Consider the following 57,671-nt stretch of genomic DNA (forward strand, 5'->3'; position numbering starts at 1 on the left):
GCATGAACGCAACGATCGCCAATTTGCTGCCGATTGTGCTGTTTTTTGTGATTTTCTACTTTTTGCTCATTCGCCCGCAGCAAAAACGGCAACGCGCCATCCAGCAAATGCAGGCGAATTTGAAAAAAGGCGATAAAATCATCACGATTGGCGGCTTGCATGGCATCATCGACTCGGTCGATGAGGACAAAATCATCGTTCGCGCCGGCGACGGCACGCGACTGACGTTCGACCGCTCCGCGGTGAGAGAAGTGGTGGCGGAAAGCAAGGCGTAGCGGGAGCTTAAAGGGCGGCGCCTAAGCCGGGCTGCCGTCAAAAAAGCGGCTGTTTCATAGAGAAACAGCCGCTTTCGCATCGATGCACCCGCTTACGCCCGCTCGCGGCGTGTCGGCGACAAGTTGACGCCGACGATGCCGCCGAGGGAGGCGGCAATCAAAAAGCCGAGATGGTATAGCCATTGCTCGATGGTAAACGGTTTTTCGATGCCGAGAAACTGAAACAAAAAGATAATCACCGTAAACGACAGGCCAGTCAGCCCGCCGGCGAGCCATCCTTTTTCTTGGCTTTTTCCGCCGGCGACAACGCCGCCGATAAACAGCGAGACAACCGAGGCGGCAAACACGATCCAGGTGAGCGACGATTCGTGAATGTCCGTCCATTTGAGCAACAACGAAAAAATGAAGCTGACGAGCGCCGCCAACACAAAAATGGTGGCGATTCCATACACCAGTGCGCTGCCAAGCCGTGACACCGCGATCCCTCCTTGGCCCAAACGCTTTTTACCACAATATATTCACCGCCGGACAGGTTTAGACGTTTATTTTCGCTTGTTTTTGCCGGCCAGCCAGTGCAGCCCCGGAAGGTAGACGAGCTCTTCGCGCTGGATGAGCCGGAACAGAACGAGGCAGGCGGCATATAGGGCGGCTGTCGCGGCCATGGCAAGCAGCGTCCAAAGCGGTGCGGGCACGGCCAAAAGCGGATGGCGGGAGAGCGCATAGCCGATTGCGCCCGCAGCGATGATGGCGCCAAGCGCTTTGATGTACTCGCGTGCATCGATGGAAAAAGACACCGCCTTGACGACCGTGGCAAAGTGAAGCAACGTCACAAGAACGGTGCTGACTGCAGTCGCCAGCGCCGCGCCCATAATGCCCAAACTTGGACGGGAAGCAAGGACGAAGATGCACACGAGCTTCACCACCGCTCCGATCAAGCTGTTCGTCATGGCGGCGTTCGCCAAGTCCAGTCCTTGCAAGACCGCCTGCAGCGGGCCTTGGAAATAATACAATAAGAAAAACGGCGCCATCACTTGAATAAAGATCGCGGCTTCACTTGTGCCGTACATCCAGTGCATGAGCGGCTCAGCGAACAAGTAAAGAACGACGGTGGAAAGGCCGCCGGTGATAAGCGACAAGCGCATCGCCTGGGCGATCCGGTATTCGACCAAAAGCAGCTTGCGTTGCGCCATTGCTTCGCTGATGGCCGGCACTAGGGCGGTCGAAAGCGCGTACGTAATAAACGACGGCAACGTCAACAACGGCAGCGCGTAGCCGACAAGCTGTCCGTATTGCCTCGTGGCAGTGGAGGCGGCGATGCCGGCCAATGACAAGCTGTTGGCGACGACGATTGGCTCAAAAAACCAAGAAAGCGAGCCGATCAAACGGCCGCCGGTCGTCGGCAAGGCAATGCGCATGAGGCGGACGAACGTCTCTTTGCCGGCTTGGACGTAGTGAAAAAACTTTGTCCGCAGGCGAATCGATTTTTTAACCTTAAATAAAAACAGCAAATACAATAATGCTGCCAGCTCGCCGAGAACGGAAGACGCCATGGCGCCGGCGGCGGCATACTCGACGCCGTACGGCAAAAGCGGCTGTGTGCATAAGGCGATCAAGCTGATGCGGACGATTTGTTCCATCAAGAGCGAGTAGGCGTACGGTTTCATTTGCTGGCGTCCTTGAAAGTAGCCGCGCAGCACCGAAGAGATGGCGACGATCGGCACAATTGGAGCGATGGCAAGAAGCGGATAGTACGTGCGCGGGTCGGTGAACATCGTCCGGGAGAGCCATGGCGCAGCAGCGATCAACGCCGGCAGAAGCACGATGCTTAGCGCGCCGGTGGTGGCCAGCGACACGACGAGAATTTGTTTCACCCGCTGCCGGTCGCCGGCCGCCTCTGCTTCGGCGACGAGTTTGGAAATGGCGACCGGCAGCCCGATCTGCGTCGCGGTAATCGCTAAAACGAGCGTCGGCACGGCCATCATGTACAGCCCGACTCCTTCATCGCCGATCATGCGGGCGACGACAATTCGGTTGATGAAGCCGAGAATTTTCGTAATAAAGCCAGCGGCGATTAAAATGACCGTACCTTGTAAAAATTTAGACATTTTCTCCCCCTGCCTTCTCAAATGCCTCCATCTTTTATACAATATATGCAAGGCCCATGGCCAAGCATGACAAGATTGGCAGGCGGCAATGGATACAAGGGGGTATGGGGGATGGAGGAAAACCGGAAGCTGCGCGAACAGCTCATGCCGGCGCTCGAGTCGAAGTGCGATGAGTTTCGTCTTCTCGGCTATACGCAAGTGACGATGGACGGGCTGTGGGAATGTTTATGTTCCCGCAAGTGGAAGCATCGGCCGGCGGAAAAAAAACTGCATGAGTTGGTCAGCGACATTTTCTCTCTTTCGCCGAGCGAGTATATGATGTTTTTGACGATGCGTTCGTATAAGCAGCAGGCGGCCGGCGATGATGAGTTGGAGCGGGTTTTAAAGGAGTTGTTATAGTGGAAAATTGACACTTGCCGGCTGCTGTTTCATAATGGAAGGCGAGGCCAATGTTTTGCTTGGCGCGACACCGGACGGCGCTTGGGCAAGTTGAAGGAGGAATCTTAAGGAGAATGGTAAAACGAAACCGCATCGTCGCCTTTTTTCTGCTCCTGCTTTTGTTCGCCGGAGTGATGGGGCCGACGATTCAAGGAATTGTACATAACATCAAACTGGGCCTTGACTTGCAAGGCGGTTTTGAAGTGCTGTATGAAGTGAAGCCGGCCAAAAAAGGCGATAAGATTGATCAAGAGACGCTGCAAAGCACCGTCAGCGCGCTGAATAAACGGATCAACGTCCTTGGCGTCAGCGAGCCGCGCGTTGACATCGAGGGAGGAAACCGCATCCGCGTTCAGCTTGCCGGGGTGAAAGACCAAAATGAGGCGCGCCAAATTTTGTCCACGCAGGCGAAATTGACGTTCCGCGATGTCAATGACAACGTGCTGATGGACGGAAGCGATCTCGTCCAAGGCGGAGCGAAGCTGTCGTTTGATGAAAACGGCCGGCCGAGCGTCGCTCTGAAATTGAAAGACGCCGACAAGTTCCGCCAGGTGACGGAAAAAGTATATAAAATGGGGCCGCCAAACAACATTTTAGTCATTTGGCTCGATTTTCAAGAAGGGGTGGACTCCTACCGGAAAGAAGCGGGCAAAGCGGATCCGAAATTTATTTCCGCCGCTTCAGTCAACCAAGTGTTCAATCAGACGGATGTGTCGATCGTCGGCAATTTTACGGTCAAAGAAGCGCAACAGCTGGCCGATTTGCTCAATGCCGGCGCGCTGCCGGTCGAGCTGCATGAAATTTACTCCACGTCCGTCGGCGCTCAGTTTGGGAAAAACGCCCTGCAAAAAACGGTGTTGGCCGGCATCATCGGTGTGGCGGCGATCTTCTTGTTCATGATTTGGTTTTACCGGCTTCCCGGGATCATCGCCGTCATTACGCTGTCGGTATACATTTATTTGATTTTGCTTTTGTTTGATTGGATGAACGTCGTGATGACGCTGCCGGGCATTGCCGCGCTTATTTTAGGGGTTGGGATGGCGGTCGATGCCAACATTATTACGTACGAACGGATCAAAGAGGAGCTGAAGCTCGGCAAGTCGATGCTGTCGGCGTTCCGTGCTGGCAACCGCGGGTCGTTTGCGACGATTTTTGACGCCAACCTTACGACGATCATCGCCGGCGCTGTTCTTTTTATTTACGGGACAAGCTCGGTGAAAGGGTTTGCGACGACGCTCATCATCAGCATCGTCGTCAGCTTTCTCACCGCCGTTTACGGCACGCGGCTGTTGCTCGGACTGCTTGTGTCAAGCCGCTGGCTCGATAAAAAGCCGGAGTGGTTTGGCGTCAAAAAGTCGGAAATCTTAAACATTGACGAAACGACCGAGGAAACGGAAGTGCCTACGAAGTTTGACCGCTGGGATTTTGTCAAACATAGCCAAAAGTTTTTCATTTTCTCTGGCGCATTGACGATCGCCGGCGTCATCTCGTTGTTTGCCCTGGGGCTGAATCTTGGCATTGACTTCACGAGCGGAACGCGCGTTGAGGTGACGAGCAGCCAGCCGATCGATGCGAAAGAGCTGAGCGGCTATTTCGAGCGGCTCGGCTACAAGCCGGAGGATGTCGTCCTGTCCGGCACGGATGGGAAAACAGGCGTCGTCCGCTTGATTGGCGTGCTCGATAAGCAAGAAATTGCCAAGCTGAAAAATGAATTGAAGCAAGCGTATGGCAACGAACCAAACATCAGCACCGTCTCGCCGGTCGTCGGCAAGCAGCTGGCCCGCAATGCGCTCATTGCTGTGCTGATTTCCTCGATCGGCATCATTCTTTACGTGACGATCCGCTTTGAGTGGCGGATGGCGTTGGCGGCGATCGTCGCCCTGTTGCATGACGCCTTTTTCATTGTCACGGTGTTCAGCTTGACGCGTCTTGAAGTCGATTTGACATTCATCGCCGCGGTGCTGACAATCATCGGGTACTCGATCAACGATACGATCGTCACGTTTGACCGCATCCGGGATTTGATGAAAAAGCGGAAAGTGAAAACGGTTGACGACTTGAAGCATATCGTCAACCGGGCGCTGCAGCAAACCTTTACGCGCTCGGTCAATACCGTATTGACCGTCTTGTTTACGGTCATCGCGTTGCTCATCTTTGGCAGCGAAGCGATCCGCAATTTCAACCTCGCCTTGCTCGTTGGATTTGTGTGCGGCGTCTATTCGTCGCTTTGCATTGCTTCGCAGCTTTGGGTCGTTTGGAAAGGACAGGAGCTCAAAAAAGGGAAAGGAGCCAAAAAAGCGGCGGCCGAGGCCGAACCGCAGGTGTAACAGCGCGCCGGAAAAGTGAATGTGCTTTTCCGGCGCCTTTTTTGTTCGGTGCAATGCTCGGGGCGGAAAATGGATACACTAACCGTCAGATGCAACATAGGCAGCGCGTGAGGCTGCTGAATGCAAAGGTGGGGGAGATGGCCATGGAACACGAACAGCGGTTCAGGCAGGCGAAAACAGCAGCGGTCGTCGGCATCGCCGGCAACATGGCGCTCGCCGTCGTCAAGGCGGCGGTCGGCGTGTGGAGCCAAAGCCAAGCGTTGATCGCTGATGCCGCCCATTCAGCGTCCGATGTTGCCGGCTCGTTCGCCGTTTGGGTCGGACTGCGGGCCGCTGCGCGCCCACCGGATGAGGATCATCCGTACGGGCATGGGAAAGCGGAATCCATCGCCGCCATTATTGTGGCGGTTCTTCTATTTCTCGTTGGGATCGAGATCGGGCGCTCGGCGTTTCTGTCATTTTTCGCCCCACTGTCGCCGCCCGGAGCGGCCGCCATTTACGTCTTGTTGTTGTCGATTGCTGTCAAAGAAGCGATGTTTCGCTATAAATACCGGCTCGGGAAAAAGCTAAACAGCGATGCGCTGATCATCAACGCCTATGAGCACCGATCGGATGTGTTTTCGTCGTTTGCTGCGCTCATCGGCGTCGGCGCCGCCATTGTCGGTGGAAAATGGGAGATTGACTGGCTTGTATATGCCGACCCGCTCGCCGGATTGTTCGTCTCGCTGCTTGTTCTGAAAATGGCATGGGACCTTGGCCGACAGTCGGTCCATACGGCGATCGACCATGTGCTTCACGAGGAGGAGGCCGGCTATTTGCGCGAGGCGGTCTTGTCCATTCCCGATGTGCGGCAAATCAATGAGCTGCATGCGCGCGAGCACGGCCATTACGTCATCGTCGATTTGAAAATCGCCGTCGATCCGCGATTGACGGTCGAAGAGGGGCACCGGATCGGAAAGAAAGTGAAAGAAAAACTGCTGACGCTGCCGCGCGTCCGCAATGTCATGGTTCACATCAACCCGTACAACCCGGAAAAAAAACCGTAATGTCGTTGCCTGCCCTTTTCTCCTTTTTGTATAATAAGGAGAGTTGAGGTGGGAGACATGTTGAAAGCGAAAACGCGTTGGGAGGTGGAGCGCCTCGATGAGCAGACGGTGAGGCGGCTCGCTGAGGAAGCCGGCGTCACGCCCTTATTGGCGAGGCTTCTCGTCCGCCGCGGGGTGCGGACGGCCTCGGAGGCGGCAGCGTTTCTCAATCCGCTTCGCCAACCGTTTCATGATCCGTTTTTGCTTGACGGGATGGAGCGAGCGATTCAGCGTCTAAAGCGGGCGATTGACGCGGGTGAACGCGTGTTGGTATACGGCGATTACGATGCCGATGGCGTTTGCAGCACGTCGGTGATGGTGAGTGCTCTCAAGGAGGCGGGGGCGTCGGTCGAGTTCTACATTCCGAACCGATTTACGGAAGGATACGGGCCGAACATGGCGGCGTTTCGCTCCGCAAAAGAGCGCGGCGTTTCCGTCATTGTGACCGTCGACAATGGGATTGCGGCGGTCAAGGAAATTGCGGCCGCCAACGAGTGGGGGTTGGATGTCATCGTAACGGATCACCACGAGCCAGGTCCGGTGTTGCCGGAGGCGCATGCGATCATTCATCCGAAGCAGCCGGGAAGTACATATCCGTTTCGCGATTTAGCCGGCGTCGGCGTTGCGTTTAAGGTAGCCCATGCCTTGCTTGGGCGGGTGCCGCGCCATTTGCTTGATTTGGTCGCGATCGGCACGATCGCTGATTTGGTTCCGCTTGTTGGGGAAAACCGCCTCTTTGTTGCACACGGGCTTGAAGCGTTGCGAGCGACGGAGCGCATCGGGCTGCGCGCTCTTTTTCGGCAATGCCGCATTAATGCGGCGGCCATCAACGAACAGACGGTCGGATTTGTCATCGCTCCGCGCTTGAACGCGGCGGGGCGCCTCGGCGGCGCCGATCCGGCAGTGGCGCTCTTAATGACGGACGATGAGAACGAAGCGGTGCAGCTGGCGGCGGAGATGGACGAGTTAAACCGCGAACGTCAGCAGCTTGTGGCACAAATCGCTGAAGAAGCGGCGGACATGGTGCGCCGCCAATTTCCTCCTGAGGAACATCGCGTCTTGGTTGTGGCAGGCGAAGGATGGAATGCCGGAGTGGTGGGCATTGTCGCTTCTAAGCTTGTCGAGCAGTTTTACCGCCCGGCGGTCGTGCTTTCCATCGACCAGGAAAAAGGGATCGCCAAAGGGTCAGCCCGCAGCATTCATGGGTTTGACTTATTCGCCAGCCTGTCGCAATGCCGCGACCTGTTGCCGCACTTTGGCGGCCACCCGATGGCGGCGGGGATGACATTGGCGCTTGATGATGTCGAAGAATTGCGGCAACGGCTGAACGCCATCGCCGCCGAAACGTTGTCTGAGGACGATTTTACGCCGCCGACGTTCATCGATGCTTCCTGTTCGATTGCTGAGTTGACGCTCGACGCCGCCCGCGGTCTTGAGCGGTTCGCTCCGTTTGGCGTCGGCAATCCGCGGCCGCTTGTTCTCATTGAAGGGGCGTCCGTTGAAACGATGCGGCGCGTCGGGGCGAACGGAGCCCATATGAAAGCCGTCTTTTCCCAAGACGGGGCCGCGATCGATGCCATCGGCTTCGGCCTCGGGCCGTTATGCGAAGAAATCGCTCCGGATGCGCGCATTTCGGCGGTCGGGGAGCTGTCGGTGAACGAATGGAACGGGTTCGCCAAGCCGCAGCTGTCGTTGTGTGATCTGGCGGTCAGCGACTGCCAGCTGTTTGACGTCCGCGGCTGCCGCGACGTCCGTCCACTTCTTGAGCGGCTGCCAAAAGAGAAGCGGCTAGTCGTCTCCTTTCGCTGCAAAACTGGACAGCGCCCGGACGTGGCTCCATTTCGCGGGGAGCTTCATTGCGTGCCGACCGAAGAAGAGGCGGGCGCCTTATCGATTGACGACCGCTATGTCGTGCTGCTTGACGTGCCGCCGCGGCTGGCCTTGCTGTCGGCGCTTCTTGGCAGCGGGCGGCCGGCGCGCATTTACGCGGTGTTCGCCCAGCCCGAGGCGCAATTTTTCCGCACGTTTCCGACGCGCGAACATTTTAAATGGTTTTACGCCTTTTTGCATCAACACCGTTCGTTTCCGCTCGCCAAGCGCGGCGGTGAGCTGGCCCGCGCCCGCGGTTGGACGGAAGAGACGGTTCATTTTATGGCGAAGGTGTTTTTAGAGCTTGACTTTATCAGCGAACAAAACGGCGTCATTTCGCTCGTTCATCAGCCGGCGAAGCGCGATTTGCACGAATCGCCGACGTACCGCCGGCGGCGGGACGAACTTGAGGCGGAGCATCAGTTAGTCTATTCCACTTACGAGCAATTGAAACGCTGTTTGGCGGAAATGACACGTTCGCAAACGCACGAGGAGGCAAACGTATCATGGACTTAAAACAATACATTACGATTGTGCCCGATTTCCCGAAGCCGGGCATCATGTTTAAAGATATTACCACGCTGATGGACAACGGTCCGGCGTACAAATACGCGACCGACCAAATTGTTCAATATGCGCGCGAAAAACAAATCGATATCGTCGTTGGTCCGGAAGCGCGCGGCTTTATCATCGGATGCCCAGTCGCCTATGCGCTTGGCGTCGGGTTTGCGCCGGTGCGCAAGGAAGGGAAGCTGCCGCGCGAAGTCGTCCGTGTGGAGTATGGCCTGGAATATGGAACAGATGTCTTGACGATGCATAAAGATGCCATTAAGCCAGGGCAGCGTGTGTTGATCACCGACGATTTGCTCGCGACGGGCGGGACGATGAGGGCGACGATCGATTTGGTGGAACAGCTCGGCGGAGTGGTGGCCGGATTGGCGTTTTTGATTGAGCTCACCGAGCTTGGCGGCCGCAAAAAATTGGAAGGCTACGACATTTTGACGCTGATGCAGTTTTAAACAGTCGACATTGTTCGCATCTTCGGATACAATAAAGAAAAAAGGGGCACTCACACATGAGTGCTCTTTCTTATTAACCGTATGAACGCAACGGACCTCTGCGCTTTGCAGCTTCAATTTTAATCGATTAAAAAGGTGATTCAACCCTATGGCCAATGAACAAGTGCTGACAGCGGAGCAAGTGTTTGAACGAGCGAGCTGCTATTTGTCGGAGCAGGATGTCGCCTTTTTGAAAAAGGCGTACGAGTTTGCCAAACACGCCCACCGCGACCAATTCCGGAAATCGGGCGAACCATACATCATCCACCCGATTCAAGTCGCGGGCATTTTGGTGGACTTAAAGATGGACGCGACAACGATCGCCGCCGGGTTTTTGCATGATGTCATCGAAGACACCGAGGCGACAAAAGAAGACCTTGAGCGCGAGTTCGGCGCGGAAGTGGCGATGCTTGTCGACGGGGTGACGAAGCTTGGAAAAATTAAATATAAATCGCAGGAAGAACAGCAGGCAGAAAACCACCGGAAAATGTTTTTGGCCATGGCGCAAGATATCCGGGTCATTTTGATCAAGCTCGCCGACCGGCTGCACAATATGCGGACATTGAAACATTTGCCGGCCGAAAAACAGCGGCGCATTGCCAATGAGACGCTCGAAATTTTTGCTCCGCTCGCGCATCGGCTCGGCATTTCGAAAATCAAATGGGAGCTTGAGGATACGGCGCTTCGCTATTTAAACCCGCAGCAATATTACCGCATCGTCAATTTAATGAAGAAAAAGCGGGCTGAGCGCGAGCAATATTTGGAGGAAGTCATTCAAGAAGTGCGCGAACGGCTCAACGAAGTGCATATTCCTTGCGAAATTTCCGGGCGTCCGAAACATATTTACAGCATTTATCGTAAAATGGTGATGCAAAATAAACAGTTTAACGAAATTTACGATTTGCTCGCTGTCCGCATCATCGTCAACAGCATCAAAGACTGCTACGCTGTATTGGGGATTATTCATACATGTTGGAAACCGATGCCCGGGCGCTTTAAAGACTACATCGCCATGCCGAAGCCGAACATGTACCAATCGCTCCATACGACGGTGATCGGCCCAAAAGGCGAGCCGCTTGAGGTGCAAATCCGCACATTTGAAATGCACCAAATCGCCGAATTCGGGATTGCTGCCCACTGGGCGTACAAAGAAGGAAAGACGATCAAGCCGAACTCGTTTGAAGAAAAGCTGTCTTGGTTTCGGGAAATTTTGGAATGGCAAAACGACGCGAGCAATGCCGAAGAGTTCATGGAATCGCTCAAGATGGATTTGTTTTCCGACATGGTGTTCGTCTTCACGCCAAAGGGCGATGTCATCGAGCTGCCGGCCGGATCGGTGCCAATCGATTTCGCTTACCGCATCCATTCGGAAATCGGCAACAAGACGATCGGAGCGAAAGTGAACGGCAAAATGGTGCCGCTTGATTACAAGCTGCAAACGGGCGACATCGTCGAAATTTTAACTTCCAATCATTCGTACGGTCCCAGCCAAGACTGGCTGAAACTGGCGAAAACGTCGCAGGCGCGCAACAAAATCCGCCAGTTTTTCAAAAAGCAACGGCGCGAAGAAAACATCGAAAAAGGCAAAGAGATGGTGGAAAAAGAGGTGCGCAGCCTCGGCTTTGAGCCGAAAGAAGTGATGACGGCGGACAACGTAAAGCGCGTCGCCGAAAAGTTCAACTTCTCGAACGAAGACGATATGTATGCGGCAGTCGGCTATCATGGCATCACAGCGGCGCAAATCGCCCATCGGTTGACGGAAAAATGGCGGAAGCAGCGCGATCTCGAGGAACAGCAGCGCAAACTGGCCGAAGCGGTCTTCGAAGCTAAGCTGCCGGCTGGAAAAAAACGCGACTGCGGCATTCGCGTCCAAGGAATGGACAACTTGCTCATCCGTTTGTCGCGCTGCTGCAACCCGGTGCCGGGCGATGAAATTATCGGCTTCATTACCCGCGGCCGCGGCATTTCCGTCCACCGCGCCGATTGCCCGAACGTCAAGACCGAAGAAGCGGCCGATCGGTTGATTGCCGTAGAATGGGAAAGCGGGGCAAACGGCGAGCGCGAATATAACGTGGACATTGAGATCACCGGATTTGACCGCCGCGGTTTGCTGAATGAGGTGCTGCAGGCGGTCAATGAAACGCGAACAGACATTTCCGCCGTTTCGGGACGCTCCGATCACCGCCATAAAATCGCGACGATCCATATGACGATCGCCATTCATAATTTGAGCCACTTGCAAAAAGTGGTCGATCGAATCAAGCAAATTCCCGACATTTATTCCGTCCAGCGCTTGATGAACAACTAAGGGCGGCGAAAGGAGGAAGGCGAGTGAGAGCGGTCATCCAGCGGGCGAAAGAGGCCAAAGTCACCGTCGACGGCGAGACGGTCGGAGCGATCGATGCCGGGCTTGTCGTCCTTCTTGGCGTCACACACGAGGACACGGAGGACGATGCTGCCTATTTGGCTGAGAAAATCGCTCATTTGCGTATTTTTGAAGATGAAGACGGAAAAATGAACCGCTCCTTGCTTGACGTCGGCGGGGCGGTGCTGTCGGTGTCGCAGTTCACCCTTTACGGCGACTGCCGAAAAGGCCGGCGCCCGAACTTTATGGCGGCGGCAAAGCCCGACCATGCCTTGCCGCTGTATGAGGCGTTCAACGCCGCTTTGCGCGAAAGAGGCGTTCATGTAGAAACCGGCGTATTCGGTGCGATGATGGACGTATCGCTCACAAACGACGGGCCGGTCACCTTGATCATCGACAGCAGCGAGAAACCGGGAAACCGATGAAGTTTCCCGGTTTCTTTTTTATTTTCGGCGAAAAATGGGAAAGATGAAAACAGTGTGGATGATCAAGGAAAGGAGGAAGGAGGATGCGGCAAGCGGACAAGAGTGAGCAGGCGCATCGGGCGGACGATGTGTTGTCCGTGGACTTTCATGAATGGATGCGTCTTCAATCGGAGTACAGCGCCTTTGAACTAGCATCTGAGTTTGGTGTGCTCCCTCATGGTGTGCAAAGGCTGAAAAAACAGCAGTTTCGCCCGTAATGGCACGGACCATATTTCGCTTTAAGGAACTGAAAATACAAGCGTGTGAGGAGGTCGAGTATGCGGCGCTGAGCGCGGCTTGACGATGTTTGTCGGCGAGTCTAGAAGGCCGGTGAAAAACAACCATTTCCCTTAAACCGATGATTCTTGAGTGGCGAGAAGAGGAACGATAAGGTTGCTCAACTTGAAAAGCGGCATGATTGCACTGCATTTTCTGTTCAATCACCAGCCTTCCAGAAAGAATTTTGAGCGTATATGTTGACAAATGCAAACATGCTATACGATAATAAGTTTTGTATTAAAATAATTATAAAATAACAGATCCAGGAGGTAGATGAAGCAATGTCTCTGGTAGGAAAGAAAGTGCAGCCGTTCCGCGCCCAAGCGTATCACAACGGCGAATTCATCGAAGTGACAGAGCAAGACTTCATGGGGAAATGGAGCATCGTTTGCTTCTATCCAGCGGACTTTACGTTCGTCTGCCCGACAGAGCTCGAAGATTTGCAAGACCACTACGCGACGTTCAAAGAACTTGGCGTGGAAGTGTACTCGGTTTCGACCGACACCCACTTTACGCATAAAGCATGGCACGATACATCCCCAGCCATCGGCAAAATCGAATACGTGATGATCGGCGATCCTTCGCATCAACTGTCGCGCATGTTTGATGTGCTCGATGAAGAACAAGGATTGGCGCAGCGCGGCACGTTCATCATTGACCCAGACGGCGTCATTCAAGCGGTGGAAATCAATGCGGACGGCATCGGCCGCAACGCCAGCACGCTGATTGATAAAATTAAAGCGGCTCAATACGTGCGCAACCATCCTGGTGAAGTCTGCCCGGCGAAATGGAAAGAAGGAGCGGAAACACTGAAGCCAAGCTTGGATCTCGTCGGCAAAATTTAAGGAGGCTTAGGCGATGCTGTTGGATGCTGACATCAAGGCGCAACTAGCTCAGTATTTGCAATTGCTTGAAAATGATATTGTCTTGACGGTAAGCGCGGGAGACGACAACGTTTCCCGCGATATGCTTGCTTTAATCGATGAATTAACGGCGATGTCGCCGAAAATCAAAGTGGAAAAAGCGAAGCTGGAACGAACGCCAAGCTTCAGCGTCAATCGGGTCGGCGAAAACACCGGCATCACCTTCGCCGGCGTGCCGCTCGGCCATGAATTTACGTCCCTCGTTTTGGCGCTGCTTCAAGTGAGCGGGCGGCCGCCGAAAGTCAGCCAAGACGTCGTGGACCGCATTCAACAAATCAGGGGCAAACATCATTTTGAAACGTACGTCAGCTTGACTTGCCACAACTGCCCGGACGTCGTGCAAGCGCTCAACATCATGAGCGTGTTAAACCCGAACATTTCGCATACGATGATCGACGGGGCGGCGTTTAAAGAAGAAGCGGAGCAAAAAGGGATTATGGCCGTACCGACGGTGTTTTTAAACGGCAAACTGTTCGCGAGCGGCCGCATGTCGCTTGAAGATATCCTCGCCAAATTAGGGAGTGCTCCGGACGCTTCTTCCTTCGCCGACAAAGAGCCGTTTGATGTGCTGGTGATCGGCGGCGGCCCTGCAGGTGCGACAGCAGCCATTTACGCAGCGCGCAAAGGCATTCGCACTGGCATTGTCGCGGAGCGCTTCGGCGGACAAATTTTAGATACGCTCGGCATTGAAAACTTTATCAGCGTCAAATATACGGAAGGACCGAAGCTTGCGGCCAGCATTGAAGAACATGTAAAGCAATACAACGTCGACATCATGAGCTCGCAGCGGGCAAAACGGCTCGAGAAAAAAGACTTGATTGAAGTCGAGCTGGAAAACGGCGCTGTGTTGAAAAGCAAAACCGTTGTCATCGCAACGGGCGCCCGTTGGCGCAACCTTGGCGTGCCGGGCGAGGAAGAGTTCAAAAACAAAGGGGTCGCCTATTGCCCGCACTGCGACGGCCCGCTGTTCGAAGGGAAGCACGTGGCGGTCATCGGCGGCGGGAACTCTGGAGTCGAAGCAGCGATTGACCTCGCTGGCATCGCCAGCCATGTGACGCTGCTGGAGTTCGCCCCTGAACTCAAGGCGGATGCTGTTTTGCAAGATCGTTTGTACAGCTTGCCGAACGTAACGGTGATTAAAAACGCGCAAACGACGGAAATCACCGGCACGGACAAAGTCAACGGCTTGACGTACATTGACCGGGAAACAGGAGAAGAACATCATATCGAATTGCAGGGCGTGTTCGTGCAAATCGGCCTTGTTCCGAACACCGAATGGTTGGAAGGAACGGTGGAACGGAATCGCTTCGGTGAAATCATTGTTGATAAACGCGGCGCAACGAACATTGAAGGCGTCTTTGCCGCAGGCGACTGCACGGACAGCGCCTATAAGCAAATTATTATCTCGATGGGCTCGGGTGCAACCGCGGCGTTAAGCGCGTTTGATTATTTGATTCGCCATTAAGAGGGCCGAAGGTGGACCGCCTCTTCGATCCCATGGAGGGGCGGTTCAACGAGTCGGCTCTCTTTTTTTAACATCTTTCCGAAAGAAGTCTCCCACTTTGAAGCGAAGTGAAAGTGGGAGATGAATGTCGGTTGGCGTCAGCCAACGAATAGGATAGAATATGGCTAGAACGGACACCTTCGGAACGAAGGGAAGCGTAAAGGGTTCTTGTGTGTGGCTTACCGTTCGGCGAACACACACAAGTCGCTTGAAGCCCCCATCTCTAAGCGAAGCGTAGGTGGTGGGTAGTTCACACAAGGTGAAAAATGTGATGAGACATCAAAGTTTTTCTCTTTGCGAAAAACCATGGATCACACCGCTAGGACAACTTGACAAACGGCCGAGATTGTCCGTAATATAAAATTACATCTTTCTCATACGGAACAACCGATGATGGAGAAAAGTAGTTAAGGCCCACATGGCCAGAGAGGAAACGCCCAAGGCTGCGAGCGTTTCTCCATGATGGCTTAACGAAAGACACTCCGTAGGTTTCCCTTTGAACGCGCTTTGCGCCAGTAAAGGGGAACGTGTGCCATGCGTTAATGGCGACAAGCGGAAGCCGGATCGGCTTCAATTAGGGTGGCACCGCGGGAATGACGCTCTCGTCCCTATCGATGACAGGGACAAGGGCGTTTTATTTTGGGCAAAGGAGGATGAGCATGGCTTTTCAAATTCCAAGAGGGACACAAGATGTGCTGCCAGGGGACACGGAAAAATGGCAATATGTCGAGCACATTGCCCGCAGCCTCTGCAGCCGGTATGGGTATCAGGAAATCCGGACGCCGATTTTCGAGCATACGGAGCTTTTTTTGCGCGGCGTGGGGGATACAACGGACATTGTGCAAAAAGAAATGTACACGTTCGAAGACAAAGGGGGGCGCGCGCTGACGCTCCGCCCGGAAGGAACGGCGCCGGTTGTCAGAGCGTTTGTCGAGCATAAGCTGTACGGCAGTCCGAACCAGCCGCTGAAATTGTATTACAGCGGGCCGATGTTTCGCTACGAGCGTCCGGAAGCGGGACGGTTCCGCCAGTTCGTCCAGTTCGGCGTCGAGGCGCTCGGCAGCAGCGATCCGGCGATTGACGCCGAGGTGATGGCGCTAGCGATGCATATTTACGAAGCGCTTGGCTTAAAACGGATCCGGCTTGTCATCAACAGCTTGGGCGACCTTGACAGCCGCCGGGCGCACCGAGAGGCGCTTGTTCGCCATTTTTCAAGCCGCATCCACGAGCTGTGCCCGGACTGCCAGACGAGGCTTCATACGAATCCGCTCCGCATTCTCGACTGCAAAAAAGACCGCGATCATGAGCTGATGGCGACGGCGCCGTCGATTTTGGATTATTTGAACGAAGACTCGCGTGCTTATTTTGAAAAAGTCAAACAATATTTAACTAACCTTGGCATTCCGTTTGTCATTGATTCGCGTCTTGTGCGCGGACTTGATTACTACAATCATACGACGTTCGAAATTATGAGCGAAGCGGAAGGATTTGGCGCGGCGGCGACGCTGTGCGGCGGCGGGCGTTACAACGGGCTTGTCCAAGAAATCGGCGGTCCGGAGACGCCGGGCATCGGCTTTGCCTTGAGCATCGAGCGGCTGTTGGCCGCCCTTGACGCCGAAGGTGTGGAATTGCCGGTGGAGAGCGGGCTTGACTGCTATGTCGTCGCTGTCGGTGAGCGGGCGAAAGACGAGGCGGTCCGCCTCGTTTATGCATTGCGCCGCTTTGGATTGAGGGTCGATCAAGATTATTTGGGCCGAAAATTGAAGGCGCAGCTGAAGGCCGCCGACCGGCTTGGGGCATCGTTTGTCGCCATTATCGGCGATGAAGAACTCGAGAGACAGGAAGCGGCGGTAAAGCATATGGCGAGCGGCGAGCAAACGAATGTACCGCTCGGCGAGTTGGCGCACTTTTTGCATGAACGGATCGGGAAGGAGGAGTGAGCGAATGGAACGGACGTATTATTGCGGAGAAGTGCCGGAAACGGCCGTCGGCGAGCGCGTCGTGCTCAAAGGCTGGGTGCAAAAGCGCCGCGACTTAGGCGGCCTCATTTTCATTGACTTGCGCGACCGAACGGGCATCGTCCAAGTTGTCGCCAGCCCGGACGTGTCGGCTGAAGCGCTGGCGGCAGCGGAGCGCGTGCGGAGCGAATACGTTTTAAGCGTCGAAGGAACGGTCGTCGCCCGCGCTCCGGAGACGGTCAATCCGAACATCGCAACCGGCCGCATTGAAATTCAGGCGGAACGAATCGAGATCATCAACGAGGCAAAAACGCCGCCGTTTTCGATTTCCGATGACACGGATGCGGCGGAAGACGTGCGCTTAAAATATCGGTATTTGGATTTGCGCCGCCCAGTCATGTTTCAAACACTGGCGCTTCGCCACAAAATCACAAAGACGGTGCGCGACTTTTTGGATAGCGAACGCTTTTTGGAAATTGAAACGCCGATGTTGACGAAAAGCACGCCGGAAGGGGCGCGTGACTATTTGGTGCCAAGCCGCGTCCATCCGGGCGAATTTTACGCCTTGCCGCAGTCGCCGCAAATTTTTAAGCAGCTGCTCATGGTCGGCGGCGTGGAACGGTACTACCAAATCGCCCGTTGCTTCCGTGACGAGGATTTGCGCGCCGACCGCCAGCCGGAATTTACGCAAATCGACATCGAAATGTCGTTTATCGAACAAGAGGATATTATCGATTTAACCGAACGGATGATGGCTGCCGTCGTGAAAGCGGCAAAAGGGATCGACATCCCGCGCCCGTTTCCGCGCATCACGTATGACGAGGCGATGAGCCGCTACGGCTCGGACAAGCCGGATATACGCTTTGGCCTCGAGCTCGTCGACGTATCGGAAATCGTTCGTGATTCAGCGTTTCAAGTGTTCGCCCGCGCCGTCAAAGAAGGAGGCCAAGTGAAGGCGATCAACGCGAAAGGCGCTGCCCCTCGCTATTCGCGTAAAGATATTGACGCCTTAGGAGAATTTGCCGGCCGCTACGGGGCGAAAGGGCTCGCCTGGCTGAAAGCGGAAGGCGAAGAGCTGAAAGGACCGATCGCCAAGTTTTTCACCGATGAGGAACAGGCGGCGCTGCGTCGAGCGCTTGCTGTCGAAGACGGAGATTTGCTTTTGTTTGTCGCCGACGAAAAAGCGATCGTCGCCGCGGCGCTCGGCGCGTTGCGGCTGAAGCTTGGCAAGGAGCTCGGCTTGATCGACGAAGCGAAGCTCGCGTTTTTGTGGGTGACGGATTGGCCGCTTTTGGAGTATGACGAAGAAGAAGGGCGCTATTACGCCGCTCACCATCCGTTTACGATGCCGGTGCGCGACGACATTCCGCTGCTTGAGACAAACCCGGGCGCCGTCCGCGCGCAGGCGTACGACCTCGTCTTAAATGGCTATGAGCTTGGCGGCGGCTCGCTCCGCATTTTCGAGCGGGACGTGCAAGAAAAAATGTTCCGCGCCTTAGGGTTCAGTGAAGAAGAAGCGCGCCGTCAGTTCGGATTCTTGCTTGAGGCGTTTGAATACGGCACTCCGCCGCACGGCGGCATTGCGCTTGGCCTTGACCGGTTGGTGATGTTGCTCGCTGGGCGCATGAACTTGCGCGATACGATCGCGTTTCCGAAAACGGCGAGCGCGAGCTGCTTGCTTACCGAAGCGCCGGGGCCGGTCAGCGACAAGCAGCTCGAGGAGCTGCACTTGGCGGTTGTGCTTCCGGGAAACGAGTGACAGCGGCATCTGAAAAAGAAACGTTGGCAATAGGTGTTCACAAAGGCTGAAAAATGTGTTACAATCAAACTAACAACCGTCCTAATGTGTTCGTCGGATCACTGATCGTTTTGACCGAACAGTTTATGATCCGGGAGCTCGGGGTTTCCAAGCGGCGTGCACGCCTCTTCGTCACAGGGGAAGCGCAAACCTTGGAACAGGGCACCCACCTATGGGAGAGCGGGTTCAAAACGAAGGCATCGACGGCACGATTGGGACTGGCAACAGTAAGGAATCAACAACATTTCCCCTATGCGGATGGCCGCGTAGGGGTTTTGTTTTGCCAGCAAAATGCCGTTGCCTCTTTTGCTGTCTTGATGGTAGGATAAAAAGCGGCATAAACACCAATTTTGGAGCAAACGGAGAGGAGAACGATGCTGCATCAATTTTCCCGCAATGAACTCGCGATTGGCCCTGAAGGGTTGGAACGCTTAAAAAACGCCACCGTCGCCGTCCTTGGCGTCGGCGGCGTGGGGTCGTTCGCCGTCGAGGCGCTCGCCCGTTCCGGCATTGGCCGCTTGGTGCTTGTTGATCGCGATAACGTCGATATCACCAACATCAACCGGCAAATCCATGCGTTGCTCTCGACCATCGGGCGTCCGAAAGTGGAGCTCATGAAAGAGCGCATCGCCGACATCAACCCGGCGTGCGAGGTGATCGCTTTGCAAATGTTTTATACGGAAGAGACGTATGTGCAGTTTTTCGCCTATGATCTGGATTTTGTCATCGATGCGTCCGACACGATTGTGTACAAAGTGCATTTGATGAAACAATGCCTCAAGCGCGGCATTCCGATCATCTCCAGCATGGGTGCGGCGAACAAAATGGATCCGACCCGGTTCCGCATTGCCGATATTTCGAAAACACACACCGATCCGATCGCGAAAGTCATCCGCGCCAAGCTGCGCAAAGAAGGGATCCGCCGCGGCATTCCGGTCGTCTTTTCCGACGAGAAGCCGGTGAAAATCCGCGAAGATGTCCGCCAGGTTGTCGGCAATGACGCTTCGCCGATCCGCAAGGCGAAAATGCCGCCGTCTTCGAATGCTTTCGTTCCATCAGTTGCCGGGCTCATTATGGCTTCCTACGTGATAAATCGTCTATTAGAGGGAATTCCCATCAGGCGCGTTGGCGACGATTGAACTCTTCCACCTTCATCCTATTTCGCGCAGGAGACTCTCACTTCAACGACTAAAGGGAGTAAGTGGGAGAGGAATGCGCGTTCCCCCTTTCTTTTGTGGTATGATAGAATAAAGACGTGGAGAAAACCGTTCAATAAAGGCACTCCAATAACGGCTGCTCGATGTATGGAGTTGGTTGCAGGAAACGTTGCAACCGTCAAATATCGAGCGTAGGTCTGTCTGTTGTGTGTGGAAGCCAAGTACTGCCAACAGACACACCGAGAGAATCGGTAACGATGCAGGCATGACCTGCGTCGTTGGGCAGCTGTCAACCTGCCCCCTGATGCAACCCCAAATCAAGGAAGGAGGACGAGGTCCGTTTGCACTTCTGGGGAGTTGCAAGCCCCCACTTCAAGCGTTAGCGAAGTGGGGGTAGTTGACTTCGAACAAAATGGGAAGGCGAAGGTTCCTGTAAACATCCGGTGCATTCACCGGTTTGGTAGCGGGCGCTGTCCGTCGTTCCAGCGGTGAAAACGTGTCCCGATGCTTTGTTGGGGCACCTTCTTTTTTTATGAATGGGCGAGCGATTCGTTCGATCCGTTCGCCTCGGCGGCAAACAGCTGGGCAAGAGAGAAACGGTCGCCTTCTTCGGAAGCGAGCTGGCGGGCGCGGGCCATGATTTTCACGAGCGCCTCATAATCTTCTTGCACGGTGGTCTGCCTCGTTTCAAGGCGTTCGAGTTTTTGAGCAAGCTGTTCGTTCCGCGCCTGCCATTCCGCCCGCTCGCGTTTCAGGCGCTCGTTGTCTTGGCGGATCGCTTCCATCTCCTCGATGCCGCGCCGCAATGTTTGCAAAAATGAAATGCACTGCTCCAGTGTCAATGGGGCTGCTGGGAGAAAAGGCGATGACCCTTCGGCGCCGTCCCGTTCTCCAGAAGGACTCCAAGCAGCAACCGTATTGTCTTTTTGCCACTTTTTCATCATTTCGAGCGCCCGTTTCCGTTCTTTCCGCTGCTTTTTTGCCTGTTCGATCGCCTCAAGGTACCGTTTGCGCACCTCGGCGTTCCAACGGAATCCGCATGCTGCCGCTGTGCGGTGCAGTTGTCTCCCAACGACTTCAAAAGCGGCAAGTTGCGTTTTTCCTTCGCGTATATATTGCAGCACCGTTTCAGCCAACAGTACATCTTCTTCATGTGACCAAGCATCCTGTCTTGTTTTCATGTTGTCCACCCCATCAAATGGTAATGTTGATATGGTCATAGTTTTTCCGTTTGATTTCCACTTTAAACTTCACCCTTTTCATTTTTCCCATTTTCATGTATCATAGAAATAGTTTTGTATGACCGGTCAGTTCAAAATAATTAGACTGATTGGTCAAAATCGTGGGATGAGAGGTGGCATGATGACGTTTTTGACTAGGTTCAGTTTGAAAAATGCGGCAGCTGTGTTTGTATGTTCGTTTTTGCTCCTGTTTCTAGGACTGTATTCCTTCTCCTCCTTGAAGGTCGATTTGCTGCCGAACATTGAATTTCCCCAGTTGTCGATTGAAGCGGTCTATCCTGGGGCTTCTCCGCAAGACGTGAATGAGGAGGTCACGGCCAAGCTCGAGGAAAAACTGAAGTCCCTTGACGGGCTTAAGCAAATGCAGAGTTCGTCCTATGAAGGAATGGCTGTTATCAATCTTGAATTCCCGTTTCGGACAGATATGGAGAAAATGGAGCGGCAGGTCGAATCGCTCATTGATCAAGCAGGATTGCCCGATCATGTCCAAACGGAAGTCAATCGGTTTTCATTCGGTTCCATCCCGGTTTTCAACATTTCCTTGTTTGCCAAAAACGAAACCGATCTGCAAACGTTGCTGGAAACCGAAGTGATTCCAGAATTGAATAAAATCGACGGGGTGAATTCCGTTTCGATCGGTGGAGACAGCGAGCGCCTCATCCGGATCACAGTCGATCGGAAAAAGGCCGCTCAGGCGGGATTGACCTTGTCAGAGATTAAAAACCAAATCAATGAAAAGGTGTTGGCGTTCCCGGCTGGAACGTTGCAAACCGATACATGGCAAATTCCGGTTCGCGTCGAGGAAAAATTGAACACCATCCATGAGTTGAAAAATCTGAAACTCGTGCCGACAGCTGTTCCGATGGCGGTGAATGGATGGCAGCGCGTCTCTCCCGTGAAGCTTGGGGATATTGCGACGATTGAGGAAGTCAACGAACAAAGCGAATTCACCCGCTATAATTTGAAGCCATCGCTGTCGATGGCCGTGACGAAAAAACAAGATGCCAATACGATTGAAGTGGCAGACCAAGTGATCAAAGTGCTGAATTCCTACAAACATCAGTTTGATTATTCCATCGGGTTTGATTCGTCAGCTGGCATCAAACAATCCGTTGAATCGCTTGTCCGTGAAGGGCTGCTCGGGGCGCTGTTCGCTTCGTTGGCCGTCTTGCTCTTTTTGCGCAACGTTCGGGCGACTGTGATTGCCATCGTCTCGATTCCGCTCTCGCTGCTTGTATCGGCCATTTTTCTCAATCGTATGGATATTACCCTCAATGTCATGACGCTTGGCGGCATGGCCGTCGCCGTCGGCCGAGTCGTGGATGACAGCATTGTCGTGATCGAAAATATTTTCCGCCGCGTCCGCCGGGAGAAAACAGGCATGAGCGATGATTTAGTCGAGCAATCAACGAAAGAAATTGTCAAAGCGATTGTGTCCTCGACCATCACAACGGTTGTCGTCTTTTTGCCTCTCGGGCTTGTTGGGGGCATTACAGGGGAATTTTTCCTGCCTTTTGCCTTGACGATTACGTTTGCCCTGTTGGCCTCTTTGTTGGTGGCCGTGACGGTTGTGCCGATTTTAGCGAAATTTTCGTTCCGCCGTGTGCCGCCAGAGGAAAAAGAAGGAGCGCTTCAGCGTCTGTATGGCCGAATCATTGAATGGGCGCTCAACCATAAAGCGATTGTCTTTGTGTTGTCGGTTGTGCTATTGGTTGGTTCATTGGCGCTCGTGCCGAAACTTGGATTTACGTTTTTGCCGAACGAAGAGCAGAAAACGTTGGTGGCGAGCATTGAACTGCCGGCTTCCACATCGGTGGTCAAAACGAATGATGTGTCGTTGGAGATGGAAAAGATGTTTTTAAAACGAAGCGATGTCGAGAGCGTCACCGCCGCAGTGGGAAGCCGCGATTTCCGCACAGGATTGAAACGGCCCAATCAAGCCAGCTATTATATTCGATTAAAGGACAGCGCTGACACCGCGAAAACCGTGGCCGTTCTCGAAAAAGAAATGCGCCGCATCGCCAATCAGCTCGCGCCCGGGGCCAAATTGGGCGTGCAAGAGATGTCGAGCGGAGGGCCGCCAACGAATAATAACGTGAATATTGACTTATACTCCAATGACTTGGAGGCGCTCCAAACAGCAGCCAAACAGGTCGAGACGTATTTAAAACAACGCGATGATGTCAAAGATGTGACGAATAACTTGACGGAAAAGCAAAAACAAGTGATTGTCGCCATTGATCCGGAAAAGGCGGCCGCTTATGGCGTTTCGGGCATGCAATTGCTCGGGACGGTGGCCGATGCAACCAAACCGGTCGATGTGGGGACGCTGAAACTCGGTGGCAAGGATGAGCAAGTCGAACTTTCGTATGATGAAACGTTGGGATCGATCGATGAGTTGAAAGAGCTTCCGATCGTGACGAGAAACGGAGTGATTCCACTTTCAGCTGTCGCCGAAGTGAAAGAGGCGGACGTGTATACGTCCATTCAAAAGCTGGACGGAAAAGTGTTTGCCCGCGTATCCGCCCAGATTGTCGGCGACAACATTCAGGAAGTCACGAATGATATTTCGAAACATGTAAATGATTTGAAGATCCCATCCGATGTCACAGTGAAAACGGGCGGCGGAAGCGATGAGACGGTGCAGACGTTCCGCGAACTCGGTGTGGCCATGGCGGCGGCCATCGGGCTTGTGTATTTGACGATGCTGATTACATTTGGCAAAGTGCGGGTGCCGCTGATCATTTTATCTTCCCTTTTGTTTGTTCCCATCGGTTCGCTGTTTGCTTTGTATGTGGCCGATGAGCCGCTTTCCATCAGCGTCATGATCGGCTTGTTGATGCTCATTGGCATCGTGACGACCAATGCGATCGTGCTGGTGGATCGAATCGGGCAAAACCGCGAACAAAAACGGATGACGGTGCGAAGCGCCATCATTGAAGCCGGCAAAACACGGCTGCGGCCGATTTTAATGACAGCCTTTGCGACTGTGACAGCCCTCATTCCGCTTGCGCTGACGAATGAGGCCGGCACGTTGATTTCGAAAGGGCTGGCCATCACGGTCATCGGCGGCCTGACGTCGTCGACGTTATTGACGCTTGTGTTCATTCCTGCGATGTATGAGGCGTTTTTCTTCCGGACGGCAAAACGCGAACCGATGGCAAAATGACAGGGCTGGATGGCCGGATAACGGGCCGTCCGGCATTTTTTTTCATGGCAAGATCGACTATAATGGACATGAAGAAGGAGCAAGGAAGGCGAAAACATTGGGACGGAAAGAGGACATCATTGAAACGGCGATGAAATTATTCGCCGAAAAAGGCTATCACGCTGCCTCCATGCAGGAAATCGCCGAACGGAGCGGAGTAGCCAAAGGTTCGATTTACAATTATTTCAAATCAAAAGAAGAGTTGGCTGTATCGATTTTCCGCTACCATTATGAAGTCTTGTTTCACCAGCTTAAACAAATCGAGGCTGATCCCGCCTTAACTGCGCGCGAGCGGTTTTGCCGTCAGTTGACTGTACAAATCCAGCTGTTTGACGAACATAAAGAGCTGGTGCAAATGCAGTTGGGTGAACAAGCCGCGAAGGTGAGCCATGAGGTGCAGCATCTGGTGTTTCGCATCCGCGCCCATACGCTCCACTGGTATCGCCGGGCGATTGAAGACATATACGGCGAACAAGTGCGTCCCGTTTCGTTTGATTGCGCGACGATGCTCAACGGAATGCTGAAAGAATATCTGATTTACTTGGCGGTAGACCGAAAGCCGTTGCTTCCTGAGAAGCTTGCCCCCTTCTTGCTCGATCGGCTTGATGCCATCGTTGCCAGCCTGCTTGACGGCAAGATGGGGTTGCTCGATGAAACGATGATGGCGGATTACATGGCTGCGGCGACCCAAGAGCGGAGTCAATGGAAAGAACGGGCTATCAGCTGTTTAGAGCGCATGGCGGCGATGCGTCCGGTTGAAGACGATATTCTTCGCTCGCTGCGCTTATTGAAGGAAGAACTCGAGAAAGGGGAGACAGCTAGGCGGTTTATGGTGGAGGCGCTTCTGCTCTATTTGGCGAAATACTCGCTTCCGCTGTACAATGAGTTGAAGGAGGCCATTGAACGCTATTTTGATTAAAACCACCGCTCTTCCCACGGGGAGACGCCCCATTCGCCGAAAATGAATAGGCGGCATCGAAGGATGTCTGTGAACATAGCGTCATCAATCTCAAGGAGGGGGTCGGCATGCCCAAAACGACGGAGCCGCTTGCTTGGCGGATGCGGCCGCGGACGATCGATGAGATCGTTGGGCAACAGCACATCATTGGCCCTAGTACGCCGCTTTATAAAATGGTCAAAAAAGGTCATGTTCCCTCGCTTTTGCTTTACGGAGAGCCGGGGACAGGGAAGACGTCACTCGCTTACGCCATTGCCCGCACCGCCGGGCGCGAATGGGTCGCCATCAATGCGACGACCGCCGGCAAAAAGGAAATCGAAGAGGCAGTCGAAGCGGCGCGTTGGTCGGGCAATGTCCTCTTATTTATCGACGAAATCCATCGGCTGAATAAAGCGCAGCAAGACGTTTTGTTGCCGCATCTCGAATCCGGGCTCGTGACCTTGATTGGCGCCACAACGGAAAACCCGTTTCACGAGGTCAATCCCGCCATTCGCAGCCGCTGCGGGCAAATCCAACAACTGAAACCGCTCAAGCCGGATGACCTCATGATCATTCTGAAACGGGCGCTCGCTGATCCGGAACGAGGGGTCGGCGAGCCGCCGGTTGTCATTGACGAGTCGTTGTTATGGCGCATCGCCGAGGCAGCCGGTGGGGATGCGCGCGTCGCGCTTTCGCTTCTGGAGGCGGCGGTTGCGGCTGCCGATGAGCGCCACGGCCGCTTGTATATTGTTGAGGATATCGTGGCTTCATGCACCGCAAACCGCGGTTTTACCCATGACAAATATGGCGATCATTATTATTCGTTGTTGTCCGCGTTTCAAAAAAGCGTGCGCGGCAGCGATGCCGATGCCGCGCTTCATTATTTGGCCCGTCTGCTTGAAGGCGGAGACTTGGCGGCCGTTTGCCGGAGATTGCTTGTGATGGCTTATGAGGACATCGGACTTGCCAATCCGATGATGGGAGTGAAAGTACAGGCAGCGGTCGAAGCGGCGGAACGCCTCGGGCTGCCGGAAGCGCGCATTCCGCTCGCGGTTGTGACGATTGAACTCTGTTTAAGCCCGAAATCGAACAGTGCTTACAAGGCGCTGGACGCTGCCATTGCCGATGTCCGTTCCGGCAAGCTTGGCGATATTCCGGATCATTTAAAAGACGCTCATTACAAAGGGGCGGCTGCACTCGGGCGTGGACAAGGCTACTTGTATCCGCACGATTATCCGAACGGCTGGGTGGCGCAAGCGTATTTGCCCTCCGCTCTGGAAGGCGTCCGCTATTATGAACCGAAAGAGCATGGCGAGGAAAAACATTACGCCAAGGTGTACCGGCGGCTTGAGCAGTTGAAACAAGAGGTCAAGGTTCAGCCGTGAAGGGAAAGGGATTTTTATGATATAATAACACAGGCGTTTCATGCTCACTTTGACCGAGCTGACCGGATGGAACGTGGCGTACATTCGCATCGGGATCGAAGCGTTCGTGCTGTTGGCCGGCTGGTTGCTCGGCGGCCCGGTGTCGTTTGGCACGTTCCTTTTTTGTGTGACGATCGGTTCGATTGCCGGCTTGGCGCTGCCGCAATGCCAAAAGGTCGCAAGCCGCCTGCTTGGACCGGCCGCCGGCACTCGGACGCAAGGGTTAAGCCGTTAGGAGGGATATGAATGAAGATTTCGACGAAAGGCCGATATGGCTTGACGATTATGATTGAATTGGCCAAAAAATATGGCGATCGTCCGATCTCGCTTCGTTCGATCGCCAAGGCGAACAATTTATCTGAACATTATTTAGAGCAGCTCGTCACGCCGCTGCGCAACGCCGGGCTCGTCAAAAGCATCCGCGGAGCGTATGGCGGCTATGTGCTCGCTGAACATCCGGCGAAAATCACCGCCGGCGACATTTTGCGCGTGTTGGAGGGGCCGCTGACCCCGGTCGAGGAGCTCGAGGAGGAAGAGCCGGCGAAGCGCGAGCTATGGATTCGCATCCGCGATGCGGTCGAGGAAGTGCTCGACAGCACAACGCTCGAAGATTTGGCGAAGTATAGCGACGGGGATGAAGGGGCATATATGTTTTATATTTAAGCAACAGAAAGGAAAGGAGAATGGCCGTTGGAACGGATTTATTTGGACCATGCGGCAACTTCCCCGGTCCATCCAGACGTGGCCGCCGGTATGGTCCAGTGGATGACGGAACAGTTCGGCAACCCGTCAAGCATCCATCATTTTGGACGGCAGAGCCGCCGCGCGGTCGATGAAGCGAGGGCTGTCATCGCCCGCTCGATTGGGGCGAAAGAGACGGAGATTGTGTTTACAAGCGGCGGCACGGAAGCGGATAACTTTGCGGTCATCGGAACGGCCATAGCGAACCGCGGCCGCGGCAATCATATCATTACAACCGCCATCGAGCATCATGCGGTGCTGCGCGCTTGTGAATATTTAGAGACGCAAGGGTTTGAGGTCACGTATTTGCCCGTTGACGAACAAGGGACGGTATCGGTCGAGGATGTCAAGGCCGCGCTGCGCGATGAGACCGTTTTGGTGTCGGTCATGTTTGCCAACAACGAAGTCGGCACGATCCAGCCGATTCGCGAAATCGGGGCGCTGCTTCGCGATCATCCGGCTTATTTCCATACGGACGCCGTTCAGGCGTACGGGCTTCTTCCGATCGATGTGAATGAATACGGGATCGATTTGCTGTCGATTTCCGCTCATAAAATCAACGGCCCGAAAGGAAGCGGGGCTTTGTATGTCCGGGAAACGGTCCGCATCACTCCGATCCTTTTCGGCGGCGAACAGGAGCGGAAGCGGCGCGCCGGCACGGAAAACGTCCCCGGCATCATCGGCTTGGCGCAGGCGGCGGAAATCGCTGAGCGAACAAGGGAAGAGAAACGTCGGCAATATGCGGCGTGGCGCGAGGCGATGCTTGCGATTTTCCGCTCCTCAGGGATCGACTATGCGGTCAACGGCCGCCCGGATGGCCTGCCGCATATTTTGAATGTCGCCTTCCCGGGAACCAATGTCGAATCGCTGCTCGTGAACTTGGATTTAGCCGGCATCGCCGCCTCGAGCGGGTCAGCATGCACCGCCGGGTCAATCGACCCGTCGCACGTGCTTGTCGCGATGTGCGGAAAAGAGTCGGAGCGCATCCGTTCGTCTGTGCGCTTCAGCTTCGGGCTCGGCAATACGATGGAACAAATCGAGCGGGCGGCCGAGGAAACAGTGAAGATCATAAAGCGGCTCACAAACCGCTAAAGGGGGGGAAACAGCATGAACAAAGCGCCGCACGAAACGCGCGTGGTCGTCGGCATGTCCGGCGGGGTCGACTCGTCGGTCGCTGCGCTGCTATTGAAAGAACAAGGATATGATGTGATCGGCATTTTTATGAAAAACTGGGATGACACCGATGAAAACGGCGTTTGCACGGCGACTGAGGATTACGAAGATGTCGTGCGCGTCTGCAACCAAATCGGCATCCCGTATTATGCGGTCAATTTTGAAAAACAGTATTGGGACAAAGTGTTTACGTACTTTTTGAATGAATACAAAGCCGGGCGCACGCCGAACCCGGACGTGATGTGCAATAAGGAAATTAAGTTCAAGGCGTTTTTAGAGCACGCCATGTCGATCGGCGCCGATTACATCGCAACCGGCCATTACGCCCGCGTCGAGTTTCGCGATGGCGAATATAAAATGCTGCGCGGAGCTGACCCGAACAAAGATCAAACGTACTTTTTAAACCAGCTCGGCCAAGCTCAGCTGTCGAAAGTGATGTTTCCGATCGGCCATTTGCAGAAAGCGGACGTGCGCCGGATTGCGAAAGAGGCTGGGCTCGCCACCGCTGGAAAAAAAGACAGCACGGGCATTTGTTTTATCGGTGAACGCGATTTCAAAGAATTTTTGAGTCATTATTTGCCGGCCCGGCCGGGAGTGATGAAAACGCTCGATGGCGAAGTGAAAGGGCGGCATGACGGCGTCATGTATTACACGATCGGCCAGCGCCACGGCCTTGGCATCGGCGGCAGCGGCGAACCGTGGTTTGTCGTCGGCAAAGATGTGCGCGAAAATGTGCTGTATGTCGCCCAAGGGTTTGAAAACGAATATTTGTATTCCACCTCGCTAAAGGCGGTCGATGTCAACTGGGTGTCTGACCGCAAGCCGGAAGCGCCGTTCCGTTGCACGGCGAAATTTCGCTATCGTCAGCCTGATGTCGGCGTGACGGTCCACCCGCTTGCGGACGGCGGGGCGGAAGTCGTGTTTGATGCGCCGGCGCGGGCGGTGACGCCGGGGCAGGCGGTTGTTTTTTACAACGGCGAGGAATGCCTCGGCGGCGGCACGATCGATGAAGTGTTCCGCAACGGCGAAAAGCTTTGGTATGTTGGTTGACGGATGTGCCGGTGCGCACGATCTTCAATCAGGCTATTAGGCTGGGGGCCGTTGCTTGAAAATCACGTTGAATCAGGGGGGATGGGCGGTGGCCAATTTCAACGAACAAGGCTTGGCGTATATGCGCGAGGGGAAGTATGAGGAAGCCATCCGCTGTTTTTCCGCTGCGGTCGAACAGCATCCGGACGATCCGGCCGGGTACATTAACATCGGCACGGTTCTCGTTGCTGCCGGTGAAGAAGAGAAGGCGCTTGACTGTTTCCGACAGGCGCTGAAAATTGACAAGAAGGCGGCGGCCGCGTATTACGGCATGGGTACAGTGCATTATAAGCGTGAGCAGTTCACGAAAGCGAAAGATATGTTTGAGCGCGCGCTTGGGCTTGGTCTTGACGATGCCGATACGCATTTTATGCTCGGCATGTCCTTATGGCGGCTCGAGATGCCGCGGCTGGCGCTGCCGTATTTGCAGCGCGCGGCTGAGCTGAACGAGACGGATGCCGAAGCGCTGTTTCAGCTTGGCCTTTGCCTCGCCACGCTCGATTATGTCGATGAGGCGAAGCGTTATTTCGAAAAAACGTTGGAACTCGATCCGCGCCACGCTGATGCGTACTACAATTTAGGCGTCATTTATGCGTACAAAGATGAGCTCGATGCCGCCCGCAATATGTTTGCCGCTGCCTTGGAAGCCAAGCCCGATCACGTGCTTGCCGGATACGGAAAGAAACTGATGGAAAAGCGGCTTGCGCCGTAAAAAGGCAGGGGGATGGCTGTTGCAAGAGCAACAAATCCTCGCCCTTGACGGACGCACGTTCATTAAAGGAGTGTGCTTGGCGGTCATTTTTCATAATGAGGAAACATTGTACACGGTCGTCCGTGTGCGCGTTGAGGAAACGAACGAAGCGCCCGTTGAGGAGGAAGTCGTCGTCACCGGCTATTTTCCGCGTTTAAACGAAGGGGACGTCTACATCTTTTACGGACAATTCCGCCAACATCCGCGTTTTGGCCGCCAATATGCGGCTAGTCAGTTCCGCAAACAGCTTCCGAACACGAAAGAAGGAGTCATTCATTATTTATCGAGCGGTTTGTTCAAAGGAATCGGCAAAAAAACGGCTGCGGCGATTGTCGAGACGCTCGGCGAAAACGCGATTGCGGCCATTTTGCGCGACCCCAAGACGCTAGAGCGTGTGCCGAAGCTGACGAAAAAAAAGGCGAAGCAGCTGTACGATGCGCTTCGCGCCCACGAAGGGCTTGAGCAAACGATGATCGCCCTCGCCCAGCTCGGTTTTGGCCCGCAGCTGGCCATGAAAATTTACCAAGCGTATGGCGAAGAAGCGATTGACATCATCCACGAGAACCCGTACCAGCTTGTTGAGGATATCGAAGGGATCGGCTTTAGCCGCGCTGATGAAATCGGGCGCCAGCTCGGCATTTCCGGCAGCCATCCGGCCCGGCTGCGCGCCGCCTCGTTGTTTATTCTTGAACAGGCGTGCTTGCAGGAAGGGCACGTTTATTTGCGCGAGGAAGAGTTGATGGAGCGCATCGGGGAGCTGCTTGACGGAAGGCTGAGCGGTGCGGTGGATGGACGAGCGATCAGCCAAACGCTTCTGATGTTAAGCGAGGAAGGAAAGCTGATCGCCGAGCAAGGGCGCTATTATCTCCCTTCCCTTTATTTCGCTGAGAAAGGGATCGTCTCCAACATTAAGCGGCTGCTCGGGCAGGCGCCGCCGTCGGCGTTTGCCGAGTCGGAGTTTTTGCTGGCGCTTGGGGCGCTTGAGGAACGGCTTGGCATGCAATATGCCCCCCAGCAAAGGGAAGCGATCCAACAAGCGCTTTCTTCGCCGCTGTTTATTTTGACCGGCGGTCCGGGAACGGGGAAAACGACGGTCATCAAAGGCATCGTCGAGCTGTTTGCCGCCCTAAACGGCCTGTCTCTTGACCCGGCTGACTACAAACAAGGCGAGCCGTTTCCGGTGCTGCTGGCCGCACCGACCGGCCGAGCGGCGAAGCGGATGAGCGAGGCGACCGGGCTGCCGGCGGCGACGATCCACCGCTTGCTCGGCTGGAATGGGGCGGAAGGGTTCAGCCGTGACGAGAACGAACCGATTTCCGGCAAGCTGCTTGTCATCGATGAGATGTCGATGGTCGACACGTGGCTCGCCAACCAGCTGTTAAAAGCCGTGCCAAACGACATGCAAGTCATTTTCGTCGGCGATGAGGATCAATTGCCATCCGTCGGGCCAGGGCAAGTGCTGAAAGACTTGCTCTCTTCAGGCGTTATTCCGTTCGCTCGGTTGACCGAGGTGTATCGCCAGGCGGAAGGATCATCGATCATCGAGCTTGCTCATAAGATGAAGCGCGGCGTCGTGCCGGACGATTTGACCGCTCCGAAGGCAGACCGTTCCTTCATCCGTTGCCGTGCGGGCCAGGTCGTCGATGTCGTGCGGCAAATCGCGGACAACGCGCGCAAAAAAGGGTTTTCCGTCAAAGATATTCAAGTGCTCGCCCCGATGTACCGTGGTCCAGCGGGCATTGACCAATTGAACAAGGCGCTTCAAGAGCTGTTCAACCCGCCGGCTGAGGGGAAGCGGGAGCTGTCGGTCGGTGAGGTCGTCTACCGCGTCGGCGATAAGGTGCTGCAGCTCGTCAATCAACCGGAAGACAATGTGTTTAACGGCGACATCGGCGAAATCGTTGCCATTTTTTACGCCAAAGAAAATATCGAAAAGCAAGACTTGCTCGTCGTCTCGTTTGATGGCATTGAAGTGACGTACACACGGCAAGATTTAGGACAAATCACCCATGCGTACTGCTGTTCGGTTCATAAGGCGCAAGGAAGCGAGTTTCCAATCGTCATTTTGCCCGTCGTCAAAAACTATTACCGGATGTTGAAACGGAATTTGTTGTATACTGCGGTGACAAGAAGCAAGCAGTTTCTCGTTTTATGCGGGGAAGAGGAAGCGTTTCGATTCGGCGTCGCAAAACAAAGCGACGGAGCGCGCCAGACGGCGCTCGCTGAGAAGCTGGCGGGGGCGGCGGCGCCGTTTGTCGAGGTCGAACTGCCGTTTGAAGAGGCGAACATGGGGATGGAAAACGTTACGCCGTATGACTTTATGGGCGATGAGCCAAGCTAAAGGTGGCTGGAAAGGTGGGAGAACGATGCGGACGTTTTCCGACATCAAGGGCCTTCCCATTTATGAACAAACGACGGGAAAAATGGTCGGAACGATCGCTGACATTTGGTTTACCAGCCACGGCGCGGTCAAAGGGCTTGTCGCGGAACAGGGCGGTTTGTTCGGCCGCCGCCGCTATTTGCCGCTTTCAGCCGTGCAGTCGTTCGAAAACGACCGAGTCATCATCTGTGATGCAGATAGCTTCCAGCCGTTTCCTTCTCCTGACAGCGGCCACTCTCTTTACGGCGAACGCGGCCTCGCCGGCAGCATGGTTGTCGCCGCGGACGGAACAACGATCGGACTGTTGGATGACGTATATTTTGACGGGCAATTGGGCAAAATTGACGGATACGAGATCAGCGAGGGATTTTTTTCCGATTTGACCGAAGGAAAGAAACGAATGGAGCTCGCTCCGTTCACCGCCAGAGAAGGCGTGGTCACCGTGGAAACAACGATGTAAGGAGAGTGGCTGTCCATGCTCATTTGCCCGAATTGCAAACGAAAAAATTTAGGGAAAATCGGCGTCAACCAGTACTACTGCTGGGATTGCTTTATTGAGCTGTCCGTCTCGAAAGGGATGATCCACGCCCATCAAGTGGAAGAAGACGGAACGTTGAGTTCTCTTGACGACTTGTTTGACGACCACGAACGCACGATCCAATTTTAGGGGGGACACGCATGAACCGGATGATGACGTCGCTGTTAGCAGTCGGATTAGGCGTCGCCGCTTATCAGCTCGCCCAACGAAACGATTGGATGAACGGTCGCACGATGCGGAGGATGCGCCGCCGCTTGATGCAAGCGATCCGCTGACGGCGCTGCCGCCCTCGCCTTTGCGCGGGGGCGGCGCCTTGTGGCTGTCAAATAGTGCTAAAAGCGGTGAAGGCATATTTCCCGCCGCATCTCCTACACTAAACGGTAGGAGGTGTGGCGATGGGCGAGCAACAATGGCTGTCGTTCTTTCGCATCGGAAAATGGCTGCTGATTACGGCAATCATCTATTTGATCGTTCGGATGAAAGACGTTTGGTGGCCGGTCATCGATTTTATCGCAACGGTGTTGACGCCGTTTTTGCTGGCGTCGTTTATTACGTATTTGCTCTCCCCGCTTGTGGAATCCATCCATCGCAAAGGAATGCCGCGCGCCCTTGCCATTTTGTTGATTTATTTGTTGTTTTTCGGTTTGGTCGGCTACGGCTTGTACCGCGGCGTGCCGCTATTCATCGCCCAGTTGCGTGAACTGGATGAACAGCTGCCGTCTTTGATGAATACATACCGCCAATGGGTGCGCCACATCCACGACGAGACGTCGAATTGGCCGCTTGAGGTGCACACACGCATCGAGGCGATGTTTGCCGAGATCGAGCAAGCAGCGGCGGCCGCCGTCGCGATGGCGATCAACGCCGCCAAATCGTTCATCGGTTCGGCGGCGACGCTGTTGATCATTCCGTTTATCGTCTTCTATATGTTAAAAGACATTGATGTGTTGAAAAAAGCGGTTTGGTACATGACACCGAAGCGGTGGCGTGGGCCGGGGATGACGTTTTTGAAGGATGTCGATGAATCGCTCGGCGGCTACATTCGCGGCCAGCTGTTCGTCTGTGCGGCGATCGGTCTGGCGGCGGCGCTCGGCTTGTGGCTTGCCGGCATGGATTATCCGCTGCTGCTCGGCTTTGTCATTGGCGTGACGAACATCATCCCGTATTTTGGCCCGCTGATCGGCGCCGTTCCAGCGGTCATTTTGGCTGCCACCGTCTCGCTGAAAATGGTCGTGATCGTGCTTGTCATCATTTTTACCTTGCAGTTTTTAGAAGGGAACGTCTTGTCGCCGCTGATCGTCGGCAAAAGCGTGCATATGCATCCGCTTGTCATTATGCTCGCCCTCTTTGCCGGCGGTGAGCTCGCCGGCGTGCTCGGCCTCATTCTTGCCGTTCCGACGGCGGCGGTGCTGAAAGTGGCCATCGCCCATTGGAAAGAGCATTATGCTTCGCATTGACAAATGCTCTCTGCTTGTCTATAATCTTTCAATGAAAAAAGCGAATACATAACGCGATGACGGATCGAGTATGTTGCAGTCCATCTTAACGCGCGAGCTCGCGCACAGAGAGGAATTTCCGCGGCTGAAAGAAATTCCAGATGAAGGGCAACAGAAGGCTAATCCGGAGCGCAGGCAAAACCTGACGCAAGGCTGCGTTACGGCCAAAGAGGTGATGGGCGTTTTTTGCCCATAAACAGGGTGGTACCGCGAGCATAACTCTCGTCCCTGCAGGGGATGGGAGTTTTTTTATATAAAAGGCGAAAGGGGAGGATCATCATGAAAAAGCTGACATCCGCCCAAGTGCGGCGCATGTTTTTAGAGTTTTTCCAAGAAAAAGGCCATGCGGTTGAGCCGAGCGCATCGCTCATTCCGGTCGACGACCCGTCGCTGCTTTGGATCAACAGCGGCGTCGCGACGTTGAAAAAATACTTTGACGGGCGCATCGTTCCGGAAAACCCGCGCATTTGCAACGCGCAAAAATCGATCCGCACCAACGACATCGAAAACGTCGGGAAAACGGCGCGCCACCATACGTTTTTTGAAATGCTCGGCAACTTTTCGATCGGCGATTACTTCAAGCGTGAAGCGATCCATTGGGCATGGGAGTTTTTGACGAGCGACAAATGGATCGGTTTTGATCCGGAACGGTTGTCCGTTACTGTCCATCCGGAAGACGAGGAAGCGTACAACATTTGGCGCAACGAAATCGGCTTGCCGGAAGAGCGGATCATTCGCCTTGAAGGCAACTTCTGGGACATCGGCGAAGGCCCGAGCGGTCCGAACACGGAAATCTTTTACGACCGCGGCGAAGCGTTCGGCAACGACCCGAACGATCCGGAGCTGTACCCAGGCGGGGAAAATGACCGCTATTTAGAAGTATGGAACCTTGTCTTTTCGCAGTTTAACCATAACCCGGACGGCACGTACACGCCGCTGCCGAAGAAAAACATCGACACCGGCATGGGCTTGGAGCGGATGTGCTCGATTTTGCAAGACGTGCCGACGAACTTTGAAACCGACTTGTTCCTGCCGATCATCCGCGCGACCGAGCAGATCGCCGGCGAGCGGTATGGCGAAGATCCGGACAAAGACGTCGCCTTTAAGGTGATCGCCGACCATATTCGCGCCGTGACGTTCGCGATCGGCGACGGGGCGCTGCCGTCAAATGAGGGCCGCGGTTATGTGCTGCGCCGCCTGCTCCGCCGCGCGGTGCGCTATGCGAAACATATCGGCATTGAACGTCCGTTTATGTACGAACTCGTCCCGGTCGTCGGCGAGATTATGCACGACTACTATCCGGAGGTGAAAGAAAAAGCCGATTTCATCGCCCGCGTCATCCGGACGGAAGAAGAACGGTTCCATGAAACGCTCCATGAAGGGCTCGCCATATTGGCGGAGGTGATCGAAAAGGCGAAAGAGCAAGGAAGCGACGTCATTCCGGGCGAGGAAGCGTTCCGCCTGTATGATACGTACGGCTTTCCGATCGAGCTGACGGAAGAGTACGCCGCTGAAGCGGGCATGACGGTCGACCATGCCGGATTTGAGCGCGAGATGGAGCGGCAACGCGAACGGGCGCGCGCGGCCCGGCAAGATGTCGATTCGATGCAAGTCCAAGGCGGAGTGCTCGGTGACATTAAAGATGAAAGCCGGTTTGTCGGCTACGATGAGCTTGTTGCCGCATCGACGGTCATCGCCATCGTCAAAGACGGGCGGCTTGTCGAGGAAGTGAAAGCCGGCGAAGAGGCGCAAATCATCGTCGATGTGACGCCATTTTACGCCGAAAGCGGCGGACAAATCGCTGACCAAGGCGTGTTTGAAAGCGAAACAGGAACAGCGGTCGTCAAAGATGTGCAAAAAGCGCCGAACGGCCAACATCTTCATGCGATCATCGTCGAACGCGGAACGGTGAAAAAAGGATCCCGCTATACGGCGCGCGTCGATGAAGCAAAGCGGATGCGCATCGTAAAAAACCATACGGCGACCCATTTGCTCCATCAAGCGCTAAAAGATGTGCTCGGCCGCCATGTCAACCAAGCGGGGTCGCTTGTCGCCCCGGACCGGCTTCGTTTTGACTTCACCCATTTTGGGCAAGTGAAGCCAGAGGAGCTCGAGCGCATCGAAGCCATCGTCAACGAACAAATTTGGAAAAGCCTCCCGGTTGACATTTTTTATAAACCGCTCGAGGAAGCGAAAGCGATGGGCGCGATGGCGCTGTTTGGCGAAAAATACGGCGACATCGTCCGCGTCGTCAAAGTCGGCGACTACAGCCTCGAGCTGTGCGGCGGCTGCCATGTGCCCAACACATCAGCCATCGGGTTGTTTAAAATCGTCTCCGAGTCCGGCATCGGCGCCGGCACGCGCCGGATTGAAGCGGTGACCGGGGAAGCGGCATACCGCTTTATGAGCGAACAGCTTGCTATTTTGCAAGAGGCGGCGCAAAAACTGAAAACAAGCCCGAAAGAATTGAATGCGCGTCTTGACGGACTGTTTGCCGAGCTGAAAGAGCTCGAGCGCGAAAATGAATCGCTTGCTGCCCGCCTCGCCCATATGGAAGCTGAGCACCTCACCCGTCAAGTGAAAGATGTAAACGGCGTGCCGGTGTTGGCGGCAAAAGTGCAGGCCAATGACATGAACCAACTGCGGGCCATGGCTGATGATTTGAAACAAAAGCTCGGCACGGCGGTCATCGTGTTGGCGTCCGCCCAGGGCGGAAAAGTGCAACTGATTGCCGCAGTAACGGACGATTTGGTGAAAAAAGGATTCCATGCCGGCAAGCTGGTGAAAGAAGTAGCATCGCGTTGCGGTGGGGGCGGCGGCGGGCGCCCGGATTTGGCGCAAGCTGGCGGCAAGGACCCAAGCAAGGTCGGCGAAGCGCTCGGTTATGTCGAAACATGGGTGAAATCCGTTTCCTAATTGGCGCGGATCGTGTACAATGGATGTAAAAGGACGGGGTGCCTGAATAAGGAGCGAGGTGGAAACGGTGAGCTCGTTTGACCAAACGATGCAGTTTCATTTTTCCGAGGAGCCGGCCGAGACGAACGTTCGCGAAGTGTTGTTGACGGTGTATGGCGCCTTGCAGGAAAAAGGCTACAATCCGATCAACCAAATTGTCGGCTACTTGTTGTCCGGCGACCCAGCTTACATTCCGCGCCATAAAGATGCGCGTGCGCTCATCCGCAAAATTGAACGCGACGAATTAATCGAGGAATTGGTGAAATTCTATTTACAGGGGCAACGAAAGGATTAACCTGATGCGGACGCTAGGATTAGATTTGGGAACGAAAACGCTCGGCGTTGCCGTTAGCGACGAACTCGGCCTTACAGCGCAAGGATTGGAGACGATCGCCATTGATACGGAGCGCGGCGACTACGGCTTAAAGCGGCTGCGCGCCATCATCGATGAGTACGGCGTCGATACGATTGTCGTCGGGTGGCCGAAAAACATGAACGGCACGCTCGGGCCGCGCGCTGAGGCAAGCGAGCGGTTCGCCGCCAAATTGCGCGAGGAGTTTTCTTTGCCCGTTGTGCTTTGGGATGAACGGCTGTCGACGATGGCCGCCGAACGGATGTTGATCGCTGCCGACGTCAGCCGGAAAAAGCGGCGGAAAGTGATCGACAAAATGGCGGCGGCCGTCATTTTGCAGTCATATTTGGACAGTAAACGATAAATTGGAGGAGAAAACATGGAACACGGAGACCGTCATATTACCGTTGTCGACGAACATGGCAACGAGCAGCTGTGCGAAATTTTGTTTACGTTTGAATCAGATGATTTCGGCAAATCGTATGTGTTTTACTATCCGGTCGGCGTCGAGGCGGAAGATGAGAACGGCGAGACGGAAGTGCACGTTTCCGCCTTCATCCCTGGGGATGAGAACAAAGAAGGCGAACTGCTCCCAATCGAGACGGAAGAAGAGTGGGACATGATCGAAGAAGTATGGAATACGTTTTGTGCTGAACAGGAAGAGGAAGACGACGAATAACGGACAGCAGAGGGGGCCAAAAGGATCGGGGCCCCTTTTCTTATTGCCGTATTATGCGCTGAGAAACGATAAGTTGTGTTCCATGCAATGGTTCAGATATCTTCTTGTTTGTTCGACAAACGTTGCGAAGGGCTTCGATTGACCGGCGCGTTTCCTCCCCTGGCTTTGCATTTTTTGACCGTCAAGGGCGAAAAATGCGGAACTTTGTAGTATAATATGGCCGGGTGAAAGGAGGACAAAGATGAAACAGAACGATTGGAGGGCCAAAGAGGCGCGGCTTGTGCGGAAAATCGTCTTGATTGTCTGTGCTGTTCTGCTGGCGGCGTTTGTCATTGCCGGCGCCAGCAGTTTCTTATACATCCGTTCAGCGCTTAAGCCCGTCGACCCGAATGACCGCACCCCGGTCCATATCTCGATTCCGATCGGTTCATCGGCGGCGGCGATTGCCGAGCAGCTCGAACAAAAGCGGCTCATTAAAAGCGCGGCCGTGTTTCGCTTATATGTCCGCTGGAAAAATGAATCCGGCTTCCAGGCTGGGGAGTATGAGTTGACGCGGGCGATGCCAATGGCGCGCATCATCGAGCTGTTAAAAACGGGGAAATCGCTAAAAATCGGATTGAAGCTGACCGTTCCGGAAGGGTCGCAATTGGTGCAAATCGCTGACCTCATTGCTGCGAAAACAGGGTACAAACAAGAACAGATTATGAAATTGCTTAACGATCGCGCGTATATCGAACGGCTGATGAAAATGCACCCGGATTTGTTGACTGATGATATTTTTCACAAAGGCATCCGCTATCCGCTGGAAGGCTACTTGTTCCCGGCGACGTATGTGTTTGCTGACGAAAAGCCGCCGCTCTCAGAGATCATTGAGGCGATGGTGGCGAAAACGGCAGCTGTGCTTGACACATATAAGGCAGCGATGAAAGAAAAGAACATGTCGCCGCATCAGCTGTTGACGATGTCGTCGCTCATTGAGGAAGAGGCGACGGAAAAAGCTGACCGCGAAAAAATCGCCAGCGTGTTTTACAATCGGCTGCACCGCGGCATGCCGCTTCAAACCGACCCGACCGTTTTGTACGCCCTTGGCGAACATAAAGAGCGTGTGTTGTATAAAGATTTGCAGGTCAATTCGCCGTACAACACGTACATGCATAAAGGGCTGCCGCCGGGGCCGATCGCCAACGCCGGCGTCATGTCGATCGAAGCGGCGCTTGAACCGGCGGCGACCGACTATTTATACTTTTTGGCGACACCGGGCGGCGAGGTCATTTTTACGAAAACGTTGGCCGAGCATAACCGGGAAAAGGCGAAATATATTGGAAAACAATAGGTCAAAACGGAAGGTAATGGCCGGTGGGGTGAAACGGCTTCGCTTTTCCGCTGTTTTATGGTAGTATAGTTGAACAGACCAACGATAAGAGTCCTTTGCGGCTCTTATTTTTCATGACGACAAAGCGCAAATGCCGGATTGTATATAGATGCAATTTGAAGCTTTACCATTTGTAGTTTTTCCCGAGTATTTGATCGACTGTCGGGCGACCGAACAACGCCGCTTCCAGACCCATATATGGGTCTGTGAAGCAGGCCGGTTGTTCGGTCTTCCGTCACGCCAAGGCGTGACGGAGAAGCCTGTGGCTTGCCTCCGTCAGTCGAAAATGGGCAAACCGCTTTTCCGTCAAGGATATATTAAACTTCTTCGTTGCATCTATATAGTTCAACTTTGGCGAGCGCTTTTCAGTTTGCTGACGGCAGGGAGGAATTCCTCTTGCTTTCCAATGACATTGTTTCGTACTTGCAAAAGCTGCGTCCGGCGCCGGATGAGGACATTGAGGAGATGGAGCAGTACGCCTATCGGCACCGCATACCGATCATGGATCCGGTGAGCGTCGAAGTGCTGTTATTCATCTTGAAGCTGATCAGGCCGCGCCGCATTTTGGAAATCGGCACGGCGATCGGCTATTCGGCGATCCGGATGGCAAAGGCGCTGCCGGATGCGCGCATTGTGACGATCGAAAAAGACCGGGAGCGGTATGAGCGCGCCCGTTTTTACATCGAAAAGACGAACACCAAGCGGCAAATCGAGGCGGTGTTGGGCGATGCGCTCGCGGTCGAGGCCGATGTGGCGGCCGCCGCGCCGTTTGATGTGCTGTTTATTGATGCCGCCAAAGGGCAATATGAGCGCTTTTTTACGCTCTATGAGCCGTTTGTGGCTGCAGGCGGCCTCATCATCAGCGACAACGTCTTGTTTAAGGGGCTCGTCGCCGCCGAAGCGCCGGCGGACAATCGACGGCTTTGGAACATCGCCCGAAAAATTCGCCGCTACAATGAGTGGCTCATGAGTCGAAGCGGTTATGATACGGTCATCATTCCGGTCGGCGATGGGCTCGCCATATCGAAAAAACGAGGTGAAGAACAGTGAAAAAACCCGAATTGCTCGTGACGTCGACGAGCGTTGCCCATATCGACGAGCTGGCTGAAGCCGGAGCGGACGCGGTCATCATTGGCGAGCAGCGCTACGGTTTGCGGCTTGCCGGCGAATTTTCCCGCCATGATGTCGCTGCCGCCGTCAAAGCCGCCCACCGGCGCGGCATGAACGTGTATGTGGCGATGAACGCCATTTTCCATAACGATAAAGTGGACGAGCTTGGCGACTACGTCGCGTTTTTGGCTGATGTCGGCGCCGATGCCATCGTCTTCGGCGATCCCGCGGTGCTCTTGACTGTCCGAGAGACGGCGCCGCACATGAAGCTCCACTGGAGCACGGAGACGACAGCGACGAACTGGTATGCGTGCAACTATTGGGGCCGGAAAGGGGCGAAGCGCGCCGTCTTGGCCCGCGAGTTGAACATGGACGCCATTTTGGAAATCAAAGCCCATGCCGAAGTGGAAATCGAGGTGCAAGTGCACGGCGCGATGTGCATGTACCAATCGAAGCGCTCGCTGATCGGCAGCTATTTTGAATATCAAGGGAAAGTGATGGAAGTTGAACGGAAGAAGTACGAAAAAGGGATGTTTCTTTACGACAAAGAGCGCGACAACAAATATCCGATTTTTGAAGACGAAAACGGCACGCATATTATGAGCCCGAACGATGTTTGCATGATCGATGAGCTCGGCGACATGGTCGAGGCCGGCATCGACAGCTTTAAAATTGACGGGATTTTGCACGAGCCGCGCTACATTACCGAAGTGACGAAGCTGTACCGCCGCGCCATCGATTTATGCGCCGATGACCGCGAGCGGTACGAACGGGAAAAAGAGGAGCTGCTTGCGGCCGTTGAAGCGCTTCAGCCGCCGCATCGCCGCATCGACACCGGATTTTTCTTCAAAGAGACCATTTATTGAGAAAAGGAGGGAAGCAGCATGCTTTTAAAAAATGATCGCATCTCCGAAATCATTGACGGCAAGCGCGTCATTGTGAAAAAGCCAGAGCTGCTCGCCCCGGCCGGCAACTTGGAAAAACTGAAAATCGCCGTCCATTACGGCGCAGACGCCGTCTTTATCGGAGGCCAAGAGTACAGCTTGCGCGCCAACGCCGACAACTTTACGATTGAGGAAATTCGCGAAGGGGTCGAATTTGCCAATCGATACGGAGCCAAAGTATACGTAACGGCCAATATTTACGCCCATAACGAAAACATCCCTGGTCTTGATGACTATTTGCGGGCGCTTGAAGATGCCGGTGTTTGCGGCATCATCGTCGCCGACCCGCTCATCATCGAAACGGCGCGCCGGGTGGCGCCGAAGCTTGAAGTGCATTTAAGCACGCAGCAATCGCTTACCAACTGGAAAGCGGTCCAATTTTGGAAAGAGGAAGGGCTCGAGCGGGTTGTGCTCGCTCGAGAAGTGGGCGCAGAAGAAATCCGGCAGATCAAAGAGAAAGTCGATATTGAAATCGAGGCGTTCATCCATGGGGCGATGTGTTCCGCCTACTCCGGCCGCTGTGTATTGAGCAACCATATGACGGCGCGCGACTCAAACCGCGGCGGATGCTGCCAGTCGTGCCGCTGGGATTACGATTTGTATCAGCTCTCGGACGGCCGGGAAATTCCGTTGTTTGAAAAAGGGGACGCCCCGTTTGCGATGAGCGCGAAAGATTTGAACTTAATCCGCGCCATTCCGGTGATGATCGAATTGGGTGTGGATAGCTTGAAAATTGAAGGGCGGATGAAATCGATCCATTACGTGGCGACGGTTGTCAGTGTCTACCGGAAAGTCATTGATGCCTACTGCGCTGACCCAGACCATTTCACGATCCGCGAAGAGTGGGTGCGGGAGCTGGAGAAATGCGCCAACCGCGAGACGGCGCCGTCGTTCTTTGACGGCTTCCCGGATTATACGAACCATATGTACGGGACGCACAGCCGGAAAACGACGCATGAATTCGCCGGTTTGGTGCTTGGCTATGACCCGGAGACGGGCATCGCCACCGTCCAGCAGCGCAACCATTTCCGCCCGGGCGATGAAGTCGAATTTTTCGGTCCGGAAATTGAAAACTTCACCCAAGTGATTGAGAAAATTTGGGACGAAGACGGCAACGAGCTTGATGCGGCGCGCCATCCGCTGCAAATCGTGAAGTTTAAGGTCAAGCGCCCTCTATTCCCATACAACATGATGAGAAAGGAGAATTAAGATGGGGAAGAAGCCCGTTGTCATCGGCGTCGCCGGCGGCTCCGGCTCGGGGAAGACGAGCGTCGCCCGCGCGATTTACGACCATTTCGGCGATCACTCGATTCTTGTGCTCGAGCAAGATTTTTATTACAAGGATCAAAGCCATCTTCCGTTTGAAGAGCGGCTGAAGACGAACTATGACCATCCGCTCGCGTTTGACAATGATTTGTTGATTGAGCATATTCATAAGCTGCTTCGCTATGAGCCGATTGACAAGCCGGTGTACGATTATACGCTGCACACTCGCTCAAGCGACGTCATTCGCGTGGAGCCAAAGGATGTCATCATCGTGGAGGGCATTCTTGTCTTGGAGGATGAGCGACTCCGCAATTTAATGGACATTAAAGTATATGTCGACACCGACCCGGACATCCGCATCATCCGCCGTCTCATCCGCGATATGAAAGAGCGCGGCCGCACGTTCGATTCGGTCATCGAGCAATATTTGTCCGTCGTCCGGCCGATGCACAACCAGTTTGTCGAACCGACGAAGCGCTACGCGGATGTGATCATTCCGGAAGGTGGACAAAACGCTGTCGCCATCGATTTAATGGTGGCAAAAATTCGCACAGTTCTTGAACAAAAAGCGGTTTTGTAATAACATAACAGAGACAAAACAATATATTATATAACAAGTAAGCGTACGAACAGCCGTTTTTGCTGTTCGTACGTTTTACAGACCCGCGAGCGAGAAAGCCCACTCCTTTAGGGATGAGATGAAAGCGAGCCGTTTTCTTATATTGAATGATTATGAAAAAAAACGGTATCATGTCATCGTCGCAAGGAGGTGAATCCATGCCCACGATCACACTAAGGCTGGAGCTGCACAAGCCGACGAAAGCCAAACAAGACATGTACGAACGGATGACAGAAGTGAATACCGCGTTTGCGAATTGGCTGTTGAATCATCCCGAGCTGAATCAAGCAACGAGCAAACTATTTAAAGAGTTTTCGTCGCAGCGGTTTCCTTCTGCCGTCGTGAATCAGACGATTCGAGAAGTGAAGTCCCAAAAGAAAAACCAGAAAACAAAGAAGTTTCGAACATTATGGTGTTGCTTTAACAATCAAAACGTAAAGGTGGAAAAGAAAGGATCGTTCTACACGGTTTCCTTCCCTACACTGGAGAAGCGAATTGGCGTGCCGGTCGTCACGCGCCCCTATCAAGAAGCGTGGCTGAATCGGCTGATCAATGGAACCGCCAAACAAGGGGCCGTCAAGCTCTACAAAAAGAGGAAAAAATGGTACTTGGCGATCGCGATCACCTTTGACGTGAAGCCGCGGCACGAAACAAAGGTGATGGGGGTTGACCTTGGGCTTCGCTATATCGCCGTGGCCAGCGTGGGAACGAAATCGTTGTTTTTCAAAGGGAACCAATGCGCCTTCATTCGTCGACGATATGCGGCTTTGCGGCGAACGTTGGGCAAAGCGAAGAAGCTCCAGATGATTCGCAAAATCGGCCGCAAAGAGTCCCGCTGGATGAAGGACCAAAATCACAAAATCAGCCGTCAAATCGTGAATGTTGCGCTCGCCAACGGTGTTGGCGTAATTCGGATGGAAGCGTTGACGGGGATTCGCAAGCGGGCAACATCGGCCAAAGAAGCGGCGCGAAGCCTTCATGCTTGGGCGTTCCACCAACTGCAAACGATGATTGCCTATAAAGCGGAAATGGCAGGCATTCGGGTGGAGTGGGTGAAGCCGACCTACACGAGCCAAACGTGTAAATGCGGACATCGGGAAAAGGGAAATCGCAATGGCATCCACTTTCAGTGTAAACAATGCGGATACACCCTCCACGCCGACTTGAATGGCGCGATCAACATCGCCAAAGCGATTTCGGGCTTCGCCGCCTAGCGCACTGGTCACAGGTGCGCCGCCCATTGGGGTACATCGTAACCCGATGGGACGGGGTGATGACACACCCCTGAACTTGGGCGTTGTCCGAACCAGAAATGGATGCGGGCGCAAACGACCCAAGAATCCCACGCCCTTTAGGCGTGTGGAGTGTCAAATAATGCAGAATATAGAGGAGTGAGATGAATGGCGAACGAAAAGCAGTATCCGATGACGAAAGAGGGAAAAGAGAAACTGGAACAAGAGCTTGAGTACTTAAAAACGGTCAAGCGGAAAGAAGTGGTGGAGCGCATTAAGATTGCGCGCGGGTTCGGGGATTTGTCGGAAAACTCGGAGTACGATGCTGCCAAAGATGAGCAGGCGTTTGTCGAATCGCGCATTCAAATGCTTGAAAACATGATCCGCAACGCCGTCATCATTGAAGAAGACAAAGAAAACCCGGACGTCGTCTCGCTCGGCAAGTCGGTCACGTTCATTGAACTGCCGGACGGCGAGGAAGAGACGTATACGATCGTCGGCAGCGCTGAAGCCGATCCGTTTGAAGGGAAAATTTCCAACGACTCGCCGATTGCGAAATCGCTTCTCGGCCGCCGCGTCGGCGATGAGGTGACGGTGCAAACGCCGGGCGGGGAAATGCTTGTGAAAATCGTGGCTGTGAAATAAGAAGCAGGAGGCGGCCGACCTGAACAAGCGGCGGTGTGCGAAGCGAAGAAAATTGCCGCCGCTTGACGTTTCAAACGGAAACACCTCGTCAACACTGATGATGAGGTGTTTTCTTTATGTGGAAAAAACGAACGCTTGCCATGCTCGCCCTCATTCAACTGGGCTTGTTGTTGCTTGTCGGGCGGCTCGCGCAAATTCAGCTCATTGACACCGAGTCGTTCGCCAATCATAATTTAATTGCCGAAAGCGTCGCCCAACGGACACAAGAACTGATCATTGACGACGGGCGCGGCTCGTTCGTCGACCGAAATGGCGCGCCGCTCACGAAGCGATACGTGCCGTCGCTTGTCTTATTCCCGTTTTTAACGACGATGAAATGGCCGATGGAACAAGTCGCCCGCATCGCCGGCGTCTCTGAAGAAGAGATTCGCCGCCAGCTTGAGCAGGCGGACGGTCCGTTCGTCTTAGAGAAGGATGGAGAGCCGCTCGCCTTGAGCGCCCAGCAAATGAAGCAAATTAACGATTTGCGCATTCCGGGCGTCTTAGCCGTCAACAAGCAATATCCGCTGGAAACGGTGTACGCCCCGCATTTGCTTGGCTTCACCCGCCCAGATCAGGAGCTCATCAAGAAGCGTTATCCAAAACGGCCGCTGCCGCCAAAGACCGAAGTGGGCATTCAAGGACTTGAGAAGGCGTTTGATGAGTTTTTGCTCGCCGACGGCGAAACGAAGCTGCTTTATCACGTTGACGCCGAAGGGCGGCCGCTGTTTGGGCTCGATGTCAAATACAGCGACACGGGCAACCCGTTTTATCCCGTCACCGTGCAAACGACGCTTGACCGTGACTTGCAGCAAGAGATGGAGCAGATCGTTGACCGATACGGGTTGAAAAAAGGCGGTCTCGCTTTGCTGGATATTGACACAAACAGTGTGCTCGCCATGGTCAGCCGCCCAAACATGGACCCGCGTGATCCGTACAAAAACCGCGGGGCGGAAAACCAAATAGTGTTGCCGCAAATCCCTGGCTCGATTTTTAAAACAGTCATTGCGGCCGCGGCGCTTGATGAGGGGCTCGCCTCGCTTGAGACAACGTTTGACTGCAGCCGAAAAATTGACGGCAAAACCCGCGATGAGGAGCATGATTACGGCATGCTTGATTTAGCGGACAGCTTTGCCGTCAGTTGCAACAATGCTTTCGCCACGCTCGGCAAGCAGTTGATCGAGCACGATCCGGATGCGTTTGAAACGTATGCGAAAAAACTCGGGCTGTATCCGACGGCCGGGTGGGAAGGGGCGGTGTACCATGAGGAGCATTTCCGCCAGTTTCCTGAAGAACGGAAAGGAACGATTTGGAACGATCCGCGCGACAAGCGGGTGCCGCTTGCGGTGGCGCAAACGGCGATCGGGCAAAAAAATGTACGCGTCTCGCCGCTTGGCGTCGCCAACATGATGGCGACCATCGCCCGCGGCGGCGAAGCGCTTCAGGTGCGGGCCGTTGACAAAGTGCTGTATAAAAACGGTGCGACCCTCTTTTCGTTTCCGCCTCAACCGGCTTCAGACATGGCGCCGATCGCGCCGCAGACGGCCGAAGAGCTGCAGCGGCTTTTGCGCAGCGTTGTCACCAAAGAGGATGGCACCGGCCGCCGCTTCCGTTCGCTGCCGTATCCGGTCGCCGGCAAATCCGGGACGGCGGAGACAGGAAAAATGGACGGCGGCGCTGAATTCATTAATAAATGGTTTGCTGGCTATTTTCCAGCCGACCGCCCGAAATACGCCCTCGCTGTCGTTGAGCTCGACTGCCCGAGCGGGCGGGCCTCGACGAATGATGTGTTCGCCGCCGCAGTCGAGGCGCTTTATGCTTATGACCGCGCCAAAAATGAAGTGAAGTGACGAACCAAATGTAAGGGGAATCCATGTTTCCAGCACGAACATCATCCAAAGAAGGGAGAGGAGACGGTGGCGCAAATAGAGACGCGCTTTGCCGCCCGCGCCAAGCGGCGGAGGATCAACCGTTGGCTCAATGGAGCCATTGCCGTTGTCGTGCTGCTCATTTTGATTGTCGGCGGGAACTTGCTGTTTGGCGGCGAACCGAGCAAGAAGGAGATTGATCGCGAAGCCAAAACAGAAGCGGCCAATGCGAAGCGGGTGGAAGTGGAAACAGGCGAAGCGGCGGCGCCGACGGAAGCTGAAACGCCGGCCGAGGAAGAAGACGCTGCTTCCACCGATGAAACGAGTAAAGCCGGTGCGACAGAAACGCCGGGCCCGCCGGGGTCCAACGTTGAAAAAGAAATCGTCAATCCGGCATGGCAGCCGATCGGTACGACGCAATCGGAGCCGCATGAAACGGTGTTTAAGAAAGATTCCGTCGACTGGAAGGAAATGCTCGATGCCGTCAGCTATGCGACCGGCATCGCTCCGGAGGAGATGATCGTTTGGTTCATCGGCAACAACGGACCGAACAAAGCCGTCGCGACGATTTCGACGAAAGATCAAGCCGCCCATTACAAAGTGTACATTGAATGGGTGACGAACGAAGGCTGGAAGCCGACGAAGGTGCAAAAGTTGAAACAAAAGCCATAAGCGGCATGATGAGGGGAAGCGGAGATATTCGAAACTTTGGCGGCATCAGTGAAACAATGGCGGTTCACCAGCGGCGGAAACATACACAGGCGCCCAAAAACGAAGGGCGCCTGTTATTTTTTCGCTTTGAAATGAACGACTGCGCTGTACCACCGCTTTCCGTTTTCCATGACGTGCATTTGATGGGATACATGATGGACGGAAAGCAAGAGCGCCTTGTTATGTTCAATTTGTTCGTTGATTTTTTTCTCGAGCGTCCGCAAGTCGTCCGCTTCAAAAAATTCGATTTTGTCCTCGATCAAATCAAGAGAAATGTTCGGCATCGTTCTTCCTCCTTTCCATTGTCAGTGTAGCAAATTTTCCCGCCCTCATCCACCGATGTACAAGGGGGAACAATACGAACAAAACATGATCGTTGAACAAGGGAAAAACATATGCTACAGTAAGAGCAGGCAATACGAAAAAACATACTATATTTATAGGAATTATAAACTTTTTTTGGGGTGTGACCATATGGGCAGAGAGTTTCTTGACTTGTTTGAGCAATGGGCGGAATCGTATGACCGATCGGTCGAAGGATACGATGAGCAATATCGAGACGTGTTTGCCGGTTATGACCGCATTTTAAGCACGGTCGCCGACAAAGCAGGCCAAGTTGTGCTCGAGTTTGGCGTCGGCACAGGAAACTTGACGAAAAAGCTGCTTGAGCGCGGCAAGCGGGTGTACGGGATCGAGCCATCGGCGCCGATGAGGAAAAAAGCAGCGGAAAAGCTCAGCGGGCGAGCGGTCATGCTGGACGGCGATTTTTTGCAATTTCCGACACCGCCGGAGCCGATCGACACGATCGCCAGCACGTATGCGTTTCATCATTTGACGGATGCGGAAAAAGACGAAGCGCTGGCCAAATATAGTCAATTGCTCCATCCGGGTGGTAAAATAGTGTTTGCCGATACGGCGTTTCGCGACAAAGAGGCGTTCCGCCAGGCGATTGAGGAAGCCCGGGCGCGCGGCTTCCACGATTTGGCCGACGATTTGGAACGCGAATATTATACGACGCTTGACGTATTGGCATCACTGTTTTCCAAGCATGGCTTTTCCGCCTCCTTTGCGCAGCAAAACGCGTTCGTCTGGGTGATGGAGGCGGTGAAACAAACGACATAGAAAGAGGGAGAACGATGAAAGCAGCCATTATTGGAGCCATGGAAGAGGAAGTGGCGATTTTGCGTTCGCGCATGGAAGGGCGCGAGGAAACGGTCATTGCCGGGTGCGAATTTTCCAAAGGGCGCCTTGACGGCGTGGAGGCGGTGTTGTTGAAATCCGGGATCGGCAAAGTGAACGCCGCCATGGGAACGACGCTTCTGCTTAACCGCTTTCGCCCTGACTTCGTGATTAACACGGGGTCAGCTGGCGGATTTTTGCCTTCGCTTCGTGTCGGAGATCTTGTCATTTCCAAGGAAGTCGTCCATCATGACGTCGATGTGACCGCGTTCGGCTACGCTTACGGGCAAGTGCCTGGCCTGCCGGCGCGCTACCGGGCGGATGAGGCGCTTGTTGAGGCGGCCAAGCAGGCGGCGGCGCGGCTTGATGGCCTGCAGGCAGTGACCGGCTTGATCGCCACCGGTGATTCGTTTATGAACGATCCAAAGCGAGTCGAATTTGTGCGCGGTCAGTTTCCGGAATTGTGCGCCGTCGAAATGGAAGCGGCGGCGATCGCCCAAGTGTGCGTGCAATTTGGAACGCCGTTTGTCATCATCCGGGCGTTGTCTGATATTGCTGGTGAGGAGTCGGACGTGTCGTTTGAACAGTTTTTGGAGACGGCGGCGAAACATTCGGCTGAACTTGTCTTGTCGATGCTTTCCGTTATGAAACAGAAGCGCTATTAAGATGCAGCGAAAAAGCAGCTTGTCTATGTTCTCGACTGTCGGAGGCAAGCCGCAGGCTTCTTCCGTCACGCCTTGGCGTGACGGAAGACCGAACAACCGCCTGCTTCACAGACCCATATATGGGTCTTTAAGCGGCGTTGTTCGGTCGCCCGACAGTCGATCGAATACTCGGTAAAAGTTGCAAATGGTGATGCTTCAAATTGCATCTATATAGACAACAAAACACCGCCGTTTTGCTGCTAAACTGAGCGTGAAGAAACGGAGTGACTTGTATGCGCGTAGCAAAAAGCATCCATGAGTTGATCGGCCATACGCCGGTTGTCGAAATTACGCGCTTCCCCCTCCCGGAAGGCGTTCGGCTGTTCGCCAAGCTTGAATACTTCAATCCTGGCGGAAGCATTAAAGACCGGCTTGGACAAGAGCTGTTGCGCGAGGCGTTTGCATCAGGAAAACTGAAAGAGGGGGGCATGATCATCGAGCCGACGGCCGGCAACACCGGCATCGGTCTGGCGCTGGCGGCGATCGGCAAAAACGTGAACATCATTTTTTGTGTGCCGGAAAAATTCAGCATCGAAAAACAACAGCTGATGAAGGCGCTCGGGGCGCAAATCGTTCATACACCGACTGAAGAGGGAATGGAAGGAGCCATCCGAAAAGCGGAGGAGCTCGCCCGCACGATTCCAGGCGCCTATTGCCCCCAGCAGTTCCAAAACCCGGCCAACCCAAGGACGTATTACAAGACGCTCGGTCCGGAGCTGTGGGACGATTTGGACGGACAGATCGACATTTTTGTCGCCGGCGCCGGCTCCGGCGGCACGTTTATGGGGACGGCGACGTTTTTAAAAGAAAAAAACCCGGCCATTAAAACGGTCATCGTGGAACCGGAAGGCTCGATTTTAGGCGGCGGCAAGCCGGGTCCGCATCGGACGGAAGGGATCGGCATGGAGTTTTTGCCGCCGTTTATGGATCCGGATTATTTTGATGCCATCTACACGATCGCGGACGATGACGCGTTCCGGCGCGTCAGCGAACTCGCAAGACAGGAGGGGCTTTTGGTCGGCAGTTCGTCCGGCGCCGCGTTTCATGCCGCCTTGATGGAAGCAGAGAAGGCAAAGCCAGGGACGAATATCGTCGTCATTTTTCCGGACGGGAGCGAACGCTATTTAAGCAAACACATTTATGAAGGTGGGAGGTAACGATGAGGCGGAAAACAATGCTCATTCATGGCGGCATTCCGGGGGATCCGCATACTGGAGCGGTGTCGGTCCCGATTTATCAAGTGAGTACGTATAAGCAAGAAGAAGTTGGAAAGCATAAAGGGTTTGAATACTCGCGCACCGGCAACCCGACGCGCGCGGCGCTTGAGAAGCTGATTGCCGATCTCGAGGGCGGCGAAGCCGGCTTTGCGTTCGCTTCCGGTATGGCGGCAATTACGGCCGTCATGATGTTGTTTCAAAGCGGCGACCATCTGGTGCTCACTGACGATGTCTACGGCGGCACGTATCGCGTCATGACGAACGTGCTGAATCGGTTCGGGCTTGAGGCGACGTTCGTCGATACGAGCGATGTCGCCAACATCGAGGCGCACATCCGGCCGAATACGAAAGCCATCTATATCGAAACGCCGACGAACCCGCTGTTGAAAATCACTGACTTGCAAGCCGCCGCCGCCATTGCCCGTGCGCATGGGCTGCTATTGATCGTCGATAACACGTTTTCCACTCCGTACTTTCAGACGCCGCTTGAGCTTGGCGCCGATATCGTCATTCATAGCGCAACGAAATATTTAGGCGGCCATAGCGACGTCGTCGCTGGGTTGGCGGTTGTCCGCACGCCGGAGCTTGCCGAACGGCTCCATTACGTGCAAAATTCAACCGGCGGCGTGCTCGGGCCGCAAGATTCATGGCTATTGATGCGCGGGATGAAAACGCTCGCCGTGCGGATGGAGGAACATGAAGAAAATGCGCGCCAAATCGCTGTTTTTTTGGCTGAACACAAGGCGGTCAAGCGCGTCCATTACCCCGGGCTTCCGGATCATCCGAACCACGAGCTGGCGAAAAAACAAATGCGCGGATTTGGCGGCATGATTTCGTTTGATGTCGGCAGCTTGGAGCGCGCCGAGAAAGTGCTGTCGCGCGTGCGCTACTTTACGCTTGCCGAAAGCTTAGGGGCGGTCGAAAGTTTAATTTCGTTGCCAGGGAAAATGACGCACGCCTCGATCCCGAAGGAACGGCGCGAACAGCTCGGCATTACCGACGGCCTGATCCGTTTGTCGGTCGGGCTTGAAGATGTCAACGATCTGCTTGACGATTTGGCGCAGGCGCTTGGCTGAAATTGCCGCTCCCCCCTTCCGTCCATGTATGATACAGTGAAAGGGGAGAGGAGGGATCGGGATTGAACGAACAGCAACGAAACGAGCTGCGGGCCAAGGCGGGCGATTTCAAGATGTACAGCCTTGTCTTGTTCTCGCTCGGGGCGTTTTTCTATTTTGGCACGATGATTCCTGGGGCGCTCGAGGCGGCGAAAAAACCGTTCGCCTTGCTGATGGTTGGAGGCTGTTTCATGGCGGCTTTGTACTGTTCGCGTCGCTCCGCCGTTTGCGCCCGCCGCTTGGAGGAAGAGGAAGACCGGTTTGAATGATAAATGGGGCTGAACTAAAAATGGGGATGAACTAAAAGCGTCATTGCGCTTATTATTGGCGATAGATTAAGAAAGGAGGGTGTCCCAAAAAGATTGGAACACCCTCTTTCGCTGCTATATATGTGCTTGCTGTTTCTGCTGCACTATCGTTGTGACGATCTTGAAGGAAGGCGGCCTTTTAGGTCAGCCCCCTCATTTTGGTTTCGTCATGCTGCCGTCAAAGGGGAGCTTGTTTTTTATAAAAAATGGTTGACAATGGAAATGTTTTTGGATACAATTACCTTCGTAACGTCATTTCTGAGGGGAGGTCGAAGATCATGACAATGGTGATGTGGTCAACATTCACGTATTTATTCCAGAAAATGGCTATTCGACCTTCCGCCGACCGGGAATGAACGTGCACCGATGACGAAAAACAGCGATCAGGCCGCAGAAGGGGAGTAGTCTCGCTTTCTGCGGCCTTTTTGCACACTGAGCCGCAGAAGCGCTTTCCTTCTGCGGTTTTTTTGCATGGAAAGGAGGTGGGGAGGCATGACGATCCATTTGTTTTTTATCACGATCACGATTGAGCGGAGAAAGCCGCGGCAGCGGAACATCGAAGAGGAGCGGTTCGCCCGTGCAGCCGAGGAGGAGCTTGTTGACCGCAAATGCTTTTTCCATCAACGATTGTTTTAAACATTTCCAGCAATGAAGGATGAAAGGGGAGAAGATTTATGTCCATTGTACTCGTATGGCTTGTGATGTGGATGAAGCAAAGGGGAGACTCAACTTGACTCAGTCTAAAGGGATGCGATGGGTGCTCCGTGTGCTGTTGTTGACGGTCGAATTTCACGAATTGTTCAAAATGTGGCGGAAGCGTTCCTTGTCTTCTTTGGTAAAATAAAATCTAGAAGAGAAGGTCAAGGAGGGAACGGGGATGTTCGCCATTGTCATGTCGATCATCATTACCGCGTCGATTGCGCTTGTTGTCGCCGCGGAAGTCAGCGTTGAGGCCAAAGCGTAACGGCGGTTCTTCTGCATCGGGAGGGGGATAAGCAGGCGGACCGCATCAGCAGAACGTTGGCATCAATCGTTTTTGATTGGTCAGGTCATTGCCGGCTCATTTCGGGCCGGTCTATTTTTGTCGTAAAGACACGGACAACATCGCCCCTGCATATACATAACGATAGGCGGTTTCCGCCGATGACAGCAGGCGGGGGTGAGAGCATGTCCGGCATTTTCACGGCGTTTACGTTTCTGTTGAAAGAGCTGACGTTTCTTGTCTCGTATATTAAAAACAATGCGTTTCCCCAGCCGTTAAGCGCTCAAGAAGAGGAAAAGTATTTGGCGCTGATGGCAAAAGGCGACGAGCAAGCCCGCAACCGGCTCATCGAACACAACTTGCGCCTTGTTGCCCACATTGTGAAAAAGTTTGAAAATACGGGAGAAGAGGTCGAGGATTTAATCTCCATTGGCACGATCGGCTTGATCAAGGCGATTGAAAGCTATTCGCCGGGCAAAGGAACGAAGTTGGCAACGTATGCGGCTCGATGTATCGAGAACGAAATCCTGATGCACCTGCGTTCATTAAAAAAAACGCGCAAAGACGTCTCGTTGCATGAGCCAATCGGCCAGGACAAAGAAGGAAACGAAATCAGCCTGCTTGATATTTTAAAAGCCGAAGGCCAAGACATCGTCGATGAAATCCACTTGAACATGGAGCTCGAACAAGTCAAACAATATATCAGCGTGCTTGATGAGCGGGAAAAAGAGGTGATCATCAATCGCTTTGGCCTCGGTCGGCAGCGGGAAAAAACGCAGCGTGAAATCGCCAAAGAGCTCGGCATCTCGAGAAGCTATGTCTCGCGCATTGAAAAACGGGCATTAATGAAAATGTTTCACGAGTTTTATCGGCAGGAAAAAGAAAAACGGCGGTCATAACAAAAGCGGGTTGCTGGTGCAGCGACCCGCTTTTTCAGTGGTGGAAGAATAGAAATTATTTTAAAAAACTGAATTCTTTCATTTATATCCTTTGATGAAGCGATTTCAATCAAAAATATTGACAGATTTTATTTTTAAAAGTAAAATAATTTTGTCGTCTTTTGTCTAAATTTGTCTAAAGGAGGCGAAAAAGCATCATGCGCAAGATCGGCTTGGCATGGCAAATTTTCATCGGCCTTATTCTCGGGATTATGGTTGGGGCCATTTTTTACGGAAACCCTAAAGTAGCGACGTATTTGCAGCCGATCGGAGATGTTTTTCTCCGTTTAATTAAGATGATCGTCATCCCGATCGTCGTCTCGAGCTTGATTGTCGGCGTCGCCAACGTCGGTGATGTGAAAAAGCTCGGAAAGTTGGGCGGCAAAACGATCCTTTATTTTGAGATCATTACGACGATTGCCATTATCGTCGGCCTCTTGGCAGCGAACATTTTCCAACCAGGCGTCGGCGTCAATATGAAGTCGCTTGAGAAAACGGATATCCAGTCGTATGTCGATACGACGAACGAAGTGCAGCACCATTCGATGGTTGAAACATTTGTCAACATCGTGCCGAAAAACGTGTTTGAAGCGCTGTCGACCGGGAATATGCTGCCGATCATCTTCTTCTCGGTGATGTTCGGGTTGGGCGTAGCCGCGATCGGTGAAAAAGGGAAACCGGTGCTTCGCTTTTTCCAAGGCACGGCGGAAGCGATGTTTTATGTGACGAACCAAGTGATGAAGTTTGCGCCGTTTGGCGTTTTCGCCTTGATCGGCGTGACGGTGTCGAAATTCGGCGTCGCTTCGCTCCTTCCGCTCAGCAAACTTGTTGTGCTCGTTTATGCGGTCATGGCGTTCTTCGTGTTGGTGGTGCTTGGCGCTGTGGCCAAATTGGTAAATACAAATATTTTCCATATTATAAAAATCTTAAAGGATGAATTAGTGCTTGCCTATAGCACGTCGAGCTCGGAAACCGTGTTGCCTAAGGTTATGGAAAAAATGGAGAAATTCGGTTGTTCGAAGGCTGTAACATCCTTTGTCGTTCCGACCGGCTATTCGTTCAACTTGGATGGGTCGACGCTGTATCAGGCGCTGGCGGCTGTCTTTATCGCTCAACTGTACGGCATCGACATGCCGATTTCACAGCAAATCTCGCTTGTGCTCGTTTTAATGGTGACGTCCAAAGGGATTGCGGGTGTCCCAGGCGTATCGTTTGTCGTCTTATTGGCAACGCTTGGCACAGTTGGCATTCCAGTTGAAGGATTGGCGTTTATCGCCGGCATCGACCGTCTTTTGGACATGGCGCGCACAGTGGTCAACGTCATCGGCAACTCGCTGGCGGCGGTTGTGATGTCGAAATGGGAAGGGCAATATAACGAAGAACAAGGAAAACAATACATCGCTGAGTTGCAGCAGCAAAGCGCCTAAGAAAAAAGTGGCTCAGATGTGTTGATTAACCATTAAAAACGAGTTGACATCGTCCTATTCCTAGCTTTTCTGCCGTAGTCGGCAAGCGTGGGGCTTGCCTTCGTCACGCCTTAGCGTGACGGAAGACCGAACAACGACTCGCTTCACAGACCCATTCATGGGGCTGGAAGCGGCGTTGTTCGGTCACTCGACAGTCGTATGCAATGACCGGTAAAGACGAACAATGTTCAAGCTTTAAATTGCATCTATATAGATGATCATCGATACTCGTGAAAGCGGCTGAATGATCAGCCGCTTTTTCATTTTGTTTGCCAAAGGCGTGTAGTATAATGAAACAATGGACAAGGAAGCAAAAGACAAGGAGGAAAAACGGTGCACGAAGTCATTCAATCGATGTTTTCCTTTTTGACCAGTTTAGGCTATGTCGGCATCGCTCTCGCCTTGATGGTGGAAGTAATCCCCAGCGAGATCGTGTTGGCATATGCTGGATATTTGGTAGCGCGGGGGGATGTCTCATTTGCTGGGGCCGTGGCAGCGGGGACAGTAGGCGGCACGGTGGCGCAACTGTTTTTGTATTGGATGGGCTACTATGGCGGACGGCCGTTTCTAGATCAGTATGGGAAATATGTATTGATCCAGAAAAAACATTTGGATGTGGCGGAACGCTGGTTTGCGAAATTTGGCCCTGGCGTCATTTTCAGCGCCCGATTCATTCCCGTCGTCCGCCATGCGATTTCGATCCCCGCCGGCATTGCTCGGATGAAGTGGCTGCCGTTTACGATTTACACGGTGTTGGCCATCATCCCGTGGTCCATTTTGTTTATTTGGTTGGGAGAACAGCTTGGTCAACGATGGCGGCAAATTGACGAGATGGCGGCGCCATATGTCCGACCGGCTATCGCAGCGGCGGTGGCGGTGGCGGCGATTTATATTGTTTGGCAACGACGACGCCGCGCTGGAAAATGAGCGCATGAAATAGTTGCCCTGTCCGCATGCGGTCGGCTATATTTATATACATGAACCATCTTTTAGCTAAATTTTGAGGAAAAATGAGGGACGAACGTGAAACGTTGGATGATCATTGCGTTGCTATTCGCTGTGGGGTTATGGCTTGTGCCATACAGTGTGCCGCTTCTCTTCGCACTTGCGACCGCACTTTTGCTCGAGCCGTCCATCCGCCGATTGCAAGAAAACTATAAGCTGAAGCGCGTGCACGCCGTCACGGCGATTTTTTCATTGTTCATCATCATTCTGGGGCTTTCCCTTTACTTTCTGGTCGTGATTTTTGTGCAACAAGTGATGGCGCTCTCACAAAAACTGCCTTACGTGTTAAACGAAGCGACGAAAGTGCTCGACCGTCTCATTCAAACGTGGCAGTCGTATTCCAGCTCCATTCCGCAGGAAATCATCGATTCGCTTGAACGCG

At 53.9% G+C, this 57,671-nt stretch carries 54 protein-coding genes, 1 other RNA gene and 2 other annotated features (1 of these 57 running past the window's edge); of the genes, 51 read left to right on the top strand and 4 right to left on the bottom strand.

What is annotated here, in order from left to right; translation table 11 throughout:
* Window positions 1-2 precede the first annotated feature (2 nt).
* Window positions 3-275, top strand: coding sequence for a preprotein translocase subunit YajC (gene yajC / locus GC56T3_RS04900; RefSeq protein WP_013144634.1), 273 nt, complete (start codon window positions 3-5; stop codon window positions 273-275).
* A gap of 92 nt (window positions 276-367) precedes the next feature.
* Here the strand turns inward: yajC and GC56T3_RS04905 are convergent, their stop codons facing one another.
* Window positions 368-751, bottom strand: coding sequence for a TIGR04086 family membrane protein (locus tag GC56T3_RS04905; RefSeq protein WP_013144635.1), 384 nt, complete (start codon window positions 749-751; stop codon window positions 368-370).
* Between the two features lie 66 nt (window positions 752-817).
* Window positions 818-2,380 carry a stage V sporulation protein B gene (spoVB, locus tag GC56T3_RS04910; RefSeq protein WP_013144636.1) on the bottom strand — a complete coding sequence of 521 codons (1,563 nt, stop codon included), beginning with the start codon at window positions 2,378-2,380 and terminating at the stop codon, window positions 818-820.
* A 111-nt stretch (window positions 2,381-2,491) separates the two neighbouring features.
* Between spoVB and GC56T3_RS04915 the strand changes: the two genes are divergently transcribed.
* The 14 genes from GC56T3_RS04915 to GC56T3_RS04980 all read left to right on the top strand — a co-directional run bounded on the left by GC56T3_RS04915 (window position 2,492) and on the right by GC56T3_RS04980 (window position 19,587).
* Window positions 2,492-2,779 carry a post-transcriptional regulator gene (locus GC56T3_RS04915; protein WP_013144637.1) on the top strand — a complete coding sequence of 96 codons (288 nt, stop codon included), beginning with the start codon at window positions 2,492-2,494 and terminating at the stop codon, window positions 2,777-2,779.
* Window positions 2,780-2,892: 113 nt separating this feature from the next.
* A complete protein-coding gene (gene secDF, locus GC56T3_RS04920; RefSeq protein ID WP_013144638.1) occupies window positions 2,893-5,145 on the top strand; it encodes a protein translocase subunit SecDF in 2,253 nt (750 codons plus the stop codon).
* A gap of 137 nt (window positions 5,146-5,282) precedes the next feature.
* Window positions 5,283-6,191: a cation diffusion facilitator family transporter gene (locus GC56T3_RS04925; RefSeq protein ID WP_013144639.1), complete on the top strand. Its 909-nt coding sequence runs from the start codon at window positions 5,283-5,285 to the stop codon at window positions 6,189-6,191.
* 57 nt (window positions 6,192-6,248) lie between these two features.
* Window positions 6,249-8,615 carry a single-stranded-DNA-specific exonuclease RecJ gene (gene recJ, locus GC56T3_RS04930; RefSeq protein ID WP_013144640.1) on the top strand — a complete coding sequence of 789 codons (2,367 nt, stop codon included), beginning with the start codon at window positions 6,249-6,251 and terminating at the stop codon, window positions 8,613-8,615.
* Complete coding sequence (locus tag GC56T3_RS04935; protein WP_013144641.1) at window positions 8,606-9,118, top strand: adenine phosphoribosyltransferase; 513 nt, start codon at window positions 8,606-8,608, stop codon at window positions 9,116-9,118. The genes recJ and GC56T3_RS04935 overlap by 10 nt, the downstream gene beginning before the upstream one ends.
* A 148-nt stretch (window positions 9,119-9,266) precedes the next feature.
* Window positions 9,267-11,465 (top strand): bifunctional (p)ppGpp synthetase/guanosine-3',5'-bis(diphosphate) 3'-pyrophosphohydrolase, encoded by a 2,199-nt coding sequence (locus GC56T3_RS04940; RefSeq protein ID WP_013144642.1) that lies wholly within the window; start codon window positions 9,267-9,269, stop codon window positions 11,463-11,465.
* 23 nt (window positions 11,466-11,488) lie between these two features.
* A complete protein-coding gene (dtd, locus tag GC56T3_RS04945) occupies window positions 11,489-11,947 on the top strand; it encodes a D-aminoacyl-tRNA deacylase (RefSeq protein WP_013144643.1) in 459 nt (152 codons plus the stop codon).
* An 83-nt stretch (window positions 11,948-12,030) separates the two neighbouring features.
* Window positions 12,031-12,204 (top strand): hypothetical protein, encoded by a 174-nt coding sequence (locus GC56T3_RS19575; RefSeq protein WP_013144644.1) that lies wholly within the window; start codon window positions 12,031-12,033, stop codon window positions 12,202-12,204.
* 342 nt (window positions 12,205-12,546) lie between these two features.
* Window positions 12,547-13,110 carry an alkyl hydroperoxide reductase subunit C gene (gene ahpC, locus GC56T3_RS04955; protein WP_013144645.1) on the top strand — a complete coding sequence of 188 codons (564 nt, stop codon included), beginning with the start codon at window positions 12,547-12,549 and terminating at the stop codon, window positions 13,108-13,110.
* A 13-nt stretch (window positions 13,111-13,123) separates the two neighbouring features.
* On the top strand, window positions 13,124-14,653 hold the full coding sequence (gene ahpF, locus GC56T3_RS04960; RefSeq protein WP_013144646.1) for an alkyl hydroperoxide reductase subunit F: 1,530 nt from the start codon (window positions 13,124-13,126) through the stop codon (window positions 14,651-14,653).
* Between the two features lie 420 nt (window positions 14,654-15,073).
* Window positions 15,074-15,305: a binding site (T-box leader), on the top strand.
* Between the two features lie 46 nt (window positions 15,306-15,351).
* Window positions 15,352-16,632, top strand: coding sequence for a histidine--tRNA ligase (gene hisS / locus GC56T3_RS04965; RefSeq protein WP_013144647.1), 1,281 nt, complete (start codon window positions 15,352-15,354; stop codon window positions 16,630-16,632).
* 4 nt (window positions 16,633-16,636) lie between these two features.
* Window positions 16,637-18,409 carry an aspartate--tRNA ligase gene (aspS, locus tag GC56T3_RS04970; protein WP_013144648.1) on the top strand — a complete coding sequence of 591 codons (1,773 nt, stop codon included), beginning with the start codon at window positions 16,637-16,639 and terminating at the stop codon, window positions 18,407-18,409.
* Between the two features lie 75 nt (window positions 18,410-18,484).
* A non-coding RNA gene (gene ssrS, locus GC56T3_RS18370) (6S RNA) lies at window positions 18,485-18,671 on the top strand.
* A gap of 151 nt (window positions 18,672-18,822) precedes the next feature.
* On the top strand, window positions 18,823-19,587 hold the full coding sequence (locus tag GC56T3_RS04980; protein WP_013144649.1) for a ThiF family adenylyltransferase: 765 nt from the start codon (window positions 18,823-18,825) through the stop codon (window positions 19,585-19,587).
* A gap of 548 nt (window positions 19,588-20,135) precedes the next feature.
* Here GC56T3_RS04980 and GC56T3_RS04985 read toward each other — a convergent pair.
* On the bottom strand, window positions 20,136-20,786 hold the full coding sequence (locus tag GC56T3_RS04985) for an RsfA family transcriptional regulator (RefSeq protein ID WP_013144650.1): 651 nt from the start codon (window positions 20,784-20,786) through the stop codon (window positions 20,136-20,138).
* Between the two features lie 181 nt (window positions 20,787-20,967).
* Between GC56T3_RS04985 and GC56T3_RS04990 the strand changes: the two genes are divergently transcribed.
* From GC56T3_RS04990 to GC56T3_RS05110, 26 genes are all read left to right on the top strand, one after another.
* Window positions 20,968-24,015: an efflux RND transporter permease subunit gene (locus tag GC56T3_RS04990; RefSeq protein ID WP_013144651.1), complete on the top strand. Its 3,048-nt coding sequence runs from the start codon at window positions 20,968-20,970 to the stop codon at window positions 24,013-24,015.
* A 97-nt stretch (window positions 24,016-24,112) separates the two neighbouring features.
* The gene (locus GC56T3_RS04995) at window positions 24,113-24,973 is read left to right on the top strand and encodes a TetR/AcrR family transcriptional regulator (protein ID WP_013144652.1); all 861 of its coding nucleotides are present in this window, start codon (window positions 24,113-24,115) and stop codon (window positions 24,971-24,973) included.
* Window positions 24,974-25,080: 107 nt separating this feature from the next.
* Window positions 25,081-26,376, top strand: coding sequence for a replication-associated recombination protein A (locus GC56T3_RS05000; RefSeq protein ID WP_013144653.1), 1,296 nt, complete (start codon window positions 25,081-25,083; stop codon window positions 26,374-26,376).
* Between the two features lie 40 nt (window positions 26,377-26,416).
* Window positions 26,417-26,650 (top strand): hypothetical protein, encoded by a 234-nt coding sequence (locus GC56T3_RS05005; protein ID WP_041468257.1) that lies wholly within the window; start codon window positions 26,417-26,419, stop codon window positions 26,648-26,650.
* Between the two features lie 11 nt (window positions 26,651-26,661).
* A complete protein-coding gene (gene cymR / locus GC56T3_RS05010; RefSeq protein ID WP_011232042.1) occupies window positions 26,662-27,078 on the top strand; it encodes a cysteine metabolism transcriptional regulator CymR in 417 nt (138 codons plus the stop codon).
* A 27-nt stretch (window positions 27,079-27,105) separates the two neighbouring features.
* Window positions 27,106-28,248, top strand: a complete 1,143-nt coding sequence (locus tag GC56T3_RS05015; protein WP_013144654.1) for a cysteine desulfurase family protein — start codon at window positions 27,106-27,108, stop codon at window positions 28,246-28,248.
* A 15-nt stretch (window positions 28,249-28,263) separates the two neighbouring features.
* The gene (gene mnmA / locus GC56T3_RS05020) at window positions 28,264-29,379 is read left to right on the top strand and encodes a tRNA 2-thiouridine(34) synthase MnmA (RefSeq protein WP_013144655.1); all 1,116 of its coding nucleotides are present in this window, start codon (window positions 28,264-28,266) and stop codon (window positions 29,377-29,379) included.
* Window positions 29,380-29,467: 88 nt separating this feature from the next.
* Window positions 29,468-30,130: a tetratricopeptide repeat protein gene (locus GC56T3_RS05025; protein WP_013144656.1), complete on the top strand. Its 663-nt coding sequence runs from the start codon at window positions 29,468-29,470 to the stop codon at window positions 30,128-30,130.
* Window positions 30,131-30,149: 19 nt separating this feature from the next.
* Window positions 30,150-32,510, top strand: coding sequence for an ATP-dependent RecD-like DNA helicase (locus tag GC56T3_RS05030; protein WP_013144657.1), 2,361 nt, complete (start codon window positions 30,150-30,152; stop codon window positions 32,508-32,510).
* 25 nt (window positions 32,511-32,535) lie between these two features.
* Window positions 32,536-33,009, top strand: coding sequence for a PRC-barrel domain-containing protein (locus GC56T3_RS05035; protein WP_011232037.1), 474 nt, complete (start codon window positions 32,536-32,538; stop codon window positions 33,007-33,009).
* Between the two features lie 15 nt (window positions 33,010-33,024).
* Window positions 33,025-33,216, top strand: coding sequence for a hypothetical protein (locus GC56T3_RS05040; RefSeq protein ID WP_008881018.1), 192 nt, complete (start codon window positions 33,025-33,027; stop codon window positions 33,214-33,216).
* A gap of 11 nt (window positions 33,217-33,227) precedes the next feature.
* Window positions 33,228-33,362, top strand: coding sequence for a YrzQ family protein (locus GC56T3_RS18375; RefSeq protein ID WP_013144658.1), 135 nt, complete (start codon window positions 33,228-33,230; stop codon window positions 33,360-33,362).
* A 120-nt stretch (window positions 33,363-33,482) separates the two neighbouring features.
* A complete protein-coding gene (locus GC56T3_RS05045; protein WP_013144659.1) occupies window positions 33,483-34,544 on the top strand; it encodes an AI-2E family transporter in 1,062 nt (353 codons plus the stop codon).
* Between the two features lie 47 nt (window positions 34,545-34,591).
* Window positions 34,592-34,816 (top strand) — a binding site (T-box leader).
* 46 nt (window positions 34,817-34,862) lie between these two features.
* On the top strand, window positions 34,863-37,499 hold the full coding sequence (alaS, locus tag GC56T3_RS05050) for an alanine--tRNA ligase (protein WP_013144661.1): 2,637 nt from the start codon (window positions 34,863-34,865) through the stop codon (window positions 37,497-37,499).
* 67 nt (window positions 37,500-37,566) lie between these two features.
* Window positions 37,567-37,833, top strand: coding sequence for an IreB family regulatory phosphoprotein (locus GC56T3_RS05055; RefSeq protein WP_011232033.1), 267 nt, complete (start codon window positions 37,567-37,569; stop codon window positions 37,831-37,833).
* Between the two features lie 4 nt (window positions 37,834-37,837).
* A complete protein-coding gene (gene ruvX, locus GC56T3_RS05060; protein ID WP_011232032.1) occupies window positions 37,838-38,254 on the top strand; it encodes a Holliday junction resolvase RuvX in 417 nt (138 codons plus the stop codon).
* A 15-nt stretch (window positions 38,255-38,269) separates the two neighbouring features.
* Entirely contained in the window at window positions 38,270-38,569 is a 300-nt protein-coding gene (locus tag GC56T3_RS05065; protein ID WP_011232031.1) for a DUF1292 domain-containing protein, read from the top strand.
* 241 nt (window positions 38,570-38,810) lie between these two features.
* Window positions 38,811-39,902, top strand: a complete 1,092-nt coding sequence (mltG, locus tag GC56T3_RS05070) for an endolytic transglycosylase MltG (protein ID WP_013144662.1) — start codon at window positions 38,811-38,813, stop codon at window positions 39,900-39,902.
* 435 nt (window positions 39,903-40,337) lie between these two features.
* Window positions 40,338-40,991, top strand: coding sequence for an O-methyltransferase (locus tag GC56T3_RS05075; protein ID WP_013144663.1), 654 nt, complete (start codon window positions 40,338-40,340; stop codon window positions 40,989-40,991).
* Entirely contained in the window at window positions 40,988-41,917 is a 930-nt protein-coding gene (locus tag GC56T3_RS05080; RefSeq protein ID WP_013144664.1) for a peptidase U32 family protein, read from the top strand. The genes GC56T3_RS05075 and GC56T3_RS05080 overlap by 4 nt, the downstream gene beginning before the upstream one ends.
* A gap of 18 nt (window positions 41,918-41,935) precedes the next feature.
* Complete coding sequence (locus tag GC56T3_RS05085; protein WP_011232027.1) at window positions 41,936-43,204, top strand: U32 family peptidase; 1,269 nt, start codon at window positions 41,936-41,938, stop codon at window positions 43,202-43,204.
* Between the two features lies 1 nt (window position 43,205).
* Window positions 43,206-43,841: a uridine kinase gene (udk, locus tag GC56T3_RS05090; protein WP_013144665.1), complete on the top strand. Its 636-nt coding sequence runs from the start codon at window positions 43,206-43,208 to the stop codon at window positions 43,839-43,841.
* Between the two features lie 197 nt (window positions 43,842-44,038).
* Window positions 44,039-45,094: an RNA-guided endonuclease TnpB family protein gene (locus GC56T3_RS05095; RefSeq protein WP_041468259.1), complete on the top strand. Its 1,056-nt coding sequence runs from the start codon at window positions 44,039-44,041 to the stop codon at window positions 45,092-45,094.
* Between the two features lie 186 nt (window positions 45,095-45,280).
* A complete protein-coding gene (gene greA, locus GC56T3_RS05100) occupies window positions 45,281-45,757 on the top strand; it encodes a transcription elongation factor GreA (protein WP_011232025.1) in 477 nt (158 codons plus the stop codon).
* A gap of 116 nt (window positions 45,758-45,873) precedes the next feature.
* Complete coding sequence (locus tag GC56T3_RS05105) at window positions 45,874-47,646, top strand: penicillin-binding protein 2 (protein WP_013144666.1); 1,773 nt, start codon at window positions 45,874-45,876, stop codon at window positions 47,644-47,646.
* 66 nt (window positions 47,647-47,712) lie between these two features.
* Window positions 47,713-48,336: a YrrS family protein gene (locus GC56T3_RS05110; protein WP_013144667.1), complete on the top strand. Its 624-nt coding sequence runs from the start codon at window positions 47,713-47,715 to the stop codon at window positions 48,334-48,336.
* 113 nt (window positions 48,337-48,449) lie between these two features.
* Here GC56T3_RS05110 and GC56T3_RS05115 read toward each other — a convergent pair whose 3' ends face one another.
* Window positions 48,450-48,659 carry a YrzA family protein gene (locus tag GC56T3_RS05115; protein ID WP_011232022.1) on the bottom strand — a complete coding sequence of 70 codons (210 nt, stop codon included), beginning with the start codon at window positions 48,657-48,659 and terminating at the stop codon, window positions 48,450-48,452.
* Window positions 48,660-48,849: 190 nt separating this feature from the next.
* Between GC56T3_RS05115 and GC56T3_RS05120 the strand changes: the two genes are divergently transcribed.
* From GC56T3_RS05120 to ytvI, 10 genes are all read left to right on the top strand, one after another.
* Window positions 48,850-49,497 (top strand): class I SAM-dependent methyltransferase, encoded by a 648-nt coding sequence (locus GC56T3_RS05120; protein WP_041468261.1) that lies wholly within the window; start codon window positions 48,850-48,852, stop codon window positions 49,495-49,497.
* Between the two features lie 14 nt (window positions 49,498-49,511).
* Window positions 49,512-50,219 (top strand): 5'-methylthioadenosine/S-adenosylhomocysteine nucleosidase, encoded by a 708-nt coding sequence (gene mtnN / locus GC56T3_RS05125; protein ID WP_013144669.1) that lies wholly within the window; start codon window positions 49,512-49,514, stop codon window positions 50,217-50,219.
* 272 nt (window positions 50,220-50,491) lie between these two features.
* Entirely contained in the window at window positions 50,492-51,415 is a 924-nt protein-coding gene (locus GC56T3_RS05130) for a PLP-dependent cysteine synthase family protein (RefSeq protein ID WP_013144670.1), read from the top strand.
* A 2-nt stretch (window positions 51,416-51,417) separates the two neighbouring features.
* Window positions 51,418-52,551 (top strand): bifunctional cystathionine gamma-lyase/homocysteine desulfhydrase, encoded by a 1,134-nt coding sequence (locus tag GC56T3_RS05135; RefSeq protein ID WP_013144671.1) that lies wholly within the window; start codon window positions 51,418-51,420, stop codon window positions 52,549-52,551.
* A gap of 62 nt (window positions 52,552-52,613) precedes the next feature.
* Window positions 52,614-52,859, top strand: coding sequence for a YrhC family protein (locus GC56T3_RS05140; RefSeq protein ID WP_013144672.1), 246 nt, complete (start codon window positions 52,614-52,616; stop codon window positions 52,857-52,859).
* A 531-nt stretch (window positions 52,860-53,390) separates the two neighbouring features.
* Window positions 53,391-53,534: a YrzI family small protein gene (locus GC56T3_RS18385; RefSeq protein WP_013144673.1), complete on the top strand. Its 144-nt coding sequence runs from the start codon at window positions 53,391-53,393 to the stop codon at window positions 53,532-53,534.
* Between the two features lie 531 nt (window positions 53,535-54,065).
* Window positions 54,066-54,779: an RNA polymerase sporulation sigma factor SigK gene (gene sigK / locus GC56T3_RS05150; protein WP_041468263.1), complete on the top strand. Its 714-nt coding sequence runs from the start codon at window positions 54,066-54,068 to the stop codon at window positions 54,777-54,779.
* A 197-nt stretch (window positions 54,780-54,976) separates the two neighbouring features.
* Complete coding sequence (locus tag GC56T3_RS05155) at window positions 54,977-56,245, top strand: cation:dicarboxylate symporter family transporter (RefSeq protein ID WP_013144675.1); 1,269 nt, start codon at window positions 54,977-54,979, stop codon at window positions 56,243-56,245.
* A gap of 372 nt (window positions 56,246-56,617) precedes the next feature.
* Entirely contained in the window at window positions 56,618-57,211 is a 594-nt protein-coding gene (locus GC56T3_RS05160) for a DedA family protein (protein WP_013144676.1), read from the top strand.
* Between the two features lie 96 nt (window positions 57,212-57,307).
* Window positions 57,308-57,671, top strand: partial view of a sporulation integral membrane protein YtvI gene (ytvI, locus tag GC56T3_RS05165; RefSeq protein ID WP_013144677.1) — the 5' portion only. It continues 662 nt past the right edge of the window; the window shows 364 of its 1,026 coding nt (coding positions 1-364); the start codon lies at window positions 57,308-57,310; its stop codon lies beyond the right edge, outside the window.

It is taken from the genome of Geobacillus sp. C56-T3 (assembly GCF_000092445.1).
GTDB classification, from domain to species: Bacteria; Bacillota; Bacilli; order Bacillales; family Anoxybacillaceae; genus Geobacillus; species Geobacillus thermoleovorans.

Bases quoted from the DNA above. Each gene is read 5' to 3' on its own strand.
- yajC (WP_013144634.1), top strand. From the start codon at position 3: ATGAACGCAACGATCGCCAATTTGCTGCCGATTGTGCTGTTTTTTGTG.
- spoVB (WP_013144636.1), bottom strand. From the start codon at position 2,380: ATGTCTAAATTTTTACAAGGTACGGTCATTTTAATCGCCGCTGGCTTT.
- GC56T3_RS04915 (WP_013144637.1), top strand. From the start codon at position 2,492: ATGGAGGAAAACCGGAAGCTGCGCGAACAGCTCATGCCGGCGCTCGAG.
- secDF (WP_013144638.1), top strand. From the start codon at position 2,893: ATGGTAAAACGAAACCGCATCGTCGCCTTTTTTCTGCTCCTGCTTTTG.
- GC56T3_RS04925 (WP_013144639.1), top strand. From the start codon at position 5,283: ATGGCCATGGAACACGAACAGCGGTTCAGGCAGGCGAAAACAGCAGCG.
- recJ (WP_013144640.1), top strand. From the start codon at position 6,249: ATGTTGAAAGCGAAAACGCGTTGGGAGGTGGAGCGCCTCGATGAGCAG.
- GC56T3_RS04935 (WP_013144641.1), top strand. From the start codon at position 8,606: ATGGACTTAAAACAATACATTACGATTGTGCCCGATTTCCCGAAGCCG.
- GC56T3_RS04940 (WP_013144642.1), top strand. From the start codon at position 9,267: ATGGCCAATGAACAAGTGCTGACAGCGGAGCAAGTGTTTGAACGAGCG.
- GC56T3_RS19575 (WP_013144644.1), top strand. From the start codon at position 12,031: ATGCGGCAAGCGGACAAGAGTGAGCAGGCGCATCGGGCGGACGATGTG.
- ahpC (WP_013144645.1), top strand. From the start codon at position 12,547: ATGTCTCTGGTAGGAAAGAAAGTGCAGCCGTTCCGCGCCCAAGCGTAT.
- ahpF (WP_013144646.1), top strand. From the start codon at position 13,124: ATGCTGTTGGATGCTGACATCAAGGCGCAACTAGCTCAGTATTTGCAA.
- hisS (WP_013144647.1), top strand. From the start codon at position 15,352: ATGGCTTTTCAAATTCCAAGAGGGACACAAGATGTGCTGCCAGGGGAC.
- aspS (WP_013144648.1), top strand. From the start codon at position 16,637: ATGGAACGGACGTATTATTGCGGAGAAGTGCCGGAAACGGCCGTCGGC.
- GC56T3_RS04980 (WP_013144649.1), top strand. From the start codon at position 18,823: ATGCTGCATCAATTTTCCCGCAATGAACTCGCGATTGGCCCTGAAGGG.
- GC56T3_RS04985 (WP_013144650.1), bottom strand. From the start codon at position 20,786: ATGAAAACAAGACAGGATGCTTGGTCACATGAAGAAGATGTACTGTTG.
- GC56T3_RS04990 (WP_013144651.1), top strand. From the start codon at position 20,968: ATGACGTTTTTGACTAGGTTCAGTTTGAAAAATGCGGCAGCTGTGTTT.
- GC56T3_RS05000 (WP_013144653.1), top strand. From the start codon at position 25,081: ATGCCCAAAACGACGGAGCCGCTTGCTTGGCGGATGCGGCCGCGGACG.
- GC56T3_RS05005 (WP_041468257.1), top strand. From the start codon at position 26,417: ATGCTCACTTTGACCGAGCTGACCGGATGGAACGTGGCGTACATTCGC.
- cymR (WP_011232042.1), top strand. From the start codon at position 26,662: ATGAAGATTTCGACGAAAGGCCGATATGGCTTGACGATTATGATTGAA.
- mnmA (WP_013144655.1), top strand. From the start codon at position 28,264: ATGAACAAAGCGCCGCACGAAACGCGCGTGGTCGTCGGCATGTCCGGC.
- GC56T3_RS05035 (WP_011232037.1), top strand. From the start codon at position 32,536: ATGCGGACGTTTTCCGACATCAAGGGCCTTCCCATTTATGAACAAACG.
- GC56T3_RS05040 (WP_008881018.1), top strand. From the start codon at position 33,025: ATGCTCATTTGCCCGAATTGCAAACGAAAAAATTTAGGGAAAATCGGC.
- GC56T3_RS18375 (WP_013144658.1), top strand. From the start codon at position 33,228: ATGAACCGGATGATGACGTCGCTGTTAGCAGTCGGATTAGGCGTCGCC.
- GC56T3_RS05045 (WP_013144659.1), top strand. From the start codon at position 33,483: ATGGGCGAGCAACAATGGCTGTCGTTCTTTCGCATCGGAAAATGGCTG.
- alaS (WP_013144661.1), top strand. From the start codon at position 34,863: ATGAAAAAGCTGACATCCGCCCAAGTGCGGCGCATGTTTTTAGAGTTT.
- ruvX (WP_011232032.1), top strand. From the start codon at position 37,838: ATGCGGACGCTAGGATTAGATTTGGGAACGAAAACGCTCGGCGTTGCC.
- GC56T3_RS05065 (WP_011232031.1), top strand. From the start codon at position 38,270: ATGGAACACGGAGACCGTCATATTACCGTTGTCGACGAACATGGCAAC.
- mltG (WP_013144662.1), top strand. From the start codon at position 38,811: ATGAAACAGAACGATTGGAGGGCCAAAGAGGCGCGGCTTGTGCGGAAA.
- GC56T3_RS05085 (WP_011232027.1), top strand. From the start codon at position 41,936: ATGCTTTTAAAAAATGATCGCATCTCCGAAATCATTGACGGCAAGCGC.
- udk (WP_013144665.1), top strand. From the start codon at position 43,206: ATGGGGAAGAAGCCCGTTGTCATCGGCGTCGCCGGCGGCTCCGGCTCG.
- GC56T3_RS05095 (WP_041468259.1), top strand. From the start codon at position 44,039: ATGCCCACGATCACACTAAGGCTGGAGCTGCACAAGCCGACGAAAGCC.
- greA (WP_011232025.1), top strand. From the start codon at position 45,281: ATGGCGAACGAAAAGCAGTATCCGATGACGAAAGAGGGAAAAGAGAAA.
- GC56T3_RS05105 (WP_013144666.1), top strand. From the start codon at position 45,874: ATGTGGAAAAAACGAACGCTTGCCATGCTCGCCCTCATTCAACTGGGC.
- GC56T3_RS05115 (WP_011232022.1), bottom strand. From the start codon at position 48,659: ATGCCGAACATTTCTCTTGATTTGATCGAGGACAAAATCGAATTTTTT.
- GC56T3_RS05120 (WP_041468261.1), top strand. From the start codon at position 48,850: ATGGGCAGAGAGTTTCTTGACTTGTTTGAGCAATGGGCGGAATCGTAT.
- mtnN (WP_013144669.1), top strand. From the start codon at position 49,512: ATGAAAGCAGCCATTATTGGAGCCATGGAAGAGGAAGTGGCGATTTTG.
- GC56T3_RS05130 (WP_013144670.1), top strand. From the start codon at position 50,492: ATGCGCGTAGCAAAAAGCATCCATGAGTTGATCGGCCATACGCCGGTT.
- GC56T3_RS05135 (WP_013144671.1), top strand. From the start codon at position 51,418: ATGAGGCGGAAAACAATGCTCATTCATGGCGGCATTCCGGGGGATCCG.
- GC56T3_RS18385 (WP_013144673.1), top strand. From the start codon at position 53,391: ATGACGATCCATTTGTTTTTTATCACGATCACGATTGAGCGGAGAAAG.
- sigK (WP_041468263.1), top strand. From the start codon at position 54,066: ATGTCCGGCATTTTCACGGCGTTTACGTTTCTGTTGAAAGAGCTGACG.
- GC56T3_RS05155 (WP_013144675.1), top strand. From the start codon at position 54,977: ATGCGCAAGATCGGCTTGGCATGGCAAATTTTCATCGGCCTTATTCTC.